The 57,671-nt window shown below is 49.8% G+C and carries 42 protein-coding genes, 9 tRNA genes, 1 rRNA gene and 2 pseudogenes (1 of these 54 running past the window's edge); 33 read left to right on the top strand and 21 right to left on the bottom strand.

Translation table 11 applies throughout. The features are described from left to right. The 3 genes from AC6R0L_RS05610 to argR all read right to left on the bottom strand — a co-directional run. Nucleotides 1–1,717: the 5' portion of a TRAP transporter permease gene (locus tag AC6R0L_RS05610; protein WP_500628529.1), read on the bottom strand. Its footprint begins 863 nt before the window's first position; the window shows 1,717 of its 2,580 coding nt (coding positions 1–1,717); it begins with the start codon at nt 1,715–1,717; its stop codon lies beyond the left edge, outside the window. 335 nt (nt 1,718–2,052) lie between these two features. After that, entirely contained in the window at nt 2,053–3,021 is a 969-nt protein-coding gene (locus AC6R0L_RS05605) for a TAXI family TRAP transporter solute-binding subunit (RefSeq protein WP_500628528.1), read from the bottom strand. Between the two features lie 335 nt (nt 3,022–3,356). Further along, nucleotides 3,357–3,827 carry a transcriptional regulator ArgR gene (gene argR, locus AC6R0L_RS05600; protein WP_334555057.1) on the bottom strand — a complete coding sequence of 157 codons (471 nt, stop codon included), beginning with the start codon at nt 3,825–3,827 and terminating at the stop codon, nt 3,357–3,359. 331 nt (nt 3,828–4,158) lie between these two features. Here argR and mdh point away from each other — a divergent pair, with 331 nt between their 5' ends. Together mdh and AC6R0L_RS05590 are read left to right on the top strand one after the other, a co-directional pair. Beyond that, on the top strand, nt 4,159–5,091 hold the full coding sequence (gene mdh / locus AC6R0L_RS05595; protein ID WP_334555058.1) for a malate dehydrogenase: 933 nt from the start codon (nt 4,159–4,161) through the stop codon (nt 5,089–5,091). A 116-nt stretch (nt 5,092–5,207) separates the two neighbouring features. Then, the gene (locus tag AC6R0L_RS05590; RefSeq protein ID WP_500628527.1) at nt 5,208–5,384 is read left to right on the top strand and encodes a hypothetical protein; all 177 of its coding nucleotides are present in this window, start codon (nt 5,208–5,210) and stop codon (nt 5,382–5,384) included. A gap of 172 nt (nt 5,385–5,556) precedes the next feature. Here AC6R0L_RS05590 and AC6R0L_RS05585 read toward each other — a convergent pair whose 3' ends face one another. The 5 genes from AC6R0L_RS05585 to AC6R0L_RS05565 all read right to left on the bottom strand — a co-directional run bounded on the left by AC6R0L_RS05585 (nt 5,557) and on the right by AC6R0L_RS05565 (nt 10,393). Then, entirely contained in the window at nt 5,557–5,946 is a 390-nt protein-coding gene (locus tag AC6R0L_RS05585) for a RidA family protein (protein ID WP_500627084.1), read from the bottom strand. Between the two features lie 221 nt (nt 5,947–6,167). Then, a complete protein-coding gene (gene pyrI / locus AC6R0L_RS05580) occupies nt 6,168–6,629 on the bottom strand; it encodes an aspartate carbamoyltransferase regulatory subunit (protein ID WP_334555061.1) in 462 nt (153 codons plus the stop codon). 18 nt (nt 6,630–6,647) lie between these two features. Further along, nucleotides 6,648–7,577: an aspartate carbamoyltransferase gene (gene pyrB, locus AC6R0L_RS05575; RefSeq protein ID WP_500628526.1), complete on the bottom strand. Its 930-nt coding sequence runs from the start codon at nt 7,575–7,577 to the stop codon at nt 6,648–6,650. Nucleotides 7,578–7,846: 269 nt separating this feature from the next. Next, on the bottom strand, nt 7,847–8,851 hold the full coding sequence (locus AC6R0L_RS05570) for an ornithine carbamoyltransferase (protein ID WP_334555063.1): 1,005 nt from the start codon (nt 8,849–8,851) through the stop codon (nt 7,847–7,849). A gap of 165 nt (nt 8,852–9,016) precedes the next feature. Then, entirely contained in the window at nt 9,017–10,393 is a 1,377-nt protein-coding gene (locus AC6R0L_RS05565; RefSeq protein WP_487901762.1) for a PhoH family protein, read from the bottom strand. Between the two features lie 663 nt (nt 10,394–11,056). On the opposite strand from AC6R0L_RS05565, the gene rapA reads away from it, so the two are divergent. Further along, a complete protein-coding gene (rapA, locus tag AC6R0L_RS05560; RefSeq protein ID WP_500628525.1) occupies nt 11,057–13,966 on the top strand; it encodes an RNA polymerase-associated protein RapA in 2,910 nt (969 codons plus the stop codon). A gap of 87 nt (nt 13,967–14,053) precedes the next feature. Here the strand turns inward: rapA and AC6R0L_RS05555 are convergent, their stop codons facing one another. Next, the gene (locus tag AC6R0L_RS05555) at nt 14,054–15,325 is read right to left on the bottom strand and encodes an NRAMP family divalent metal transporter (RefSeq protein ID WP_500628524.1); all 1,272 of its coding nucleotides are present in this window, start codon (nt 15,323–15,325) and stop codon (nt 14,054–14,056) included. A gap of 215 nt (nt 15,326–15,540) precedes the next feature. On the opposite strand from AC6R0L_RS05555, the gene rluA reads away from it, so the two are divergent. Next, nucleotides 15,541–16,278: a bifunctional tRNA pseudouridine(32) synthase/23S rRNA pseudouridine(746) synthase RluA gene (rluA, locus tag AC6R0L_RS05550; protein WP_500628523.1), complete on the top strand. Its 738-nt coding sequence runs from the start codon at nt 15,541–15,543 to the stop codon at nt 16,276–16,278. A gap of 35 nt (nt 16,279–16,313) precedes the next feature. Further along, nucleotides 16,314–17,273 carry a D-2-hydroxyacid dehydrogenase gene (locus tag AC6R0L_RS05545; RefSeq protein WP_500628522.1) on the top strand — a complete coding sequence of 320 codons (960 nt, stop codon included), beginning with the start codon at nt 16,314–16,316 and terminating at the stop codon, nt 17,271–17,273. Between the two features lies 1 nt (nt 17,274). On the opposite strand, the gene AC6R0L_RS05540 is transcribed toward AC6R0L_RS05545, so the two are convergent. The 4 genes from AC6R0L_RS05540 to pepA all read right to left on the bottom strand — a co-directional run bounded on the left by AC6R0L_RS05540 (nt 17,275) and on the right by pepA (nt 23,215). Further along, nucleotides 17,275–17,988 carry a substrate-binding periplasmic protein gene (locus tag AC6R0L_RS05540; RefSeq protein WP_500628530.1) on the bottom strand — a complete coding sequence of 238 codons (714 nt, stop codon included), beginning with the start codon at nt 17,986–17,988 and terminating at the stop codon, nt 17,275–17,277. Nucleotides 17,989–18,151: 163 nt separating this feature from the next. Further along, nucleotides 18,152–21,025 carry a valine--tRNA ligase gene (locus tag AC6R0L_RS05535; protein WP_500628521.1) on the bottom strand — a complete coding sequence of 958 codons (2,874 nt, stop codon included), beginning with the start codon at nt 21,023–21,025 and terminating at the stop codon, nt 18,152–18,154. Nucleotides 21,026–21,196: 171 nt separating this feature from the next. Next, nucleotides 21,197–21,646, bottom strand: coding sequence for a DNA polymerase III subunit chi (locus AC6R0L_RS05530; protein WP_487901756.1), 450 nt, complete (start codon nt 21,644–21,646; stop codon nt 21,197–21,199). A 60-nt stretch (nt 21,647–21,706) separates the two neighbouring features. Beyond that, nucleotides 21,707–23,215, bottom strand: coding sequence for a leucyl aminopeptidase (gene pepA / locus AC6R0L_RS05525; protein WP_334555072.1), 1,509 nt, complete (start codon nt 23,213–23,215; stop codon nt 21,707–21,709). A gap of 191 nt (nt 23,216–23,406) precedes the next feature. Between pepA and lptF the strand changes: the two genes are divergently transcribed. Together lptF and lptG are read left to right on the top strand one after the other, a co-directional pair. Beyond that, nucleotides 23,407–24,513: an LPS export ABC transporter permease LptF gene (lptF, locus tag AC6R0L_RS05520; RefSeq protein WP_500627074.1), complete on the top strand. Its 1,107-nt coding sequence runs from the start codon at nt 23,407–23,409 to the stop codon at nt 24,511–24,513. 3 nt (nt 24,514–24,516) lie between these two features. Next, nucleotides 24,517–25,587 carry an LPS export ABC transporter permease LptG gene (gene lptG, locus AC6R0L_RS05515; protein ID WP_334555074.1) on the top strand — a complete coding sequence of 357 codons (1,071 nt, stop codon included), beginning with the start codon at nt 24,517–24,519 and terminating at the stop codon, nt 25,585–25,587. Nucleotides 25,588–25,681: 94 nt separating this feature from the next. On the opposite strand, the gene mutS is transcribed toward lptG, so the two are convergent. Further along, nucleotides 25,682–28,246, bottom strand: coding sequence for a DNA mismatch repair protein MutS (gene mutS / locus AC6R0L_RS05510; protein ID WP_500628520.1), 2,565 nt, complete (start codon nt 28,244–28,246; stop codon nt 25,682–25,684). Between the two features lie 72 nt (nt 28,247–28,318). Here mutS and pncC point away from each other — a divergent pair, with 72 nt between their 5' ends. The 22 genes from pncC (at nt 28,319) to luxS (ending at nt 46,637) form a co-directional block, all read left to right on the top strand. Then, entirely contained in the window at nt 28,319–28,819 is a 501-nt protein-coding gene (gene pncC / locus AC6R0L_RS05505; protein WP_500628519.1) for a nicotinamide-nucleotide amidase, read from the top strand. 179 nt (nt 28,820–28,998) lie between these two features. Continuing rightward, entirely contained in the window at nt 28,999–30,045 is a 1,047-nt protein-coding gene (gene recA / locus AC6R0L_RS05500; RefSeq protein WP_334568429.1) for a recombinase RecA, read from the top strand. A gap of 170 nt (nt 30,046–30,215) precedes the next feature. Continuing rightward, the gene (recX, locus tag AC6R0L_RS05495) at nt 30,216–30,680 is read left to right on the top strand and encodes a recombination regulator RecX (protein WP_487901751.1); all 465 of its coding nucleotides are present in this window, start codon (nt 30,216–30,218) and stop codon (nt 30,678–30,680) included. Nucleotides 30,681–30,813: 133 nt separating this feature from the next. Further along, complete coding sequence (gene alaS / locus AC6R0L_RS05490) at nt 30,814–33,396, top strand: alanine--tRNA ligase (RefSeq protein ID WP_500628518.1); 2,583 nt, start codon at nt 30,814–30,816, stop codon at nt 33,394–33,396. 193 nt (nt 33,397–33,589) lie between these two features. Then, complete coding sequence (locus tag AC6R0L_RS05485; protein WP_500628517.1) at nt 33,590–34,777, top strand: aspartate kinase; 1,188 nt, start codon at nt 33,590–33,592, stop codon at nt 34,775–34,777. Nucleotides 34,778–34,869: 92 nt separating this feature from the next. Beyond that, a complete protein-coding gene (gene csrA / locus AC6R0L_RS05480; protein WP_009847619.1) occupies nt 34,870–35,067 on the top strand; it encodes a carbon storage regulator CsrA in 198 nt (65 codons plus the stop codon). Between the two features lie 181 nt (nt 35,068–35,248). Next, nucleotides 35,249–35,341 (top strand) — tRNA-Ser (locus tag AC6R0L_RS05475). Between the two features lie 65 nt (nt 35,342–35,406). Beyond that, nucleotides 35,407–35,483: transfer RNA gene (locus AC6R0L_RS05470), tRNA-Arg, on the top strand. 24 nt (nt 35,484–35,507) lie between these two features. Then, nucleotides 35,508–35,600: transfer RNA gene (locus AC6R0L_RS05465), tRNA-Ser, on the top strand. A gap of 84 nt (nt 35,601–35,684) precedes the next feature. Continuing rightward, nucleotides 35,685–35,761, top strand: a tRNA-Arg gene (locus AC6R0L_RS05460). Between the two features lie 51 nt (nt 35,762–35,812). Further along, nucleotides 35,813–35,889 (top strand) — tRNA-Arg (locus tag AC6R0L_RS05455). A gap of 70 nt (nt 35,890–35,959) precedes the next feature. Then, a tRNA-Arg gene (locus AC6R0L_RS05450) sits at nt 35,960–36,036 on the top strand. Between the two features lie 51 nt (nt 36,037–36,087). Then, nucleotides 36,088–36,164 (top strand) — tRNA-Arg (locus tag AC6R0L_RS05445). A 71-nt stretch (nt 36,165–36,235) separates the two neighbouring features. Continuing rightward, nucleotides 36,236–36,312 (top strand) — tRNA-Arg (locus AC6R0L_RS05440). A gap of 452 nt (nt 36,313–36,764) precedes the next feature. Beyond that, nucleotides 36,765–37,022, top strand: coding sequence for an oxaloacetate decarboxylase subunit gamma (locus tag AC6R0L_RS05435; RefSeq protein WP_334555094.1), 258 nt, complete (start codon nt 36,765–36,767; stop codon nt 37,020–37,022). 31 nt (nt 37,023–37,053) lie between these two features. Continuing rightward, complete coding sequence (gene oadA / locus AC6R0L_RS05430; RefSeq protein WP_500628516.1) at nt 37,054–38,829, top strand: sodium-extruding oxaloacetate decarboxylase subunit alpha; 1,776 nt, start codon at nt 37,054–37,056, stop codon at nt 38,827–38,829. 9 nt (nt 38,830–38,838) lie between these two features. Beyond that, nucleotides 38,839–39,969, top strand: coding sequence for a sodium ion-translocating decarboxylase subunit beta (locus AC6R0L_RS05425; protein WP_334555096.1), 1,131 nt, complete (start codon nt 38,839–38,841; stop codon nt 39,967–39,969). 117 nt (nt 39,970–40,086) lie between these two features. Then, nucleotides 40,087–41,037, top strand: a complete 951-nt coding sequence (locus tag AC6R0L_RS05420; protein ID WP_500628515.1) for an NADP-dependent oxidoreductase — start codon at nt 40,087–40,089, stop codon at nt 41,035–41,037. After that, a complete protein-coding gene (locus AC6R0L_RS05415; RefSeq protein ID WP_500628514.1) occupies nt 41,031–41,492 on the top strand; it encodes a YqaA family protein in 462 nt (153 codons plus the stop codon). Before AC6R0L_RS05420 ends, AC6R0L_RS05415 begins: the two co-directional genes overlap by 7 nt. An 8-nt stretch (nt 41,493–41,500) precedes the next feature. Continuing rightward, nucleotides 41,501–44,359 carry a M16 family metallopeptidase gene (locus AC6R0L_RS05410; RefSeq protein WP_500628513.1) on the top strand — a complete coding sequence of 953 codons (2,859 nt, stop codon included), beginning with the start codon at nt 41,501–41,503 and terminating at the stop codon, nt 44,357–44,359. A 51-nt stretch (nt 44,360–44,410) separates the two neighbouring features. Beyond that, a complete protein-coding gene (gene gshA, locus AC6R0L_RS05405; RefSeq protein WP_500628512.1) occupies nt 44,411–45,988 on the top strand; it encodes a glutamate--cysteine ligase in 1,578 nt (525 codons plus the stop codon). A gap of 130 nt (nt 45,989–46,118) precedes the next feature. Continuing rightward, nucleotides 46,119–46,637 carry an S-ribosylhomocysteine lyase gene (luxS, locus tag AC6R0L_RS05400; RefSeq protein ID WP_334555101.1) on the top strand — a complete coding sequence of 173 codons (519 nt, stop codon included), beginning with the start codon at nt 46,119–46,121 and terminating at the stop codon, nt 46,635–46,637. Nucleotides 46,638–46,724: 87 nt separating this feature from the next. Here the strand turns inward: luxS and AC6R0L_RS05395 are convergent, their stop codons facing one another. Continuing rightward, a complete protein-coding gene (locus AC6R0L_RS05395; RefSeq protein ID WP_500628511.1) occupies nt 46,725–47,201 on the bottom strand; it encodes an RDD family protein in 477 nt (158 codons plus the stop codon). A gap of 191 nt (nt 47,202–47,392) precedes the next feature. Between AC6R0L_RS05395 and AC6R0L_RS05390 the strand changes: the two genes are divergently transcribed. Further along, nucleotides 47,393–47,477, top strand: a tRNA-Leu gene (locus AC6R0L_RS05390). A 127-nt stretch (nt 47,478–47,604) separates the two neighbouring features. On the opposite strand, the pseudogene AC6R0L_RS05385 reads toward AC6R0L_RS05390, so the two are convergent. From AC6R0L_RS05385 to ahpC, 6 genes and pseudogenes are all read right to left on the bottom strand, one after another. Beyond that, a pseudogene (locus AC6R0L_RS05385) lies at nt 47,605–48,027 on the bottom strand (methyl-accepting chemotaxis protein); the annotation flags it as partial. A gap of 102 nt (nt 48,028–48,129) precedes the next feature. Then, nucleotides 48,130–48,906: pseudogene (locus AC6R0L_RS05380) on the bottom strand (PAS domain-containing protein); the annotation flags it as partial. Nucleotides 48,907–48,983: 77 nt separating this feature from the next. Next, nucleotides 48,984–49,403 carry a hypothetical protein gene (locus tag AC6R0L_RS05375; protein ID WP_500628510.1) on the bottom strand — a complete coding sequence of 140 codons (420 nt, stop codon included), beginning with the start codon at nt 49,401–49,403 and terminating at the stop codon, nt 48,984–48,986. Further along, nucleotides 49,403–50,869, bottom strand: coding sequence for a methyl-accepting chemotaxis protein (locus AC6R0L_RS05370; RefSeq protein WP_500628509.1), 1,467 nt, complete (start codon nt 50,867–50,869; stop codon nt 49,403–49,405). Before AC6R0L_RS05370 ends, AC6R0L_RS05375 begins: the two co-directional genes overlap by 1 nt. 298 nt (nt 50,870–51,167) lie before the next feature. Further along, a complete protein-coding gene (gene ahpF, locus AC6R0L_RS05365; RefSeq protein WP_500628508.1) occupies nt 51,168–52,736 on the bottom strand; it encodes an alkyl hydroperoxide reductase subunit F in 1,569 nt (522 codons plus the stop codon). A 154-nt stretch (nt 52,737–52,890) separates the two neighbouring features. Next, entirely contained in the window at nt 52,891–53,448 is a 558-nt protein-coding gene (gene ahpC / locus AC6R0L_RS05360; protein ID WP_334555125.1) for an alkyl hydroperoxide reductase subunit C, read from the bottom strand. 266 nt (nt 53,449–53,714) lie between these two features. Here ahpC and AC6R0L_RS05355 point away from each other — a divergent pair, with 266 nt between their 5' ends. The 3 genes from AC6R0L_RS05355 to AC6R0L_RS05345 all read left to right on the top strand — a co-directional run bounded on the left by AC6R0L_RS05355 (nt 53,715) and on the right by AC6R0L_RS05345 (nt 57,636). Next, on the top strand, nt 53,715–54,119 hold the full coding sequence (locus AC6R0L_RS05355; protein WP_334555126.1) for a VOC family protein: 405 nt from the start codon (nt 53,715–53,717) through the stop codon (nt 54,117–54,119). A gap of 146 nt (nt 54,120–54,265) precedes the next feature. Further along, nucleotides 54,266–55,525 carry a cyclic di-GMP phosphodiesterase gene (locus tag AC6R0L_RS05350; protein WP_500627061.1) on the top strand — a complete coding sequence of 420 codons (1,260 nt, stop codon included), beginning with the start codon at nt 54,266–54,268 and terminating at the stop codon, nt 55,523–55,525. A 557-nt stretch (nt 55,526–56,082) separates the two neighbouring features. Then, nucleotides 56,083–57,636: ribosomal RNA gene (locus tag AC6R0L_RS05345) — 16S ribosomal RNA — on the top strand. Nucleotides 57,637–57,671: the final 35 nt, after the last annotated feature.

Below are 57,671 nucleotides of genomic sequence, written 5' to 3'. Positions count from 1 at the left end.
TCGTCGGAAGACCCATGCCCAAGATCAAACTGATCAAGGCTGTAAACAGTAGCATCAAGATGATGTTACCGCCGGAGATGAACTCGACAAAGTCTGTCATGACGAGGCCAATACCGGTTAAGGTGACTACCCCGACGACCGTACCCGCTGCCGCCGTGGCGACGCCGATACCAATCATGTTACGCGCACCAGAGACGAGACTCTCAGCCAAATCGACGAAGCCTTCTTTTGCTGGCTCAAGCAGATTGCTTTGTTTCGCCATCAACGCCATTAATGGACGTTGGGTGATCAAAATAAAGATCATAAACACGGTTGCCCAGAACGCGGACAGACCCGGAGAGAAGCGCTCCACCGTCAAACACCACACTAGGACCACAATGGGTAGCAGGTAATGCAGGCCAGATTTCACCGTTGGGCCGGGATCGGGCACTTCGGTCAGTTCAGCATCAATCTCGATGGCGCCTTCGTGCGCGTACTTGGCGGAGATCTTAACCAAAGCCACGTAGGCGACCAGTAGGGCGACAGTGACAATCGGCGTCGCCGCAGCACCAAAGACATCCTTGGTCCAACCCACGCCGTAGTAAACCAAGGCACTGATGATACACAGCCCCAAAATGGTACCAGTAAACGACAGCAGGCTTTGAACTAAGGTCGGATTGTGACGACGAGGTAGACCTGTCATGCCCGCTTTACACGCTTCTAAGTGAACGATGTAAATCAGCGCAATGTAGGAGATCAGCGCCGGTAGCAGCGCTGCTTTGATCACTTCGACATAAGAGATCCCGACATATTCCACCATCAAGAATGCCGCCGCACCCATGATAGGTGGCGTCAACTGACCATTGGTCGAGGCAGCCACTTCCACGGCCCCGGCTTTGGTGCCAGGGAAGCCAACACGTTTCATCAGTGGGATGGTAAAGGTCCCCGTGGTCACTACGTTGGCAATCGAAGAGCCCGATACCAGACCTGAGAGGCCAGAAGCGACAACGGCGGCTTTTGCTGGGCCACCACGCATGTGACCAAGTAGCGAGAAGGCCACTTTAATAAAGTAAGCGCCAGCCCCAGCGCGCTCAAGCATGGCGCCAAAGAGGACGAAAAGGAAAACAAACGAGGTCGAGACGCCCAGTGCCACACCAAATACGCCTTCGGTGGTGAGCCAAAGGTGAGACATGGCTTTATTGAGGCTCGCCCCTTTGTGAGCGATGACATCTGGCATGTAAGGGCCGCCGAAGGTATAGAGTAAAAATACCGCGGCTACCGCCATCAATGGTGGCCCAAGTGCTCGGCGTGTCGCTTCAAGGAGCAAAATCATCCCAGTGACCGCGACCACAATATCTAATGTGGTCGGCGCGCCAGAGCGACCCGCGAGCTCGGTGTAGAACAAGTAGATGTAGGCAGCAGAAAAGCTGCCTGCCAGCGCCAATAACCAGTCCACCACGGGAATGGTATCGCGCGGAGAGTTTTTCATGGCCGGATAGGCAGTAAAGGCAAGAAAAACCGCAAACATGAGGTGAATGGAACGAGCTTCGGTGTCGTTCAGTACGCCAAAATTGAAAATAAACGGCAAAGGTGAGGCATACCAAAGTTGGAAGAGTGACCAACAAAGCGGCACAAACCATAAGATACGTCCGGCGATACCGCTAGGAGCACGCGCGCCAGTATCGGCTTGGGCAACCATTTCTTGCACATCAGGAGACGGAGTGGTTGTCTTCGACATGGTCTTTATCCTTGTTATAAATGATTCATTCGGTCACGACGTCAGTCGCAGTCAGAATCTTTATTGGCCTCTTTCAGTGTAGCGAAAAGAAGCCATATTGCTTTATTCCTGCCCACGCGCCGCCCAGCGTATTGGCATTGTGTGGGGAAGAGTGACCTTGATTGCATCGTCGACGTGCCATGCGCGGCGAGTTCTGCATTCTCAGTACCGTTGGGTTATTACTATAAAACGAAGAAGGGTTTCAAAAATGTGAAACCCTAAAAGAGACATTGGGAGCGGCCCTTATGCGGGCGCTACAAACCCGAGCGCCATGTCCCGGGTTTGTACAAAGTGGCTTACTTCAGTAGGCCAACTTCTTTGTAGTATTTCTCTGCACCTGGGTGAAGAGGGATAGAAAGACCAGCTTTTACCATGTCTTCTTTCTTCAGGTTTGCAAACGCAGGGTGTAGGCGCTTGAAGGTATCGAAATCTTCAAATACCGCTTTCGCTACGTTGTACGCGACGTCGTCAGACACGTTGGCTGTGGTCACCATAGTCGCTGCCACACCAAAACTGTTTACGTCGTTTTCAGTGCCGCGGTACATGCCGGCAGGTACTGTGCTGTATGCGTAGTAAGGGTTGTTTGCGACGATGGCATCGATTTTCTCGCCCGTTGCAGAAACTAGCTTCGCATCACATGATGTGGTCGCTTCTTTGATCGATCCATTTGGATGACCCACAACGTAAACGAACGCGTCAATTTTGTTGTCACACAGCGCTTGAGAACGCTCAGAGCCTTTTAGCTCAGACGCTAATTTGAAGTCCTCGTTGGTCCAACCCATGGCTTCCATGACCACACCCATGGTTGCACGGTCGCCAGAACCCGGGTTACCGATGTTGACGCGCTTACCTTTTAGGTCAGACACGTTGTCGATGCCCGCATCACTGCGTGCGATGATGTTAAATGGTTCGGTGTGTAGAGAGAACATAGCGCGTAAATCTTTGTACGGGCCTTGTTCAGCAAACTTACTTGTACCGTTGTAACCGTGATATTGCCAGTCAGACTGAACGATACCAAAATCCAGCTCACCAGCACGGATGGTGTTGACGTTGTAGATCGAACCACCGGTTGATTCTACAGAACAACGAATATTGTGTTCTTTACGGCCTTTGTTCACCAGTTTACAAATGGCGCCGCCCGTCGGGTAGTAAACACCCGTAACCGAACCTGTACCAATTGTGATGAACTCTTGTGCGTTAACGGCGCCAGCACCCATTACAGCAGCTGCAATCGCACCGACTTTAATAAGTTTGTTCAATGCCATGAATTTCCCTTCCTTATTCATTATTAGCCCCTTAGCAAGTGTAGTTGCTTTGGGCGTTTCCTCTTACTGGAAACGGCATCTTTTTCAATCCGTATGTTGAAAAAGTGGCTGAATAATACCAAAAAATTGGCACATAATTACACGTATGTTAACTAATGTAGCGATTTGGGCTGATTGTGAGGAGAATGTATAGGGATTGTTCTGTGATGATTTTTTCAGTAAATCAATTACTTACGGTTGCTTTGTCGTGATTGTTGGATTTTAATCAGGATGTGATGCAGATCACGCTGAATGAGCGTCAGCGCGATCATCAAAAGCGTCAATAATATGAAACGTTAGCCAGTGTACTCGAACAATTCGCACACTGATTTGAACAGTTGCTTGGTCGTGATGCTCAGTGTTGGGGTAATAAAGATGGTGTCATCACCGGCGACAACGCCCAAAATACCTTCTGCTTTGCCTAAAGAGTCCAATAAACGGGCAATCAGCTGCGCCGCGCCTGGGCCTGTGTGAATCACGACTAAGGCCTCGTTGTGATCGATATCGAGCACTAACTCACGCAGTGAGCTTGAAACGGTAGGGACACCCAGTTCGGCAGGCAAGCAGTAGACCATCTCCATTTTGGCGTTGCGAGTACGCACTGCGCCAAACTTAGTCAGCATCCGTGAGACTTTTGATTGGTTGATGTTGTCAAACCCTTCATTTTTCAGTGCATCAACGATGTCACCTTGCGAGCCAAATCGCTCTTCTTTCAATAGGGCTTTGAACGCTCTCACTAAGCTATCTTGTTTTTCTGAATGGCGCATGTTTCTTCCACCAGTAGTGTCTATACAGGAAGTGAATATTCTCGCATAGCTATGCAGTTATAGCTATGGAAAAGCTGAAATTCTGTCTAGCGTATCACTGTAAACTGGCGAAAAACGCCAAGGACAAAAGAGGGCTTAACCCTTTGTCATACAAGGTAGAACAGGGGATAATGCGCGTGAAATTTGTAGCACGTTAATGGTGGATTGCGCAAGGTCGCAAAGCTGACGTTAATTGATTGTAATCAGGATGTGATTGGTTTAGCTTGGACACACCTGAGTACAGAATACCCTACAAGATACATATAAGAGATCCATCTCAAGGAGAACTACAATGAAAGTAGCTGTTATTGGTGCCGCTGGTGGCATCGGTCAAGCCCTAGCCCTTTTACTGAAAAACCGCCTTCCTGCAGGCTGCGATCTGGCTTTGTATGACATTGCGCCAGTGACGCCGGGTGTAGCTGCGGATCTAAGCCACATCCCAACGCCTGTGTCTATCAAAGGTTACGCCGGTGAAGATCCAACACCTGCACTTGAAGGTGCCGATGTTGTTCTTATTTCTGCAGGTGTGGCTCGTAAGCCAGGTATGGATCGCGCCGATTTGTTTAACGTCAACGCAGGTATCGTTAAGTCGTTGGCAGAAAAGATCGCGGTGGTCTGCCCGAAAGCCTTAGTGGGCATCATCACTAACCCAGTGAATACGACAGTGCCTATCGCAGCTGAAGTGCTTAAAAAAGCGGGCGTGTACGACAAGCGTCGTCTGTTTGGTGTAACGACACTGGACGTGATTCGCTCTGAAACCTTCGTGGCTGAATTGAAAGACAAAGATCCAGGTCAAGTGCGTGTACCGGTGATCGGTGGACACTCTGGCGTGACGATTCTTCCACTACTGTCTCAAGTGGAAGGTGTGGAATTTAGCGCCGAAGAAGTGGCCGCTCTCACCAAACGCATTCAAAACGCAGGTACAGAAGTGGTTGAAGCGAAAGCGGGTGGCGGTAGCGCAACGCTCTCTATGGGCCAAGCTGCGTGTCGTTTCGGCCTTGCGTTGGTGAAAGCACTGCAAGGTGAAGAAGTCATCGAGTACGCGTACGTTGAAGGTGATGGTGAGCACGCCCCATTCTTTGCTCAACCAGTGAAACTGGGTAAAGAGGGTGTTGAAGAAGTGCTTAGCTACGGTGCGCTCAGTGCGTTTGAGAAAGACGCGCTTGACGGCATGCTAGAGACACTAAACGGTGATATCCAAACCGGTGTTGAGTTCGTGAAATAACGACCAACCACTCTGATTTGAGCGGCCTCCTTGTGAGGCCGTTTTTATTTGTCGCGTCTGACGGTGATCCTGACGATGGCACTTCTCGTAAACAGGCAAAAAAGAGGAGTCACCCAATGGACGTGTGTCAAGTTACAAAAGGTATGATGGTCGAATGCGCTGAGGGGCGAGGCGAAGTTTTGGTGGTCGACAGACAGACTAACATCGCCTTAATCCAAGATCCAAAGTCAGGCTTTCAGTTCGCGGCGCTGGTGAGTGATCTCGCCAATGTGCGAGAGTCGTACGGCGAATGAATGACGCGCTTGGGGAAGGGCCCATCTTCTCCCTTACTTAATCTTGCTAATCAACCTCTCTTGCCGAGCAATATCTACGGACAATAAAAGCGAAAAAGCGAGCCGGGTTAGGCTCGCTTTTTGTTTAGAGTTCCTCAGGTTAGAGTCCCCTAAGGCAACCTGAACATTGCCGTTATTTGCGCACCGCAATCGCTTCGATTTCAATGCCGACATCTTTGGGTAGACGTGCCACTTCTACACAAGAGCGTGCAGGGTAGTTGGCGACGTTGTGCTCATCAAAAAACTGACCGTACACTTCGTTCACCGTACCAAAATCGTTCAAATCTTTGACAAACACCGTCATCTTCACGATATCTGAAACCGTCAAGCCTGATGCTTCTACCACGGCTTTGACGTTTTCTAGTGATTGGCGTGCTTGAGCGGCAATATCTTCTGCGACCTCACCGGTTGCAGGATTGACTGGGATTTGTCCAGAGGTCAGAACCATGTTGCCAAGGTCAACGCCTTGTACGTATGGGCCAATCGCTGCTGGTGCTGATTCTGTATGAAGTACTTTGGTCATGTCTCTCTTCCTGAATGAGTGTTTAGCTGATGAGATAGTAACGCTTACAGGGCCGAGTGCTCGACGAGTGAGGCGTTCGCTTAATAGAGCAGTGTGCCGTGAATCCCTTGATGGGTAAAGAAAAATGAAGAGTAAAGAAAAAATGAAAGGTAAAGAAAAAATGAAAGGTAAAGAAGCATCCCCGCAGCGGCGGGGATGAAATGGGTCTGTGGAGAGTGAGCTTAGCGCTCAGTGACCACTTCGCGTGAGAACACTTTTTCACAGTACTTACACTTAAGGCGAAACTCGTCTTTTTTCTCAATTACCGCGAAACTGCTTTCTACCGGTTCATTGTGGGTAATGCAGTTGCTGTTCGGGCAGGCAAACACATTGTTGACTTGACGTGGAAGCTCAAGAGCGAGCTTTTTCACTACGCGGTAATCTTCAATCTGATTGACGGTTGCATGAGGGGCGTACAGCGCCAGTTTATTGGCTTGCTCTTCGCTGATAAAGACGTTTTCAATCTTGAGCAGATCTTTATGGCCCAGTGCGGAGGAAGGGAGGTTCAACCCAACCGTCACGCGTTGGTTTGACTCATCCATTGAAAATAGCTTCAGGACCTTGATGCCCATTTTCGCGGGAATGTGGTCAATCACGGTGCCGTTTTTGATGGCTTCAACTTGCAACTGTTTTTCTTTTGCCATGATGGGAGTCTCCTGCGATTAAAGGTCTGGATTAAGGACAAGGGCGAGTAGCGCTTCACGAGCGTAAACGCCGTTTTCAGCTTGCTCGAAGTAGTACGCGTGGGGTGTTTTATCGACATCCACGGTGATTTCGTCGACGCGTGGCAGTGGGTGAAGCACTTTCAAGTTGTCACGTGCACCTTCAAGCATGGCTGCCGTTAAGATGTAGGCCGATTTGATGTGGGCGTATTCAGACTCATCAAAGCGCTCTTTTTGCACGCGTGTCATGTACAGCACATCCAGCTCAGGGATGACACTTTCCATATCGGTATGAAGGCTAAATCGAATACCGGCTTCTTCGAGCTCTTCGCAGATGTAATCAGGCATCGCTAACGCTTCAGGTGCAATAAAGAAGAAGCGAACGTTATCAAATTTCGCCAGCGCTTGAGTCAGCGAGTGTACAGTGCGGCCATATTTAAGATCACCGACGAAGGCAACGTTGAGGTTGTCTAAGCGGCCTTGGGTTTCGGCAATCGAGAAGAGATCGAGCAAAGTTTGCGTCGGGTGCTGGTTGGCACCATCGCCTGCATTGATCACAGGTACACCTCTAGAAAACTCCGACGCCAGACGCGCCGCGCCCTCTTGAGGATGGCGCATCACAAAGGCATCCACATAAGAAGAGATGACCTGCACGGAGTCAGCCAGGGTTTCGCCTTTTTTCGCCAGAGAGGTGTTGCCACCATTATCAAAGCCGATCACGTCGCCACCAATACGTTGAATCGCGGTCTCAAATGAGAGTCGAGTGCGTGTCGAGGGTTCAAAGAAGCAGCTCGCGACCACTTTATTTTTGATTAAATCTGGGTTTGGCTCAGCTTTGAGTTGACCTGCGGTTTTGACAATCAATTCCAGCTCTTCACGTGAAAGCTCAGGAATGGAGATAATGTGCTTGTTGTAAAGCGAGTTTGTCATAATCATCTTCCCAGTTGTATGCGTTAGGCATGAATAATAAGTGTTAGGCATAAAAAAGCCCCCCATAACGGGAGGCTTTACAAATCAATGAAGATAGAGAAACGTCGCATCAATAAGCCATTTTGCTTATGTGCAGTAACACGCTTTGTAACACACCAACGACGTGACATATTTCACTATCTCCAGACAAATTGCCGAGCATTATACGCCGAACTTTGCGCAGAGCAAGCGATTGCATCGCGGTTTTTTGTGTCGATCTGTGTTCGATACTAGCTACCCAATGTGGCAACCATCACAGCCTTAATGGTGTGCATTCGGTTTTCTGCCTCATCGAAGACGATCGAGTGCTCAGATTCAAACACCTCCTCGGTCACTTCGAGGCCGTTCATGCCATATTTCTCGGCCACTTGTTTGCCAATGGTGGTCTCATCGTTGTGAAAAGCGGGCAGGCAGTGCATGAATTTGACGTGCGGGTTGCCGGTCTTTTCAAGCGTTGCCGCATTGACTTGATACGGGGTCATTTTGGCCACGCGTTCATCCCACGCTTCAGGCGCTTCACCCATCGACACCCAAACGTCGGTGTAAAGGAAATCACAACCTTCCACGCCTTGCGCCACATCTTCGGTCAATGTGATGCGTGCCCCTGTTTGCGCAGCGATGGTTTGGCAAGTGTCCACCAACTCAGCCTCGGGCCAAAAATCTTTCGGTGCGACTAGGCGAATGTCCATACCCATTTTGGCTGCTCCAACCATCAAAGAGTTGCCCATGTTGTTGCGTGCATCACCGAGGTAAGCAAAGCGCATTTGGTGCAACTGTTTTCCTCGCCCATGTTCGAGCATGGTAAGAAAGTCGGCCAAAATTTGCGTCGGGTGAAACTCATCGGTCAAACCATTCCAAACTGGTACCCCAGCGTATTGACCCAGCTCTTCGACGATCGCTTGACCAAAACCGCGATATTCAATGCCATCGTACATGCGACCCAGTACGCGCGCGGTGTCTTTCATTGACTCTTTATGGCCAATCTGTGAACCCGATGGGCCGATGTAAGAGACTTGCGCGCCTTGATCAAACGCGGCGACTTCAAACGCGCAGCGAGTTCGTGTCGATGACTTTTCAAAGATAAGGGCAATGTTTTTACCCACGAGCTTCTTTTGCTCCGTCCCGGCATATTTCGCTTTTTTTAAATCCGCAGAAAGGTCGAGCAAAAATTGGATCTCTTTGGGGGTAAAATCAAGCAGCTTGAGAAAGTTACGATTACGAAGATTAAAAGCCATACACCAGTCCTTGAATCGGTATTCATTATTTGCCAATAGTTAAACATATCTGACGGTTGTTTGTGAATAATTATTTTAAAAATAAAGCGAGATATAGATAATATCCCGCTTTTTGTGACTATTAATGCTTAATGTGGTTGTGAGTGACAGGGCGGCTTAGCGAGGTTACAAGTTCTCTTCCGCAAATTCTGCCAAGCGACTGCGCACCACACCGTTGAGGTGAATATTGGCGCTGCCTTCAAAGTTTTTAAATCGCTCGACCATGTAGGTGAGCCCCGAGGTCACCGGCGTGAGGTAGTGGGAGTCAATCTGCGCTAAGTTACCGGAGCAGACAATTTTCGTCCCTTCGCCACAACGGGTGATGATGGTTTTGATTTGAGACGCCGTTAGGTTTTGGCACTCATCCAACAGCACGAACGCATTCTGAATGGAGCGTCCGCGCATAAAGTTGATCGATTTGAACTGGATGTTGGCTTTGTCGCAAATGTACTTGAGCGATCCCTCCGTACAGTGATCATGTTTGTGCAGCGCTTCCAAGGTATCGGTAACCGCCGCAAGCCAAGGCATCATCTTCTCTTCCTCGCTGCCGGGCAAGAAGCCGATTGACTCGCCAATATCGGGCGTATTTCGGGTGACGATGATTTTATCAAACATACCTTTTTCGATAGTCTGCTCAAGTGCACTGGCCAGCGCCAACAAGGTTTTCCCGCTGCCCGCAGAGCCCGTCAAGATGACCAAATCGATATTGGGATCGAGCAGCGCATCAAGGGCCATGCCTTGGTAAATGTTTTTTGGAGTGATGTCCCACGCCTTACGGTGCATCAACCGCTCCCGGCTGAGATCTTTAATGGTGATCTTGTCGCTAGTGATGTCCTCGACTCGACCGGCAAAGTCGCTCGAATCGTCCAAGACATATTGATTAATGTAAGTGGGTTCAAACGGCTCGCGCGGCAATGTGTGGTAAGTGCGGCCGTGAATGGTTTGGCTGTCGACTTCATCGACCTTGCTCCAAAACTCCCCTTCGATCTGTTGGTAACCTTTGGTGAGGTATTGGACATCATCGATCAGTTGGTCGGTGCGATAGTCCTCAACAAAACGTACTCCCGCCCCTTTGGCGCGTAAACGCATGTTGATGTCTTTGGTAATGAGGATCACTTCTCGCGGCGCACGCTTGTTTTGTAAGTAGAGCACGGCGTTGAGAATGCGGTTATCACCGGCTTTGTCTGCGAAGGCTTTGACGGTTTCTTGCAGTTCGAAATCCGCCAAAATGGCGATGTGACCAGTGCTTTCTTTATCGCGGTTGATGGGGATGCCTTCTGATATTTCATCGGGCGTGGCGTCTTTAAACAGTGCTTCGAGCGCGCGAATGGCGACGCGGGCGTCGCGAGCCACATCGCGTTTGCTGTCTTTGATTTTATCGAGCTCCTCGAGGACCGTCATCGGTATGACGACATCGTGCTCTTGGAATGAGTAGATTGCGTGAGGTTCATGAAGAAGGATGTTGGTGTCTAAAACGAATAGTTTCCGTTCCGTATCACCCATAAGCGTCTCCTTGCCGCAGCGCGGCTTGCTTACCTGTCATACGCAGCACGGCGTGTGCGCCATGTCAGGTGTATCCTCATCGTGTGAGGTAACTTGCAGTCATTTTGCAGTGACACCTTCAGTGAGCAGGAAGCTGACATGGCTTAGTCGTTGCCCTGTCGATTCAACATGCCGCCTAACAAGGCGTCGCTACAAACCCGAGTGGATCATCAACGTAGTGAGTCAGCGTTTTTCGTGCTGACCGTTTGGTTCACTGTACCGCTCTCTCGATGGATTGCATTTCTTGTGCCGTGTTAGGGGTAAAGCCAAGAAAGTGCCAAGGTACTAACCCATTGTCAGAGATGCGCCTGCCCTTAAAGTATAAGTCAGTTTCCATCTCCTCTACTTTAGAAATGCCACTTCTTTTTTACACTTTGATGTCAGCCAGAAAGTGGCAAAAAATTTGTTGAGAATTGAGGTGTTTGTGCGTGACCAATATCACAGCTTCGAGTACCATTAGCGACCTTTTTTATGTGTGGCTGGAAAAGGCTTGAGTCCTGTTCTAGCGGCGCATTGGGGGCAGATCTTGATTGTTGGTTGGGATGATGAGAATCATTGTCTACACTATCATCAATAAGCCGCACCCCGACTCACAACAGACCGATTGAAAGAGGTAGTCGATAGATGACATTTGCTTTGGGCCAGCGTTGGATCAGCGATACAGAGAGTGATTTAGGTTTAGGTACTGTAGTCGCACTGGATGCTAGAACGGTCACATTGATGTTTGCCGCATCCGAAGAGAATCGCGTGTACGCGCGCAATGATGCGCCGGTGACTCGTGTGACGTTTAACCCAGGGGATGTTGTGGATAGCCAACAAGGGTGGTCATTGCGTATTGAGCAAGTGGTTGAAGAGCAGTCGCTGCTGACCTACATCGGTACGCGTGAAGACAACGATGAGAAAGACGTCGAGCTGCGTGAAATCATGCTCAGCAACCAGATTCGTTTTAATAAACCTCAAGATAAGCTGTTTGCTGGTCAAATCGATCGTATGGACAACTTTGTGCTCCGTTATCGTGCACTGATGAACCAATATGAGCAGCACAAGAGCCCAATGCGCGGCTTATGTGGTATGCGTGCGGGCTTGATCCCTCATCAGCTTTACATCGCCCATGAAGTGGGGCGTCGTCACGCGCCGCGCGTGTTGTTGGCCGATGAAGTGGGCCTAGGTAAAACCATTGAAGCGGGCATGATCATCCATCAGCAAGTGCTGGCGGGTCGCGCGGAACGCATTTTGATCGTGGTGCCAGAAACGCTTCAGCATCAATGGTTGGTGGAGATGATGCGTCGATTCAATCTGCATTTCTCTATCTTTGATGAAGAGCGTTGCATTGAAGCGTTCGCGGAAGCCGATAATCCATTCGATACCCAGCAATATGTGCTGTGTTCACTCGATTTTCTACGCAAGAGCCGTAAGCGCTTCGAGCAAGCGCTTGACGCCGATTGGGATCTCTTAGTGGTCGATGAAGCGCACCATTTAGAGTGGAGCCCAGAGCAACCGAGCCGTGAATATCAGGTGATTGAAGGCTTGGCTGCGCGTACACCTGGTGTACTCCTGCTCACCGCGACACCTGAACAGCTAGGTCGTGAAAGCCATTTTGCACGCTTGAGATTGCTCGACTCGGATCGCTTCTTTGACTATGAAGAGTTTGTCAAAGAAGAGCAGCAATACGCCCCGGTGGCCGATTCGGTCAGCGCTCTGTTCTCTGGCGAATCCTTGGCGGATGAGGCGAAAAACCAGATCACCGAGCTCTTATCTGAGCAAGATGTTGAGCCACTGTTTCGTATTATCGAGAGCAACAGTGACGACCAGGCGATTGCCGCCGCACGTCAAGAGTTGATTGATAATTTGATGGATCGTCATGGTACGGGGCGCGTGCTGTTTCGTAACACGCGTGCGGCGATCAAAGGCTTCCCAGTGCGTAATGTGCATTTGGTGCCGATGCCGATTCCGAGCCAATACACCACGGCGATGCGTGTCTCTGGCATGATTGGCGGTAAGATGAGCCCAGAAGCGCGTGCGCTGAAAAATCTCTACCCTGAAGAGCTGTTCCAAGAGTTTGAAGGTGACGAATCGAGCTGGTGGCAGTTTGATAGTCGCGTTGATTGGTTACTTGAGAAGATCACGCAAAAACGCAGTGAAAAGGTGTTGGTGATCGCCTCTCGCGCCAGTACGGCGTTGCAATTGGAACAAGCGCTGCGCGAGCGTGAAGGCATCCGTGCCACGGTATTCCATGAAGGTATGTCGATTTTAGAGCGCGACAAAGCGGCGGCGTACTTTGCTCAAGAAGAGGGAGGCGCACAGGTTCTCATCTGTAGCGAAATTGGCTCTGAAGGGCGCAACTTCCAGTTCGCGAACCAACTGGTGATGTTTGATTTGCCGTTCAACCCAGACTTACTGGAGCAACGCATCGGTCGCTTAGACCGAATTGGCCAGCAGCGTGATATTGATATTCATATCCCTTACCTTGAAGGCACCTCGCAAGCGATTTTGGCGCGTTGGTTTAATGAAGGTTTGAATGCGTTTGCCCAAACCTGCCCAACGGGTCGCATGGTCTACGACAAGGTGTCGGATGCGCTGATTACTATGTTGGCTAGTGGGGATACCAGTGAGTTGGATGACGTGATTGCTCAATCTGCGGCAATGAACAAAGCGCTCAAAGCGGAGCTGGAGCAAGGGCGTGACCGTCTGCTTGAAATGCACTCGCACGGCGGTGAGAAAGCGCAAGCGATTGTCGATACGATTGCCGCGACCGATGGCGATACGAATCTTGTCACGTTCGCCTTGAGCCTGTTTGATACCATTGGTATTAACCAAGACGACAAAGGCGAAAATGCGCTCGTGGTCACCCCTTCTGAGCACATGATGGTGCCCAGTTACCCAGGGCTGCCATACGAAGGCGCAACCATCACCTTTGACCGTGATACGGCGCTGTCTCGTGAGGACATGCACTTTATCAGCTGGGAACACCCGATGATTCAAGGCGGTATTGATCTGCTGATGAGTGAGGGCGTGGGGACCAGTGCGGTGTCACTGCTGAAAAACAAAGCTTTGCCTGTAGGGACGCTGCTGCTTGAACTGATCTACAAAGTGGATGCGCAAGCGCCCAAACGTACTGGCATCAGCCGTTTCTTACCGACCACGCCGATTCGCATCATGCTTGATGGCAAAGGCAATGACTTATCGGCGCAAGTGGAGTTTGATAGTTTCAACCGTCAGCTTAGCCCGGTCGGCCGTCATATTGCGGCCAAGCTGGTCTCTTCGGTACAGGCACAGGTACATCAACTGATTGCCGCAGGTGACAAGCTGGTGGTCGAAAAAGTGGAAGCTGTACGCGAGCAAGCGCAGAAAGAGATGCAATCGAGCCTAAATGGCGAGCTTGAGCGTTTGCAGGCGCTCAAAGCGGTGAACCCGAACATTCGTGATGAAGAGATTGAAGCGATTGATGAGCAGATTACCGCGCTGACCGGTTACATCCGCCAAGCGCAATACCAGCTCGACTCACTGCGTATGATTGTCGTCGCGCACAACTAAGTGATCGCAACGCGAGTAACGTATTAGTACAAGGCCCTCAACGTTGAGGGCCTTTTTGATCGTTAATAAAGATGACGAAACCGATGACTAAAGAAGCCATTTCCACCAAATAAAGACCGCCAAAAAGCCGAACAGATAAATCAGACCGGCGATGGAGAGCCCCTTTAGAGAGGACGTCATTGCGAGCGGCTTAGGCAGATCGGTTTTGGTCACCAAAATGTAGTTGAGTAAACCGAAAAATGGAGTCGTAACAAAGGCAAGGATCATCGCAAAATTGAGCATTGGCAGTAGCGCTTTGGCCCAAAACAAGATGATGGCAAGGGCTGCTGCAGAGATGATCACCATCCAAGTCAGCGTCACGCCGTTTTTCATTTCTGGTTGCTTTTGCACTAAACGTTGAGATTCAGACAACACACGCGCATAACCGTCAATCACGGTGATCGTACTACCAAAAATACAGAAGAACGCAATCACAGCAATCAAGTAGCGAGACCACTCACCAATGGTCGAAGCATAGAGCCCTACCAGTTGATGCGAGAAGCCGACGCCAGAGCTTGAAAGCTCCACGCCTGTCCCATGCAGCACCAAAGCGCCCAAGGAAAGAAAGACAATCGCCAGCAGCGCAGTCCCTATGTAGCCCACGTTGAAATCAAACAGCGCAGAGCGCGGCGTGACGGTTTGCTGCTTGCACTGACTTTTTAGCCACATTGAGGTGATACTGGAAATTTCAATCGGTGCTGGCATCCAGCCCATGGTCACAACGAGAAATCCGATTGCGGCTAATGTCCAAGGCGATGGGGATTCAAAGCCCACGACGGGCTCGGCAGGTTTACCCAATGCGATGCACACCGCAAGCAGTGTGGCAATGGTTAGAACCGCCATGATGGTTTTCGATAACGCATCCAACGCCTTGTAGTGGCCGGCAAATAAAATCGCTAAACAGGTGGTCAGCACAAGGATGCTGAGCACGGGCATCGAGAGATCAAAGGGTACGAAATAGGCGAGCAAGCTAGCGCTAAACATCAGCAGTGCAGCGGTGTTGACCACTGCGGAGACCGCACTTAAACCGACAAACAGCCACAAGTATGGTTTGCCAAGTTTTGAGTAGCCTTCGACTAAACTGGTGCCGGTGCCCATAGTGTATTGCACACCGGCGCGAAAAAACGGGTATTTGAATACGTTGACGAGCAAAATGAGCGCCGCCAGCTGCCAGCCATAAATGGCGCCCGCTTTGGTGGAGGCGACTAAGTGAGAGCCACCGACAGCAGCGGCGGCCATCATAATGCCTGGGCCTAATGAGCGAATAAGGTGGGCTAACGAGAAACGCGCCTTCGGGGGCGCTGAAGTGATACTTTCCATACTACGGCCTATGGGTGAAATGTTGTGTTTTATTGTATTTATTACCTGTCAAGGTTATTAAGGAATAACACATTTGCTTTGTCTGTCATAGATTTTTTACACTTTGAGTGAAACTTTCTTTTCAAGCGTGAATAATCGACAAAAATGCCAGACTGGTGCCCTTGCGAGTGGCTTCGGGTATACTTCGCCCGAATTCATAGTAGTTGAGAGTGTTTATGGCCATGCTGGAGTACAACCCACCAAGGGAGCCTTGGGTGGAGGTTGTTTTTGAAGATGAACATATCCTTGCGGTCAATAAGCCGTCAGGGCTGCTGTCTGTACCTGGCCGCGATCCTGCTCATCGCGACAGCATGTGGTCACGACTGCAAGAGACGCACCCAGATATTCAGGTGGTGCATCGCTTAGATATGTCCACTTCCGGCCTAATGGTATTAGCAAAAAACAAACTCGCAGAAAGTGCGTTAAAGAAGCAGTTTCAGTTTCGTCTCACACACAAAGTCTACTATGCACGAGTATGGGGAGAGGTGAGTGAGCAAGAGGGCGTCATTGATCTGCCGCTGATTTGTGACTGGCCAAATCGCCCGCGGCAAAAAGTGTGTTTAGAGACAGGTAAACCGTCAAAAACCTTATACCAAGTGGCGAAACGAGAAGAGAAAACCACCATCGTGCGCTTGTTGCCGGTGACGGGGCGCTCTCATCAACTGCGCGTTCATATGCAAGCGCTCGGCCACCCGATTGTCGGTGATGAGTTCTACTCCAGTGGTGAGGCGCTGCTCTGTTCGGATCGCTTAGCCCTTCACGCGGCAGAGTTGAGCTTTTATCATCCACGCAGTCATTGGCTGAAAAGTATTTTTGTTCCTTGTGACTTCTATCCCGAGGCACAAGAGATGCTGTTTGATTATTTCGATCCTGTGCGAAAATTACCCGACTATAAAACACTGCCCAAACCATAATCGGTGACACAGAGTGGGCAGTTGAAGGAGACCTTATGCTGCCCAACCTTGTTTTTCTCGACAGAGCCACCATTCCAAGTCAAATCACCTTGCCAGCTCCTCGCCATCCGCACGTTTGGCAAGCATATGATTTCACCGCACCAGAACAAGTGGTCGAGCGCCTGCAAGGCGCCACTGTCGCGATCACCAATAAGGTGGTACTCGATGAAGCGGTGCTTGCGCAGCTTCCATCACTCAAACTCATCGCCGTCTCGGCGACAGGATACAATAACCTTGATATTGAAGCGTGTCGCCGCTTGGGCATTGCTGTGACCAACGTTCAAGGTTACGCCACCCAATCGGTACCTGAGCACGTGCTGGGTATGATCTTTAGCTTGAGTCGTCACCTCAGTGCCTACCATCACGACATTGCCCAAGGGGAGTGGCAGCGCAACAAGCAGTTCTGCTTTTTTACCCACCCGATAAGGGATGTAGCGGGGACAACCCTTGCGATTGTGGGCGGCGGGGCATTAGGACGGGCCACCGCGCAACTGGCCAGTGCGGTCGGTATGCACGTGATCTTTGCTGAGCGTAAGGGGGAACATCAGTGCCGTGAGGGCTATGTCCCGTTTGAGGCGGCGCTTTCTCAAGCGGATGTGGTGAGTTTGCACTGTCCACTGAGTGATGAGACCTTTCACCTCATCGGTGAGCCAGAGCTGGGCTTGATGAAATCGAGCGCGATATTGATCAATACTGGGCGAGGGGGATTGGTTGATGAACAGGCATTGGTGTCGGCGTTGACGTCTGGTCAGATAGGGGCGGCGGGGGTCGATGTGTTCACGAGTGAGCCAGCCGATGAGAGTAACCCTTTGTTGGCGAATATTTCGCTCCCAAACCTGCTGCTTACACCACACGTTGCTTGGGGTAGCGACTCCGCGATTCAGAAACTCGCCGACATTCTTATTGATAACATCGACGCATTTCTTGACGGTCGAGAGCAAAATCGCGTGGTGTGATTTACTCGCTGCTGCTGGCCTTTAATTGACTCAAGCCTTGATTGAATACACGCAGCAGCTTTTCTCCATCGGGGTGCGCTTTGGAGAACATCAAATAATTACTATTAGTCAAAAATGGCTTAGGGTGAAAACTGATCAGAGCCTGGGTTTCATAGGGGAGTTTGTTGAGCGTAAATAGACCGATGTGTTTCTCTTCTGGCACGAGCTCAACCCGGCGATATTTGAGAAATTGAAACGCTTTGGTAGGGTCGGCGACCCGATACATGGTGACATGCCCATCCTCGATCAGTGCATCCAGTTCTTCACCATAGCTGTAGCCCAGCCCACCGCCAAGGTGTTTACCCTCTAAATCTTCTAAACGCTGCCAAGAAAAGTCATCACTTTTGCGATGAAAAAAAACAAATTCCTCCTGTGCCACTGGTTCGCTGAAATAAAAATGTTCGGTTCTCTCTTGGGCAAACATCCAGATCGCGGTGGCGACAAATTCGCCTTCACTCGCTTCTTTGTAGGCCCGTTTCCAAGGAAAGAAGTGAAATTCGACTTGATAGCCTTGTGTCGCAAACGCCTGCTCAATGGTCTTTCCGACAAATCCGAATTCTTCTAACTCTTGGCCAATAAAAGGTGGCCACTCACCTGCGGCAATTTTGACAATCTTATTGTCTTCATCATTATTCACTTCACCATTATTGGTTTCTGCCGTGGCGTCGACACTCACGGCGAACCACAATGCGAACAGGGCACTAGAAAGGGATACTGCGAGCGCGCGCACAAGTCACTCCTTTGTCGCTTTTACTTTAACTTTAGTTCTCAGCCGATAAAGAGCAAGACATAAAAAAGGCTGGTCATCATGACCAGCCTCCCAGACTTGATTTATGCACTTACAGTGCGGCAATCGTCGTTTTTTGCTCTTCAAGCTTCACGAGCGTTTCTTTGTAGCCTTCTAGCTTCTCACGCTCTTTAGCCACCACCGCTTCTGGTGCTTTAGCCACGAACCCTTCGTTACCTAGCTTGCCTTCAATGCGTTTGATTTCGCCTTGTGTCTTTTTGATTTCACCATCGAGGCGAGCAAGCTCGGCGTCTTTGTCAATTAGACCCGCCATTGGGATCATTAGCTCCGACTTAGCGACGAGTGCCGTTGCACAAGCTGGTGTTTCTTCACCCGCTTCCAGTACACGTACAGACTCAAGCTTCGCCAGAGAAACAAGAACTTGCTTGTTCGCTTCTAGACGAGCTGCGTCTTCCGCGTTTGCGGCTTTTAGCATCACTTCAAGCGGCTTACCTGGGTTGATGTCGTACTCCGCACGTAGGTTACGGATACTAGTGATGAATGACTTCACCCACTCGATGTCATCAAGAGCTGCTTGGTTGAAGTTCGCTTCGTCGAACTGAGGAAGCGCTTGAAGCATGATCGTCTCACCTTCAACACCATCAACCAGTGGTTTAACGCTCTGCCAGATAGTTTCTGTGATATATGGGATCACTGGGTGCGCAAGACGAAGTGTCTTCTCTAGAACGGTGATCAGCGTGCGGCGAGTACCACGTTGCTGAGCTTCGTTACCTTTCCAAAGCACTGGCTTAGTGAGCTCTAGGTACCAGTCACAGAATTGGTTCCAGATGAATTCGTAAATCGTGTTTGCTGCCATATCCAGACGGAAGTTATCAATGTGACTATTGAACTCTTTCGCCGCTAGCTCAAACTGAGACTCGATCCATTTGTCTGCGAGTGAGTACTCGATCTCACCTGCCTGTTCGTTAGATGAATGGAAGCCACAATCCTGATCTTCTGTATTCATCAGCACGTAACGGCTCGCGTTCCATAGCTTGTTACAGAAGTTACGGTAACCTTCCAGACGCTTCATATCCCAGTTGATGTCACGACCCGTTGAAGCCATAGCAGCAAGCGTGAAGCGCAGTGCATCCGTACCGTAGGGTTCGATACCGTTTTCAAACGTCTTACGCGTGTTCTTCTCGATCTTCGCGGCAAGTTGAGGCTGCATCATGTTACCGGTGCGCTTCTCAACTAGAGACTCAAGGTCGATGCCGTCAATCATGTCGATTGGATCAAGCACGTTACCCTTAGACTTCGACATCTTGTCGCCGTTTTCATCACGGATGAGACCCGTTACGTAAACCGTCTTGAATGGCACTTGTGGCTTGCCGTTTTCATCTTTACAGAAGTGCATAGTCATCATGATCATGCGAGCAACCCAGAAGAAGATGATGTCGAAACCGGTGACCAGCACATCTGAAGGGTGGAATGTTTTCAGATCATCTGTGTTTTCAGGCCAGCCTTGTGTGCCAAACGTCCACAAGGCAGAAGAGAACCAGGTATCCAGTACGTCGTCATCTTGGCGCAGTACCACAACCGGTGCTAGGCCGTTCTTCTCACGCACTTCGTCTTCAGTGCGACCAACGTAGACATTGCCGTCGTTGTCGTACCATGCAGGGATACGGTGCCCCCACCATAGCTGACGAGAGATACACCAGTCTTGAATGTCACGCATCCAAGAGAAGTACATGTTTTCGTATTGCTTAGGTACGAATTGGATTTCGCCGTCTTCTACTGCTTTAGTTGCGGTTTCTGCAAGAGGAGCAGTACGCACATACCATTGGTCGGTCAGCATCGGTTCGATGACCACGCCGCCACGGTCGCCGTATGGCACGGTGAGGTCGTGGTCTTTGATTTCGTCGAGCAGGCCAATCTCTTCAAATTCCGCTACGATGGCTTTACGCGCGGCAAAACGCTCCAACCCTTGGTATTTAGCCGGGATCTCTGTTGAGTATGCATCGCTCGCTTCGCCATTCGTGTTAAACACTTCGGCTGCGTCACGGATGTTGGCATCAAAGGTGAGGATGTTGATCATCGGTAGCTGGTGGCGCTTACCCACTTCGTAGTCGTTGAAGTCGTGCGCAGGGGTGATTTTCACACAGCCTGTGCCTTTCTCCATGTCCGCGTGCTCATCACCGACGATAGGGATGCGGCGGTCAACGATAGGAAGAAGGATCTCTTTACCGATCAAGTCTTTGTAGCGAGGATCTTCTGGGTTCACCGCAACGCCCGTATCACCCAGTATCGTCTCTGGACGAGTGGTAGCGACAACGATGTAGTCTTTGCCGTCTGCCGTTTTCACCCCATCCGCTAGTGGGTAGCGGAAGTGCCACATGTGGCCTTTTTTATCTTTGTTTTCAACTTCAAGATCAGAAATTGCGGTATGCAGTTTAGGATCCCAGTTAACCAGACGCTTACCACGGTAGATGAGGTCATCCTCGTAGAGGCGCACGAACACTTCTTGAACGGCGTTTGATAGGCCGTCATCCATAGTGAAACGTTCACGGTCCCAGTCGACAGAAGCACCTAGGCGACGCAGCTGTTTAGTGATGGTGCCACCTGATTCGCCTTTCCATTCCCAGATTTTGTCGATGAACGCATCACGGCCGTAATCGTGCTTGGTTTTGCCTTCTTCTGCCGCGATCTTACGCTCAACCACCATCTGTGTGGCAATACCCGCGTGGTCAGTACCGACTTGCCAAAGGGTGTTCTTGCCCTTCATACGTTCGGCACGGATCAAGGTATCCATGATGGTGTCTTGGAATGCGTGGCCCATGTGAAGGCTACCGGTGACGTTCGGTGGCGGGATCATGATGCTGTATGATTCTTTCGTCGTGTCGCCGTGCGGCTTAAAGTAGCCTTTTTCTTCCCAAGCCTGGTATAGAGCTTGTTCAATTGAAGTTGGGTTGTATGTCTTTTCCATAGCGCTCATTTTGCCTCGTGATGATGGAACCTAAGCGGCGTGCATTCACCTAATGATTAGGGCCAGCCTACGTTCTACCCCTTGGAGGTTTGATTCTGGTTAATGGTAAATCTAGGTCAATCTTTATAAGTGAACTCTCTGAAAAGAGAGCTTAACTATAAGGATTGACGATCAGTGGTGTTCGAGTGCGATCGTTTGCATTTGAAAGCCCGATTGACGGTAAATTTTATACCGTTCTCGCGCTTGCTGCTTGGCTTTTTCGTCGCAAGGGACGAAGTCTACCACCTCTGTAAACGGATGCGCAAAGGTTGTCTCATTTTCAGCCAAATTTATCACCAACTGGCGATGCCAAGAAGGGCGGACCTGCTGATGGCCGATCTCAATCTGTGTGCCATACTTGGGGCCTTCTCCGATCAAGTTGTGGCCGATGTACTGCTCAGGTTCCACTTGCCAAAACCGCTCTGCAAGGGCTTCCGCGTGGGCTTTGTGCTGGCAGTTGACGTACACTTTTGCCCCTTGTTTGGCAAAGTGCTGCGCCAAAAAGACCGCATACGCATCCAACCCTTCAGGGGTGGCTTGGGGAGAATCCGATTGAATCAGATAAAAGGTCGCGTTAGCCATGATATTTGCTGATGCCTTTATACAAAAAAGGGCCTTGCGGCCCTTCGATGTGGTTGAGGATTACTCCTCAGTATCTTGACCGCTGCGATTGAGCAGGAACTGGACAAGCATAGAGACTGGTCGGCCTGTTGAGCCTTTCGCTGCGCCAGATTTCCAAGCAGTGCCCGCGATATCGATGTGAGCCCAGTTGTACTTCTTCGCAAATTTCGACAAGAAACAGCCGGCAGTAATGGTGCCACCAGGACGACCACCAATGTTCGCCATATCGGCAAATGGGCTTTTCAGCTGTTCATGGTACTCATCGGCCATCGGTAAGCGCCATGCGCGATCGCTCGCTTGCTCAGAAGCGTTGATAAGCTCGTGAGACAGCGGGTTATGGTTTGAAATCACGCCACTGATGTGGTGACCCAGTGCAATCACACACGCACCAGTGAGGGTAGCGACATCCACGACACATTCTGGTTCAAAGCGCTCAACGTAGGTCAGTGCATCACACAGAACCAAGCGGCCTTCGGCATCGGTATTCAATACTTCGACCGTTTGACCTGACATAGTGGTTAGGATATCACCCGGACGGTAAGCGTTGCTGCCTGGCATGTTTTCACAGCCGGCCAGCACACCAATCACGTTGATAGGCAGGTTCAGTTTCGCGAGCGCTTTCATGGTGCCAAACACGGAGGCAGCGCCACACATGTCGTATTTCATCTCATCCATGCCTTCGCCAGGCTTGAGTGAAATGCCGCCTGAATCGAACGTCAGACCTTTGCCAACTAATACGATAGGCTTGGCTTGTGCGTCTGGGTTACCCTTGTACTCCATGATTGACATCATCGATTCGTTTTTCGAACCGCGGCCTACCGCTAGGTAAGAGTTCATCCCCAGTTTTTCCATCTCTTCTTCGCCGATCACTTTCGTCGTAATCGTCTCGTAGTCGTCCGCTAAGCGGCGCGCTTGAGAGGCGAGGTAAGCTGGGTTCGCAATGTTGGGTGGCATGTTGCCAAGGTCTTTACACGCTTTGACACCCGACGAGATGGCCAAGCCGTGCGCGATCGCTTTTTCACCCAAGTTCAACTCACGACGCGTCGGTACGTTGAACACCAACTTGCGCAGTGGGCGACGAGTTTCAGGCTTGACGCTCTTAAACTGATCAAAGGTGTAGAGGCCATCTTTGGTCGCTTCGACCGCTTGGCGCACTTTCCAGTAGGTATCTCGACCTTTCACATGCAGCTCAGTCAAGAAGCACACCGCTTCCATAGAGCCCGTTTCGTTCAAGGTGTTGATGGTTTTCTGGATAATCTCTTTGTACTGACGTTCACCCAACTCGCGCTCTTTGCCGCAACCGACAAGCAGAACACGCTCAGACAACACACCAGGTACTTGATGCAGAAGTAGCATCTGCCCAGGTTTTCCTTCTAGATCACCACGGCGAAGTAGTGAACTGATATAGCCATCGCTGATTTTATCTAGCTGCTCAGCAACTGGAGAAAGGCGACGTGGCTCAAACACCCCGACAACGATACATGCGCTACGTTGTTTCTCTGGGCTGCCACTCTTTACACTGAACTCCATGCGTACTCCTACATCCTGAAGACAAATCGAACTAAATGTTAGATAATGGCGTCTTACTTGTTGATTCCTACACCGGAACTATCTTTAAATAAGCGCGTTAACAATTAGCCAAAAAATTTAAAAACAAAAGGTTCATCGGGAAATTATAGTGATTCAATTAAAAAAACAAGTTTTGTATAGGTAATTTCAGCGTGATTATTGTTAGATATTTGATCCGCGAGACACTCAAGAGCCAATTAGCGATATTTTTTATCCTGTTTTTGGTGTTTCTCAGCCAAAAACTGATCAAAGTGCTTGCCGATGCATCCGATGGTGATATCCCCGCAAGTTTGGTCATGCACTATGTCGGCTTGAGCATGCCGTCAATGGGCCTTTTGATGCTGCCACTCAGTCTATTCTTAGGCATTCTTCTCACCTTTGGCCGACTCTACGCAGAAAGTGAAATTACCGTGATGAACGCAACGGGGATTGGCAACAAATTCCTCATTCGCGCCGCTTTGTACTTAGCGGTGATCACCGGGTTAATTGCCGCCGCCAACGCGTTTGTTTTTGCGCCTTACAGCCAAGAAAAGCTGATTCAATTGCAAGAAGAAGTCGAAGCGGAAAACAGCGTTGATCTCCTCAAGAAAGGCCACTTCCAAGGTACGCCGGATGGATCATCTGTTGTGTTTATTGATGATATAGACGGTAAAAAACTCAAACACGTTTTTGTCGCACAAATGCGCCCGAGAGACTCCATTTTACCGAGCGTCTCTTTCTCTCAATCTGGTGAAGTGAAAGAGCTGAGCGATGGGCGTCAGGTTATTCGCATGTATGACGGTACACGCTATGAAGGGGTGCCAACGCGTGTGGATTATATGATCACTGAGTTTGATCAGTACGAGGGACTGATTGGTCAGCGCGATGTGAAAGCGAAAGGGCGTGACTGGGAAGCAATTCCGACGATGGAGCTGTTGTCCAACCCTGACCGACGCGCACAAGCGGAGTTACAGTGGCGTCTCTCGTTAGTGGTCTGTATCCCTTTGCTCACCATGCTGGTGGTGCCGTTGTCGGCGGTTAACCCACGTCAAGGGCGCTTCGCGAAAATGGGGCCGGCAATATTGATTTACTTGGCCTACTTCTTAGCCATCAGTGCGACGAAATCGGCTCTTGAAGATGGCTCTATTCCTACAATGATCGGCATGTGGCCAATTAACGCGGCGTTGTTGCTGACCGCAGTGGGCATCAACTCGATGGACAGTATTGCGGTTCGTCGCTTTAAAGATAGACTCAGACAAAGAAAAAAGAAGGCAGCGTAAGTCGTGTTTAAGATTCTTGATCTCTACATAGGTAGAACCATTATTGCCACGACGTCTCTGGTGTTGGCTACGTTTGTTGGCTTGTCGGCCATCATCAAATATGTCGAGCAGTTGCGTAAGGTCGGCAGTGGCACCTATGACTTGTTGCAAGCGCTGTTTTTTGTCGTCCTCAGTATTCCGCGTGACGTCGAGATGTTTTTCCCAATGGCGGCATTGCTTGGCGCTTTGATAGGGCTTGGTATGCTGGCTTCAAGCTCCGAGCTTGTGGTGATGCAGGCGTCGGGTTATTCGAAGTTAGATATCGGTTTGTCGGTACTCAAAACCGCAGTGCCGTTAATGGTGCTGGTGACATTGCTCGGACAATGGGGTGCGCCGCAAGCGCAAAAAATGGCGCGTGACTTACGAGCGTTTGCCACCTCTGGCGGCGCGATTATGTCTGTGCGCACTGGTGTTTGGGCGCGTGATGCCAATGATTTTATTTTTATGGGTAAAGTCGAAGACGACACGATTTATGGCATGAACATGTGGCGATTTGACAGCGATAAAAAGCTGCAAACCGTCGTGTACGCCAACAAAGTGGATTACCTGTCCGACAACACTTGGCTCATGAAAGAGGTCCAAGTGACGGAAATGATGGACGACGTCGAGATCAATAAAACGGCGCTGCCTGAATACCGTTGGACGACGTCGCTCGCCCCCGACAAGCTCGCCGTGGTAACGGTGAAACCTGAAGAGTTATCACTGGGTGGCTTGTACGATTACGTGACCTACTTAAAAGCCTCAGAGCAGGACTCTTCGCGCTATGAATTGGCGCTGTGGCGTAAAGTCACGCAGCCTTTCTCCATTGCCGTTATGATGTTGATGGCGCTGTCGTTTATCTTTGGTCCGCTGCGTAGTGTCACCATGGGCGCGCGCATTTTATCGGGTGTGGTGGCCGGCTTCACCTTTTATATCTCGAGTGAATTCTTTGGCCCGCTCAGCTTGGTGTACAGCATTCCGCCTGTTTTTGGTGCGGTGATGCCGAGCGTGGTGTTCTTGACCATTGCGCTGTTGCTGTTACGCCGCAAGTTGTAGCCCACGGGGCGTGATCTTTCACTAGCATGTTAACAACAAGGCCTCCCAAATTCGGGAGGCCTTGTTGTCTTTAGGTTTGATAGTGTACTGAGCTTTAGAGGTGTTTCTTTAAACGGTACAGCGCTTCTAACGCTTGTCGAGGCGTTAAATCATCAGGATCAATATTGGCCAGCATCTGTTCCACTTCACTTGGCTCGGGGATCAAGCTGAGCTGGTTAGCCACATCAACGCCAGCTCGCGCAGGTGCTGGCGCATCGGTTAACGAGATTGATTCCAACTGCTGCAATTTAGCCCGTGCTTGCTTGATGACACTTTTTGGTACGCCAGCTAACCCGGCAACGGCGAGACCGTAGGATTTACTTGCCGCTCCTTCTTGCACCGCGTGCATAAAGGCAATGCTATCGCCGTGCTCAACCGCATCAAGGTGGACGTTGGCTAAGGTTGCGATCTGGTTGGGCAGCTCTGTTAATTCAAAATAGTGGGTGGCGAACAGAGTCATCGCTCCAAGCTCTTTGGCAAGCCATTCAGCGCTTGCCCAAGCAAGCGACAAGCCATCGTAGGTACTGGTGCCACGGCCAATTTCATCCATTAACACTAAGCTGCGCTCCGTGGCGTTGTGCAAGATGTTGGCGGTTTCCGTCATTTCGACCATAAAGGTCGAGCGCCCAGAGGCCAGATCGTCGGAGGCGCCAATACGGGTAAATATACGATCAATCGAGCCTATGGTTGCCGATTCAGCGGGCACATAGGAGCCGATATGCGCCATCAAAGCGATAAGGGCGGTCTGGCGCATGTAGGTCGATTTACCGCCCATGTTAGGCCCGGTAATGATCAACATCTTACGTTGTGGCGTCAGTTCTGTGGGGTTGGCGATAAACGGTTCATCCATTACCTGCTCCACCACTGGGTGGCGACCGCCTTGGATATGAACGCCAATCTCACCATTGAGTATCGGGCGGCAGTAGTCGAGGCTATCGGCGCGCTCTGCTAGGTTTTGTAACACATCGATTTGTGACAATGCTGAGGCCAGGTTTTGCATCTGTTCTAAATGAGGCAGCAGCAGATCAAACAGGCCTTCCCATAACTGCTTTTCGAGCGCCAGTGCTTTTGACTTGGAGTTTAAGACCTTGTCTTCATGCTCTTTCAGCTCTGGAATGATATAGCGCTCGGCATTTTTTAACGTTTGGCGGCGAACATAGTGAGGCGGCACAAGGTGGCTTTGGCCACGGCTGACCTGAATAAAGAAGCCATGCACATTGTTGTAGCCGACTTTCAATGTATCAATGCCGTGACGTTCGCGCTCTTCTTGCTCAAGTTGGTCCAGGTATTCGGTGGCGCCATCGGCCAATTTACGCCATTCATCAAGCTCTGCGTCGTAGCCTTGTGCAATCACCCCTCCGTCACGAATGACGACGGGCGGATTCTCTTTAACGGCGCGCTCAAGCAGTTCGCAGACTTCTTCCATCGGCGCAGCATACTGGGCGAGCTTTTTAAGGTACGGGTGCTCAGCACTTTTCATCACATCAGCGAGCTCTGGCAACTGTTGCATGGCAAAGCGCAGTCTTGCCATATCGCGAGGTCGAGCACTGCGCAGTGCTAAACGTGCAAGAATGCGTTCAATGTCGCCCACTTGTTTGAGTACAGGCTGCAACTCAGTAAAGAGCGCGAGCTGCTTAAGTTCTGTGATGGCATCGAGACGCTGATTGAGCGTGTCGATATCGCGCATCGGTTGGTGCAACCAACGTTTGAGCATTCGACTGCCCATTGGCGTTGCGGTGTGATCGAGTACGGAAGCCAACGTGTTGTCGGTGCCGCCCGCGAGGTTTTGCGTGATTTCCAAATTGCGTCTTGTCGCCGCGTCTAAGATCACCGAATGATCTTGGCGATCAAACGTCAGCGAGCGAATATGAGGCAGGGCGGTGCGTTGCGTATCTTTGACGTACTGGATCAAACAGCCAGCGGCACAGAGGCCCAGTTTGGCATGTTCAACACCAAAGCCGACCAAATCTCGCGTGCCAAATTGTTGGTTGAGCTGCTGCTTGGCCGTATCGAGCTCGAACTCCCAGATTGGTCGGCGGCGATTACCACTGCGCGAAGACATCAGATGCACGGGCTCAAAATCTTCAGGGAACAAAAGCTCTCTTGGCGAAGTGCGTTGTAGTTCTGCCGCCATCGCTTCCTCGCTTTGCGGCTCCATCAACTGAAAGCGACCGGAAGTCACATCGAGCGTCGCGTAGCCGAATCGACCATCGTGATGATAGATCGCGGCAATCAAGTTATCGATCCGTTCAGAGAGTAGGGCTTCATCGGTCACTGTTCCGGGTGTCACGATGCGCACTACCTTACGCTCCACAGGACCTTTGCTGGTGGCTGGATCGCCGATCTGCTCACAAATCGCGACGGATTCACCGAGTTGAACCAACTTGGCGAGATAGCCTTCGACCGCGTGGAAAGGCACGCCCGCCATCGGGATGGGCTCACCGGCTGACGCGCCACGCTTAGTGAGGGAAATGTCTAACAATTGCGAGGCGCGTTTTGCGTCATCGTAAAACAGTTCATAAAAATCCCCCATGCGGTAAAAGAGCAGAATGTCAGGGTTCTCTGCCTTTAACTTGAGATACTGCTGCATCATTGGGGTATGTTTTTGTTCTGCTTTCACGGTTACATCTTTCGTTTGTGGTTATTGCGGCTTAGGATACGTGAATCACCAAATGGGTAAAAGGTGCAAAGGATGCAAAGCAAACAAAATTTATCTCACCAAGTTGGGGAAGCCTTGGCTCAACATGGCTTGGTGCTAACGACCGCAGAGTCCTGTACCGGTGGCGGTGTCGCGACAGCGATCACAGACATCGCTGGCAGCTCAGCGTGGTTTGATCGAGCGTTTGTCACCTACAGCAACGAAGCGAAAATTGAGATGCTCGGCGTGAGTGCCGATACTTTGGATCAATATGGCGCGGTGAGCGAACCGACGGTGCGCGAAATGGCGCAGGGAGCATTGGCTCATTCACGGGCCGACATCGCGATAGCGATTAGCGGCATCGCGGGCCCAGGAGGCGGAACGCAAGAGAAGCCGGTAGGCACGGTCTGTTTTGCCTGGTGTGACCGTCACTCATGGCAAAAAATCGAGACGTGCCATTTTAATGGGAACCGTGACGCAGTTCGCTCCGCTGCGGTCGAAACCGCTTTAGAAGTGCTGTATAAAGAGTTGCAACAGAGAGTGAAAACGTCGTAGCTAAACAGTTAATTATTATTTATCAGTAGCATACGATTGAATTTCAAAAAAACGCTGATCAGTTATAGACACTGTATGAATCAACAGTATAATGGCGTTTATAGAGTGTTCGGGCCACCCCCGATTTGAAGAAAGTATTCATTTTTACCTGATTTCAGGTGAAAGTTTTGGAGAAAGTAATGGACGATAACAAACAGAAAGCGCTAGCCGCTGCGCTAGGCCAGATTGAAAAGCAATTCGGTAAAGGTTCAATCATGCGCCTTGGTGACAACCGCGCAATGGATGTGGAAACGATTTCTACTGGTTCTCTTTCTCTTGATATTGCACTGGGTGCCGGTGGCCTACCAATGGGTCGTATCGTTGAGATTTATGGCCCTGAATCATCAGGTAAAACAACCTTAACGCTTGAACTGATTGCCGCTGCGCAACGTGAAGGTAAAACGTGTGCCTTTATCGATGCTGAGCACGCGCTTGACCCTGTCTACGCGAAAAAACTGGGTGTGGATATCGATGCGTTATTAGTGTCTCAGCCAGACACAGGCGAGCAAGCGCTTGAAATTTGTGACGCGCTCGCACGTTCTGGTGCGATTGACGTGATGGTGATTGACTCCGTTGCTGCCTTGACACCAAAGGCTGAAATCGAAGGCGAAATGGGCGACAGCCACATGGGTCTTCAAGCGCGTATGCTTTCACAAGCAATGCGTAAGTTGACGGGTAACCTTAAGCAATCTAACTGTATGTGTATCTTCATCAACCAGATTCGTATGAAGATCGGTGTGATGTTTGGTAACCCAGAAACCACCACGGGTGGTAACGCACTAAAATTCTACGCTTCTGTCCGTCTTGATATCCGTCGTACGGGTTCTATTAAAGAAGGCGATGAAGTGGTCGGTAACGAGACGCGCATCAAAGTGGTTAAGAACAAGATTGCCGCGCCATTTAAGCAAGCTGAAACGCAAATTATGTACGGTCAAGGTTTCAACCGTGAAGGCGAGCTTATTGACCTTGGCGTGAAACACAAGATGGTAGAAAAAGCCGGTGCATGGTACAGCTACAACGGTGACAAGATCGGTCAGGGTAAAGCGAACGCGTGTAAGTTCCTGCGTGAGAATCCTGAAGCGGCGAAAACACTGGATAAAAAGCTGCGTGACCTTCTGCTTTCTCCGGCTGAAATCCCAGCTGAAGAGCCAGAATTTGGCCAAGCGCCAGAGCAAGAAGAGCTATAAGCTTTTAGCCTCATTCATCAAAGCCCTGCTTATGCGGGGCTTTGTCGTTTCTTGTACTCTCAATGTTCGCTACATTCTCGATATGAAAAGTAGGCGGTACCTTCTCGAGAGTTACTGAATTCGAGAGTCACTGAATCATCCTCTCACTTGTCATGGATCACTGTGCGATTATGTATCAACGTCAACCTCCGACACTGTCCAGTAAAGAAGCTGCGATGCAATTGCTTAGCCGCCGAGATCACGGCGTGTATGAGCTGCAACAGAAGTTAAGCCTCAAAGGCTATGAGGACGCCGACATTCAAGAGGCGGTGAATTTTTGCCTAGAGCACCGCTATCTCGATGACCTGCGTTATGCCAAGAGCCAGGTTCGCCAACAGGTTTACAAAGGCCATGGTGAGCGTCGAATTCGCCAAGAGCTGCAACAAAAAAGAGTGGCTGAGTCGACAGTCAATCAAGCCCTTGAGGAAGAACCTCAAGACTGGTTTGAGCTTGCCAAGCTTGCGGCAGAGAAAAAATTCAAAGGCATCAAAGCACAAGATCAAAAAGCGTACGCTAAACAAGTGCGTTTCCTACAGTATCGTGGATACAGCTTTGAACAAATCAGTTACGCCTTAAACGGCCATTGTGACTCTTAATTCAACACGCTTTCATCAATCTAAGCGTGAACTACCGTCAACGGCGGCATTTTTTCAAGAAAACTAGTCGTAGCTGACTGCATGATCTACAATACGGCAAAATTCTAACTCGACTATTTTCAGGAAGAGCTGCATGTACATGAGCACTGATGAGGTTCGTAACGCGTTCCTCAAGTTCTTTGAAAGCAAAGGACACCAAATCGTAGAAAGTTCATCGTTAGTACCGCATAACGACCCAACCCTGCTATTTACTAACGCAGGCATGAACCAATTCAAAGATTGCTTCTTGGGCGCAGAAAAACGTGCCTACACGCGAGCAACTACGGCTCAGCGTTGTGTACGTGCGGGTGGTAAACACAATGACCTAGAGAACGTCGGCTTCACGGCTCGTCACCACACCTTCTTCGAAATGCTCGGTAACTTCAGTTTTGGTGATTACTTCAAAGAAGATGCCATTGCGTTCGCTTGGGAGTTTCTGACCGAAACATTGCAATTGCCAAAAGATCGTCTTTTAGTCACTGTCTACGAGACCGATGACGAAGCATTTGAAATCTGGAACAAAAAAGTAGGTGTTCCCGCCGATCGTATCGTACGCATTGGTGACAAAGAGGGCGGTAAGCAATACGAGTCAGACAACTTCTGGACCATGGGTGATACGGGTCCATGCGGTCCTTGTACCGAAATCTTCTACGATCACGGTGAGCACATTTGGGGTGGCCGTCCGGGTACGCCTGAAGAGGATGGTGACCGTTTCATCGAGATCTGGAACAACGTATTCATGCAGTTCAACCGTCATGCTGACGGTACGATGGAGCCACTACCTAAGCCAGCTGTTGATACGGGCATGGGTATTGAGCGTATTTCTGCCATCATGCAGGGCGTTCATTCAAACTACGAAATCGATGTATTCCAAAAGCTCATCAAAGCGGCGGCAGAAGTGGTCGGTTGCGAAGACCTTTCAAACCAATCGCTACGCGTGATTGCTGACCACATTCGCTCTTGTTCATTCCTAATCGCAGATGGCGTGATGCCTTCAAACGAAGGCCGTGGTTACGTTTTGCGTCGTATTATTCGTCGTGCTGTGCGTCATGGTAATAAGCTAGGTGCCAAAGGCGTCTTCTTCTACAAGCTTGTCGGCGTTTTGGCAGAAGTGATGGGCAGCGCCGCTGACGAACTTAAGAAGCAACAAGCGGTTGTTGAGAAAGTACTTCGCATTGAGGAAGAAAACTTTGGCCGCACACTCGAGCGTGGCATGGTTATCCTCAATGAAGCACTGGATGCACTTGAAGGTAAAGAGCTTGATGGCGAGACCGTATTTAAGCTTTACGACACATACGGCTTCCCGGCTGACTTAACTAACGACGTGGCTCGTGAGCGTGATTTCACCATCGACGAAGCAGGTTTCGAGAAAGCGATGGAAGAGCAGCGTCAGCGTGCACGTGAAGCTGGCCAATTCGGTACGGATTACAACGCAACCATTAAAACGGAAGCGGAAACCGAATTTTGCGGTTACACCGGCACTCAAGGTAAGAGTCATGTGGCTGAAATCTTCGTTGAAGGTGAAGTGGCAGAATCTCTATCGGCAGGTGACAAAGCGATCATCATCCTGGGTGAAACGCCTTTCTATGCAGAATCGGGTGGTCAATGTGGCGATGCGGGTGTTCTGAAAACAGAATCAGGCCTATTCAAAGTCGAAGATACTCAGAAGTTGGGTAATGCGATTGCGCACCACGGCGTTTTGGCTGAAGGTGTACTGGCAAAAGGCGAACAAGTGGAAGCGCTGGTTGACGCTGAGCGTCGTGCGGCTATCTCTCTCAACCACTCAGCCACGCACTTACTTCACGCAGCGCTGCGCCAAGTCCTTGGTGAGCACGTTACGCAAAAAGGCTCACTGGTTAAGCCTGAAAACCTTCGTTTTGACTTCTCTCACTTAGAAGCGGTAACCGCGACTGAACTGAAAGAAGTGGAGCGCTTGGTCAATGCCCAGGTTCGTCGCAACCATACGATTGAAACCAATATCATGGACATCGAGTCGGCGAAGAAGAAAGGGGCAATGGCTCTGTTCGGCGAAAAATACGACGATGAAGTGCGTGTACTATCGATGGGTGACTTCTCGACCGAACTGTGTGGTGGTATTCACGCGGCCAATACGGGTGATATTGGTCTCTTTAAGATCACGTCAGAAGGTGGTATTGCAGCGGGTATCCGTCGTATTGAAGCGGTAACGGGTGAAGCAGCGTTAGATGCGATTGAAGCTCAAGCGGCGAAGTACGAAGAGAAGCTTGCGGAATCTGCGCAGAAAGCCAAATCTTTGGAAAAAGAGATCCAGAAGCTCAAAGACAAGATGGCTGCAGCCGAGAGTGCCAACATCATGGGTAAAGTACAGGATATTGCCGGTACTAAAGTCCTGATTGCAGCACTAGAAGGTGCGGACAACAAAAATCTTCGCGTTATGGTAGACGATGTCAAAAATCAGATGGGCAGTGGCATCATCATGCTGGCGAACATCAACGATGACAAAGTAGGCCTTATCGCAGGCGTGACCAAAGATCTCATCGGCAAAGTGAAAGCGGGTGAGTTGGTCAACATGGTCGCGCAACAAGTCGGTGGTAAAGGCGGCGGTCGCCCTGATATGGCTCAAGCTGGTGGTACGGATGTGTCGGCACTACCTAAAGCGCTTGAATCCGTTCAAGGGTGGCTGGAAGAGCGCCTCTAAAATCGCGAGAGTAATTATCACGCTCAATCATTAGTTTGATTGGGCGTAATTTATTTTTGTAAGCCAAGTGGTTTAATTGGGCCTGATGAATCAAGCCTATAAGCCGCTTGGTTTTTGTTTTAACTACTGCAAACAATATTCAACGCATTGAATGCAGTCCTAATGAGACATAGTCTTGGGAAGGTGAAGACTGGTGAAAAAGCCCCTTATCGTGCAAAAGTTTGGCGGAACCTCAGTGGGTTCTATTGAGAGAATTCATACGGTAGCCAAACACATCATTAATGCGAAAAATGATGGTAATCAAGTGGTTGTCGTGGTGTCTGCGATGTCTGGTGAAACCAATCGATTGATGGATTTGGCGAAGCAGATAGACAGCGTACCGACGGCGAGAGAACTTGATGTTTTGCTCTCTGCTGGTGAACAAGTATCGATGGCTTTATTGGCGATGACGCTCAATAAACTTGGCTATCCGGCCCGTTCACTTACCGGAGCACAATCAGGTATTGTGACGGATAATGTTCACAATGATGCGACGATTAAACAGATTGATACCCAACTTATCGATGAACTGCTGGCGGAAGACCATATTGTGGTCGTGGCTGGTTTTCAGGGGATCAATGAAAAAGGGGACATCACCACACTGGGACGTGGCGGTTCGGACACCAGCGCAGTGACTCTGGCGGGCGCTTTGCAAGCCGATGAGTGCCAAATCTTTACCGATGTGGATGGCATATATACCTGTGACCCTCGTGTTGTGGCCAACGCGAAAAAGCTAGAAGTGATCGACTTCCCATCCATGGAAGAGATGGCACGTAAAGGGGCGAAGGTGTTGCACTTGCCCTCTGTACAGTACGCATGGCAACACAATGTACCTCTGCGTGTGTTATCGACCTTTGACACTAAGCCTGGCAGCTTAGTCAAAGGGGAAGAGTGCCAAGATGCGGTTTGTGGTATTGCGCTGCAGCGAGATATGCGTCTGATCAGTATTGAAAAAGAGTCACTTGAGAGCCTGAAGAAACAGTGTTTAATGTTAGGTATTCATCTCTGGAATGTGATCGAGCATGCAGAATGGGTCGACGTGGTGTTAAAAGAGGACGCATACTCTAAACTGGAACTGGTTTTCAAAGACAAAATCCGCAATAGTGGGTCTGTTAGCTTACTCACTGCAGTAGGTTTGCATGTCGAAGGATTGGTAGAACAGTCGTGTGCGTTATTGTCAGAAGTTGCCATTGACGTGATTCATGTATCGATTAACCCGCAATCGTTAACTTTGGTGGTGGAACCTGAGTCTGTTGATAAAGCGGCTAATGTACTGCATGAGCATTACATCACTTCTGCAAAGGCGATCGACTGCTTAGAAAAACATGCCTTTTGGGGTTGATTAGTCACAACAATAGAGTTTACGTAAATAACCCTTTTGTTGGATAATAACCCAGTAGCAAGATAAATCAGAGATTACTCAAGGAGCACAGAATGCTAATTTTAACTCGCCGAGTGGGCGAAACTCTAATGATCGGTGACGAAGTAACAGTAACTGTACTGGGTGTAAAAGGTAACCAGGTACGTATCGGCGTCAATGCTCCGAAAGAAGTATCCGTTCACCGCGAAGAAATCTACATGCGAATTCAAGCGGAAAAAGGCAACGGTAACGTTGCACCAGGTAACTACTAACCTGTGAAAAGGCTGACGATTGTCAGCCTTTTTTGTATCGACAATTGTGACAAAGTGAATGAAAAGAGCGAATTAACATCGCTTTGATTAAATACCCAACGGTTGGCGGACAAAATGGCGTTTTTGCCAAGAAAGTGTTTGACATATTTTTGGTAAATCGTAATATGTGCCTCCGCAAGACGGTGAGGTGGCCGAGAGGCTGAAGGCGCTCCCCTGCTAAGGGAGTATACGGTTTGTAGCCGTATCGAGGGTTCGAATCCCTCCCTCACCGCCATTCTTGCACTGCTCGTTAGAGCATTCGTTTAAAGCGTTCTTTGGAAGAACAGCGGAAAACATTGCGCGCTCGTAGCTCAGCTGGATAGAGTACCTGGCTACGAACCAGGCGGTCGAAGGTTCGAATCCTTCCGAGCGCGCCATATTTCCTTACCAGGGAATAAAACGGTGAGGTGGCCGAGAGGCTGAAGGCGCTCCCCTGCTAAGGGAGTATACGGTTTGTAGCCGTATCGAGGGTTCGAATCCCTCCCTCACCGCCATTAATTGGCCTTTGGTCAATTTTTTTGTTTTAGACGAAAATTTGTGTGATATACTTCACAACCTTCTCGTAATGAGAACATTGCGCGCTCGTAGCTCAGCTGGATAGAGTACCTGGCTACGAACCAGGCGGTCGAAGGTTCGAATCCTTCCGAGCGCGCCACTATTACGTTTGATTGATGATGGCGAATAGACCAAAATCAGTGAAACCGACGCGTCCTTAGCTCAGCTGGATAGAGTACCTGGCTACGAACCAGGCGGTCGGAGGTTCGAATCCTCCAGGACGCGCCACTCTTTAGGGCATAGCCCGACCACTATTGGTGTTCCAATAGTCACAAACTTCTCGTAATGAGAAGATTGCGCGCTCGTAGCTCAGCTGGATAGAGTACCTGGCTACGAACCAGGCGGTCGAAGGTTCGAATCCTTCCGAGCGCGCCACTATTACGTTTGATTGATGATGGCGAATAGACCAAAATCAGTGAAACCGACGCGTCCTTAGCTCAGCTGGATAGAGTACCTGGCTACGAACCAGGCGGTCGGAGGTTCGAATCCTCCAGGACGCGCCACTCTTTAGGGCAATAGCCCGACCACTATTGGTGTCCCAATAGTCACAAATTTCTCGTAATGAGAAGATTGCGCGCTCGTAGCTCAGCTGGATAGAGTACCTGGCTACGAACCAGGCGGTCGAAGGTTCGAATCCTTCCGAGCGCGCCATATTGTAAGCCCCGCTAGTGATAGCGGGGCTTTTTAACATCTTCGTAATATTATTCCAACCTTCCATTTACAACTTAATGTTTTTTATGAAGTTTTTCGTGAAACATTAAGTCTATCCCAGTAATTGCTCCAAATTTGCAATAACGTCATAAAATCAGCAGTTATTTGTGCTCGGATACGGTGAAATTGCAGATTTATGTGATTTGTAAGACGTGTTCGTCCTTAGAAATGTGCATTATCCTCAAGAGTGCAGGAATCAAAATTGACAAAGTTTAGCCAATCGAGATAATCCTAAACCTCTTGTCGGGATTAAACGGTTTATCCTGAACAATGATGGACCAGCTTTGCGCTGGTTTTATTAGGCCATCAGGACTTTTTATTCAACCCTTAGGATAATGACGTCCACATTGAGGCCTATCTCCTTGTCAGGATGACAAAGAAAGGATGCAAAAATGGAAAATGTTGGAAGCCTGCTAGTAGACGCGGCCGCCCTGATGTTAACAGGGATGACGGTTGTGTTTCTGTTCCTCACTATTCTTGTCTATCTCGTTCGGCTGATGTCGAAACTGGTCCCCGAAGAGGTGCCAGAGCCGATCGCCACCCCACTTAAAAATAATAAAGTTCAACCCAGCTCTTCTACGGTGAGCCCGACTGTTGTAGCGGCGATCTCCGCTGCGGTGCATCAATATCGCACCAAGACGGCAAATTAGTATTGGACTGGATTAAAAGGAGTTAATGAGCATGTCTAAACCACTAGCGTTAACCGACGTGGTACTTCGTGACGCCCATCAATCGCTGTTTGCGACCCGTATGCGCCTTGAAGATATGTTACCTATCGCAGCTGAGCTCGATAAAGTCGGATATTGGTCTTTAGAAACATGGGGCGGTGCCACCTTTGATGCCTGTATCCGTTTCTTAGGAGAGGATCCTTGGGAGCGTCTTCGCGCATTGAAACAAGCGATGCCAAACACGCCGATGCAGATGTTACTGCGTGGACAAAATTTATTGGGCTATCGCCACTACGCGGATGATGTAGTGGAGAAATTCGTCGAGCGTGCCCATACCAATGGTATGGATGTGTTCCGTATTTTCGACGCCATGAACGATGTGAGAAACTTCGAGAAAGCGGTCAAAGCAACCGTCGATGTGGGTGCGCACGCTCAAGGTACGCTCTCTTACACCACCAGTCCTGTGCACAACGCCGATACTTGGGTGGATCTGGCCAAGCGCTTAGAAGACTTGGGCTGTCATTCTCTCTGTATTAAAGATATGTCTGGATTGCTTAAGCCTTACGAAGCCGAAGAGCTGATCACGCGCATTAAAGCCTCAACGGACATTCCATTGGCTCTCCATTGTCACGCGACGACTGGTCTATCTACGGCCACGGCAGTGAAAGCGGTAGAGGCGGGCGTGGATATTCTCGATACGGCGATCTCCTCGATGAGCTGTACCTATGGCCATACGCCAACAGAAACTGTGGTGGCAATGCTAGAAGGGACTGAGCGCGACACAAACCTCAAGTTGGATCAGCTTGAACCTATTGCGGCGTATTTCCGCGAGGTTCGTAAGAAGTACGCGAAATTTGAAGGTCAGTTGAAAGGCGTCGATTCTCGTATCTTGATTGCTCAAGTACCTGGCGGCATGTTGACCAACATGGAGAGCCAGCTTAAAGAGCAGGGCGCCGCGGATCGTCTTGATGAAGTGCTGGAAGAGATCCCACGTGTTCGTCAAGATCTTGGCTACATTCCTCTCGTCACTCCAACCTCACAGATCGTTGGTACCCAAGCGGTGATCAACGTACTTACTGGCGAGCGTTACAAGAGCATTACCAAAGAAACGGCAGGCATACTCAAAGGCGAGTATGGCGCAGCGCCCGCAGAGCTTAATGCAGAACTTCAAGCGAAAGTGCTGGATGGCGCGGAAGCGATCACTTGCCGCCCTGCGGATCTTTTGGTTGATGAGATGGACACCCTCACTGACGATCTACTGACAAAAGCGAAGGCGGAAGGCATCGCGTTGGCGCAAGATACTGTTGATGACGTGTTGACGTACGCACTCTTCCCACAAGTGGGGCTGAAGTTCCTTAAAAACCGTCGTAATCCAGATGCGTTTGAGCCTGCGCCGGGTAAAGAAGAGCCTGTTGTTGCAGCCCCTAGCGTTGCCGCACAAGGTGGAATTGAAACCTACAGCGTTAAGGTCGATGGCCAAGTGTACGATGTTGAGGTAGGCCCTCAAGGTCAGCTCAGCTCCGTCACACCAGCGGAATCGGCGTCGTCGGCTCCTGCTCCTGCGGCAGAAAGCAATGCCGAAACAGTGCCAGCACCACTGGCGGGTAACATTTTCAAAGTGAACGTACAAAGCGGCGCTGAAGTGGCAGAAGGTGATGTCCTACTCATCTTAGAAGCCATGAAGATGGAAACTGAAGTCCGCGCGGCGCGTGCTGGCATCGTCCAAGATCTGCATGTCAAAGAAGGTGATGCCGTGACGGTAGGCGCCCCGTTATTAAGCTTGGCGTAAGGGAGTAACATGGAAGGTTTAATGACTCTGTGGTCAGAGACAGGGATCGCTCACTTCGAATTTGGCCAGATTTGCATGATCTTGGTCGGTTGTGTGTTGCTGTTTTTGGCTATCCGCAAAGGTTTTGAGCCATTGCTGCTGCTGCCGATCGGCTTTGGTGCGATCTTAGCGAATATTCCGAATGCGGGTTTTACCGAAGAGGGCGGTTTGCTCTATTACGTCTACTACGTGGGGATCGAATCGGGTATTTTCCCGCTGTTGATCTTTATGGGAGTGGGCGCGATGACGGACTTCGGCGCTTTGATCGCGAATCCTAAGACCTTGTGGCTAGGTGCTGCGGCGCAGTTTGGTATCTTCGCCACCTTGTTTGGTGCGATCTTGCTTAACTATGTGCCGGGTATGGAATTTAGTATGCCTGATGCGGCCTCGATCGCCATTATTGGTGGTGCAGATGGCCCAACGGCGATTTTCCTTGCCAGCCAATTGTCGCCCGATCTGCTCGGCGCGATTGCCGTGGCAGCCTACAGCTACATGGCGTTGGTGCCGATCATCCAGCCACCGATTATGAAAGCGCTGACTACGCCTGAGGAGCGCAAGATCCAAATGGCGCAACTGCGTCATGTGGGTAAAGCAGAGAAGATCCTGTTCCCATTGGCGGTCTTGTTGATGACGATCCTCTTCCTGCCAGCGGCGACGCCGTTGGTGGGTATGTTCTGTCTAGGTAACTTGATGCGTGAAGCTGGCGTGGTGGAGCGTTTATCGAAAACGGCGCAAAATGAGTTGATCAACATAGTGACCATTTTCCTTGGTCTGGGTGTCGGCTCCAAGCTTCAAGCACAAGAGTTTCTCAACATCGAAACATTGGGGATCTTGGCGCTGGGTGCGGTTGCCTTCAGTATCGGTACCGCAGGCGGTGTCTTGATGGCGAAGCTACTCAATAAGCTGTCAAAAGAGGACATCAACCCATTGATTGGTGCTGCTGGTGTATCGGCGGTACCTATGGCTGCGCGCGTGGTGAATAAAGTCGGCTTGCAAGCCAACCCACAAAACTTCTTGCTGATGCATGCGATGGGCCCGAACGTGGCCGGCGTGCTCGGTTCGGCCGTGGCCGCCGGTATATTGCTGGCACTGGTTCAATAGGTCGAGCGAGTGACGCAAGGCGAAATTGCGACAGTTCGGTTAACTTCTCACTAAGAATTGGTATATATTCAAAGGGATGCTTTCGCATCCCTTTTTTTATCGATAGGGAAAGTACACATGGAAAACAAACAAATCGTAATCACGAAATTTGGCGAACCGGATGTCTTAGCGATTCAATCTTCAGCGGTGCCTCAGCCTCAAGCCGGCGAAGTGTTGGTTAAAGTGGCATTCGCTGGGGTTAACCCTATCGACGTAAAAACCCGTGCAGGGCTCGGTTGGGCTGCCGCGCAAAACAAAGACAACCTCCCTTGGGTACCCGGCTACGATATCGCTGGAGAGATAGTAGCAACGGGCGATGACGCGCAGCGCTTTGCTGTCGGCGATAAAGTGGCGGGATTTATTGGCTTTCCTTTGCAAGGTGGAGGCTACAGCCAGTATGTCGCCGTACCAGAGACGCTACTAACCTTAGTGCCTGATGCCATCACGTTGGAGGCGGCTGCCGCTCTGCCTTTGGCTGGGCAAACCGCTGTTCAGGCGCTGGATAAAGCCGGCGTCAAAGAAGGGCAACGCGTGCTTATTCTTGCGGGGGCTGGCGGGGTGGGGCACATCGCTGTACAAGTGGCGCTCGCGGCGAAAGCGGAAGTGTTTACCACCTGTTCGGAAGCCAATTTGGATTACCTGGCGACATTGGGCGCACATGCGGTCAACTATCAGTTTGCCCCGGTCTCTGAGCGCGTTGAAGACGTAGATGTCTTGATTGACCTAGTGGGCGGTGACGCCGCATTAGATGCGCTAAAATGCCTAAAAGATGGCGCGACCGTCGTTACGGTCCCGACCATCAGTGCTGAGATGATTTGCGAAAAAGCCAAGATGCTGGGTTTTGAGGCGACCGGGATGCTGGTCGACCCAAATCCTGAACAGTTAGATGCCCTCGTCTATATGGTCAGCGTTGGCTTACTTAAAACGGAAATCCAGCACGTCTACCCAATGGATAATGTCGCTGATGCACATCGACAAATCGAGACAGGCAGAACGCGCGGGAAAGTCTTACTTGATATGCAATGTTAGACGCGTTTAATCACGCATTTCAGTCGGTCGCATTGTGGTTTTCTGATTCGGCTCTGTGGGTACTCTTCATCACAGGGTTTCTCAGTGCGACTCTGCTGCCGGGCGGCTCCGAGGCGGGGCTCGTTGCCACCCTCAGTCTCAATCAATTCTCCACTACGATGGTGATCGTCGTTGCCAGCCTAGGTAACACCTTGGGCGGGCTCACCAATTATTGGCTCGGGCTCTGGTTACCAAATCGAACTCAAGATGAAAAACACGGTCATAAAGCCGTAGCTTGGCTGCAAAAGTACGGCTATTGGTCATTGCTGCTCAGTTGGCTGCCGATTATTGGCGATCCTCTCTGTTTAGCCGCTGGATGGCTGAGAATGCGGTTTTGGCCATGTTGCTGGCTTATTTTGCTGGGTAAGGCATTACGTTACAGCGCGTTAGCTGCGCTTTATTTTGGACTTTTCTAGGAGATGTCATGAGAAAACTCTGGCTTGGTGCCCTTTCTCTCCTTGCTTTGTATGGCTGCGCGAGCAGCACGATTCCTTCAGTATCGCTGTTTTCTTCTCTCCCTCCGGGCGTTTCTCTGATCGAAGAGGTAAAGCCTCAGCCTGGCGTTGCGATGATCCCTTATGCCAAATATCGCCTAGACAACGGGTTGACGGTCATCCTCTCTCCGGATGATTCAGATCCTCTTGTCCATGTGGACGTCACTTACCATGTAGGCTCGGCACGGGAAGAAGTCGGTAAATCCGGCTTTGCCCACTTTTTTGAACACATGATGTTCCAAGGCAGCGAACATGTTGGCGATCAGCAACACTTTAAAATTATCACTGAAGCGGGCGGTACGTTAAACGGTACGACCAACCGTGACCGAACCAACTACTTTGAAACTGTCCCTTCAAATCAGCTAGAAAAAATGTTGTGGCTTGAGTCCGATCGTATGGGATTTTTGCTTGATGCGGTCTCACAACGTAAGTTTGAAGTCCAACGTGATACGGTGAAAAACGAGCGAGCGCAGAATTTCGATAATCGCCCGTATGGCTTGATGTGGGAAAAGATGGCGGAAGCCATGTACCCAGAAGGCCATCCCTATTCGTGGCAAACGATCGGTTATGTCGAGGATTTGGATCGTGTGGATGTCAACGATCTCAAAGCCTTCTTTTTACGCTGGTATGGGCCGAATAATGCCGTGCTGACGATCGGTGGCGATATCGACGTGGATCAAACGCTTGAATGGGTTCACCAGTATTTTGCTTCAATTCCGTCAGGACCAGAGGTAGAGAAAGCGCCGAAACAGCCGGCTCAGCTCAATGAAGATCGCTATGTCACGCTAGAGGATCGCATTTCTCAACCTATGGTGTTGGTGGGGTGGCCAACCACTTACAATGGCGAGCAAAATCAGGCCTCGCTTAATGCATTGGCGAATATTTTGGGCAGTGGCGCCAATAGCTTGCTCTATCAAAACTTGGTCAAAACAGAGATGGCTGTGGATGCGGGCGCCTTCCAAGATTGCGCTGAACTTGCCTGTAGCTTCTACGTTTATGCCATGGGACCATCCGGTGACAAAGGGCAGTTGACGCCGCTCTACCAAGCGCTGATGGACACCCTTGAGGAGTTCGAGCAAACAGGGGCCACTCAAGCGCGCCTTGACCAGATTACCGGTATGGCAGAAGCTGACGCCGTCTTTGCCTTGCAAAGTGTGCGCGGTAAAGTCTCGCAGTTGGCATCCAATCAAACCTTCTTTGGTCAGCCAGATAGAATGCAGACTCAGCTAGAGCAGATCCGTAACGTGACGCCAGAGTCCGTGCAAGCTGCGTATCAGCGTTTTATCAAAGACCAACACAAAGTGACGTTAAGTGTTGTGCCGCGTGGGAAAACAGAGCTAGCAGCCGCGCCGGCGACGTTTGTCACCCCTGAGCGTCAGTTGCCTGAATACCAAAAAGTGGACGAGAGCCAACTGGCGTATCGACGTGCAGAGGATGATTTTGACCGCTCGGTGATGCCAGAGGTCGCCAAGGGTGTCGAAGCAACGATGCCTGAGCTGTACCGCGTCTATTTTGACAATGGCGCTGAGCTGATTGGTACCGTGAGCTCAGAAACGCCGACGGTTCAGCTTGAGATAAGTTTCCCGGCAGGGGAGCGATATGTCCCGCAAGGTAAAGAGGGGCTGGCTAACTTAACGGCGTCGTTACTCGAAGAGGGCACCACTGAGTCGAGTGTGGAAGAGCTGCAAGCCAAACTGGATGCGTTGGGCAGTACGCTTTCGGTGAGTGCAGGCAGTTACACCACCTCACTGTCGATCTCCACCTTGGAGAAAAACCTCACGCCAACGTTGGCGATTGTCGAAGAAGTGCTGTTCAAGCCCGCTTTTGATGCTGACGACTTTGAGCGGATTAAAAAGCAGACATTAGAAGGGCTAGTGTATCAACATCAGAAACCGACTTGGCTGGCGTCCCAAGCCACGCGACAAGTTCTGTTTTCTGGTAGTGTCTATGAACGTTCGAGCGATGGCACCCAAGCCTCGGTCGAGGCGATTAGCCTAGACGATGTGAAGGCGTTTTATCAGCAGCACTACACGCCGCAAGGTGCGCAAGTGGTGGTTGTGGGGGACATTAGCCGCAGGCAGATCGTCAAACAGCTCGCGTTTTTGAAAGAGTGGCAAGGCGAGGCGGCGCCATTGCTGCGACCTCAGTCGGTAGAACCCCTTGCCCAGCAAAAGCTCTACCTAGTGGATAAGCCGGGAGCGCCACAAGCGATTATTCGTATGGTGCGACAAGGTTTACCATTTGACGCAACCGGAGAGGTTTATCTTACGCAACTGGCCAACTTTAACTTGGCAGGCAATTTCAATAGCCGTCTGAATCAAAACCTAAGGGAAGACAAAGGCTATACCTATGGTGCCAGTGGCTATTTGGCCTCAAACCGTGAAGTAGGGGCCTTGGTCTTTTCCGCTCAAGTTAGAGCAGATGCCACACAGCCTGCACTGGTGGAGATGCGTAACGAGCTTGAGCAGTTTGCCCAGCAGGGAATGAGCGATGAGGAGATGAAATTTTTGCGTCTTGCCGTCGGTCAACAAGATGCACTCAACTACGAAACGCCGGCGCAAAAAGCGCAACTGCTAGGTAGTATATTGGCGTTCGGATTGGATGAAGACTATTTACAGCAACGAAATCAGATTGTGGCAACGGTCAGCAAGGAGACGTTAAACGCACTCGCGGCGAAGTGGTTTGATCCCAGCCAGTATCAAATCATCGTGGTGGGCGATGCGAAATCGTTAAAACCCCAGCTAGAAAGTTTACAGATTCCGATAGAAGAGCTTGAAATCATCCGTTAGAGTACACATAACTGAGAACGTAGAAACGATTAAACATAAGTGAACTTCATTTTGACAGATTTTGCTGCGCGATTAGAGCGAGTCGCTCGTAACCCAGAAGTATTCCAACACTTTAGCCGTGGCGTCGAGCGAGAGACTTTGCGCTATCAAGACGGGCGTTTGGCGACCACTCCGCATCCTCAAGGGTTAGGATCGGCGTTGACCAACCAATGGATCACGACGGATTTCTCTGAATCGCTGCTCGAGTTCATCACTCCGGTGTCGCACGACATCGATCAGTTGATGGCGCAGCTTGAAGACATCCACCATTTCACCCAAACCAAACTGGGGGAAGAGAAACTGTGGCCACTGTCGATGCCTTGTTACGTCGAGCATGAGGAGTTGATCAACCTTGCTCAATATGGCGACTCGAACTCAGGCAAGATGAAAACGCTGTATCGCCAAGGGTTGAAGCGTCGCTACGGCAGTTTGATGCAAATTATCTCCGGTGTGCATTTTAACTTCTCTTTCCCAGACAGTTTCTGGGAGGCCCTCTATGGAGAGCAAGATGAGCAGGCGCGCCAAGAGAGCAAATCTGAGGCGTACTTCGGCTTAATTCGCAATTACTACCGCTTTGGGTGGCTGATTCCTTATTTCTTTGGCGCGTCACCGGCGCTCTGCTCTTCGTTTATTCGTGGCCGAGAGACAAAACTGCCGTTTGAAAACATTGGTGAAACCCTCTATTTGCCGAACGCCACCTCGCTGCGTTTGAGTGATTTGGGCTACACCAATAGCGCGCAAAGTGTCCTCAAGATCGGATTCAATAGCATTGATGAGTATTTAGCAGGTCTTAATGAAGCGATTCGCACGCCTTCAGACAAGTTTGCCAAGATAGGCGTGAAAGTGGATGGTGAGTACCGTCAACTCAATAGCAACGTTTTACAGATTGAAAATGAGCTTTACGCGCCTATCCGTCCGAAACGAGTGACCAAAAGCGGTGAGAAACCGTCTGAAGCGTTGCGCCGAGGCGGGGTTGAGTACATTGAGGTGCGCTCACTGGATGTGAACCCGTACAGCTCGGTGGGTATTACCGAAGATCAGGTTCGCTTCCTCGACCTCTTCTTAGCATGGGCTGCATTAAGTGACTCTGAGCCGATGGATTTTTGTGAGCAAGCGTGCTGGCGAGAGAACTGGAACAAAGTGATTGTCGAAGGTCGCAAGCCGGGTCTTGAGTTACAGATTGGCTGCAAAGGTGAAGTCTTAACGTTGCAAACCTGGGCTAAGCGTGTATTTTCTGAATTGACGGCGATCGCCAAAGTCATGGATGAGGCAGCCGGTGGTCAGGCGTACCAAGATGTGGCTAAGACACTGCTTGAGTGGATTGATAACCCAGAGCTGACCATTTCAGGGCAACTGCTGGCAGACACCAAGCGCCTAGGCGGTTTAGGAAGTGTGGGCCGAGAGTTTGGTCGGCAGTACAAAGCGCGTCATCAAGCTCACCAATACCGTACCTACAGTGAGTCTCTGATGGAACAAGAAGTCGCGCGCTCAGTGGAGGCACAAGTCGATATTGAAGCCAAAGATAGCCTGTCATTTGATGCGTTTTTAGAAGACTACTTCGCGTACTTAAAAACGCCGCAGCAGGCGTAATCCGTGCCACAATAGGCTCGCTCAATCATCGTCGATTTGCTAGGCTTTGACTATCTGTCTAGCTGTTATCGCCGGGCGAAGAAAAAGAATAGAACAGCTCCCAAGAGCTTGGAACCAATGGAGACGGACCATGCCGTTACTAGATAGCTTTACCGTAGATCACACTCGTATGAACGCCCCAGCCGTTCGCGTGGCAAAAACGATGACCACGCCTAAAGGGGATACCATCACAGTGTTTGATTTGCGTTTTACCGCCCCAAACAAAGACATCTTGTCAGAAAAAGGCATCCACACCCTTGAGCATCTATACGCTGGTTTCATGCGTAACCACCTTAACGGTGAGAGCGTGGAAATCATCGATATTTCACCGATGGGGTGTCGTACAGGCTTCTACATGAGCCTAATTGGCACACCGACCGAGTCTCAGGTTGCTGACGCATGGCTCGCGGCAATGCAAGATGTGCTGAAAGTGGAAAGCCAGAACAAGATTCCAGAGCTCAACGAATACCAATGCGGTACGGCAGCGATGCACTCACTGGATGAAGCCAAAGCGATTGCAACAGCGATTATTGACGCGGGCATTTCGGTCAATAAGAACGATGAGTTGGCGCTACCAGATTCGATGCTGAAAGAGCTCAGTGTTGACTAAGTACCGAACAGACCAGCTGATTTAGGCTGGGACAGAAACCAAAAAAGGAAAGCACATCGCTTTCCTTTTTTATTACCTATCAGATTGTTATTGCGCTTTAGGCAATACCACGACGCGCGTTTTGGCCCATATATCGTGAAAGCCGCGCTTTTTGGGGTCGATAGGCACACTAAGATTAGCAAGGCCGAAACCGGATGTGCCAATGCGAATCAGCGCTTGCGTCACCGTGATTCGCCCGCCTTGCTCATTTTGCAGTTGCACTTTCCAGGCACGCATGCCCAATGTTTGGCCCGCTTTTGTCCAAAAGTAGACAAAGAAGTAGACCCATACCGCCGCGAGATAGAAGGTGTAGAGAGGACTCCATACCGGATGCTGCGTAAGGAAATCACTGACGTCTTGGTATTGGCCAACATGAAATACGCCGAGCGCCATTAGCGCATGTAAAATGGCGATAACGATACCGGCCGCCATCATTTCGATGGCAATGATGATCAATCCATCATAAAAAAGTGCCCCTAAGCGGCGAAAAAGTCCCGCTGGTGGCAAGGTGTTATTGCTAGACATAAAACGACTTACCCTTAAAAAACTGGCGCCAGAATATAGTGTCAAACTGGTGATGAAAAGAGAGCTTGCGCACAGCTTACGACTTTGTGGCGAATTTATCAGCAAACAATAAGCAAATCAGCTTTTTGCACTTGCGCGATGGCAAAGCTTACGTATAATGCCAGACATCAACAGGGAGTCATCCCCAAGATGCCGGTGTGGTGAAATTGGTATACACGACGGATTCAAAATCCGTTGCCTTCGGGCGTGGCGGTTCAAGTCCGCCCACCGGTACCATATTTAAACAACAAAGCCTCGACAAAAGTCGGGGCTTTGTTGTTTCTAGCATTCGCCATTTTCAAAAAAGCCCCGTGTTGAAACGAGGCTTTGTTTGAACGACGCTTAGCAGTATCACGATAGAGGGTTAAGACAGGTTTTCCACCGTTCGAGATACTTTTTCTGCGTCATCGATGATTCTGTCGATCACTTGTGAGATCTGCTCAGTTTGAGATTCGCCGTGGGACGTTTTTTCGGTGACGGCTTGGATTTTGCCATCGAGTTTTTGTGTGATCTTACTGTTCTCACCGATAACGTCGGCAATCTCTGAGGTAGATTCAGAGGTCCTGGCCGCGAGGTTACGCACTTCATCGGCCACAACGGCAAAGCCGCGGCCTTGTTCTCCGGCCCTAGCCGCCTCAATTGCAGCGTTCAATGCGAGCAGGTTGGTTTGCTCGGCAATGGCGCTGATGGTCGAGACGATGGTTTCAACGCTTTTCGACTGACCATTCAAGGCGGTCACCAACTCATTCATTTCGGCGACTGAGCGGTTGATCTCTTGAGAGTTGGTCAGAAGCTGCGCAATGCTCTCTTTCCCTTCACACGCGGAGTTGACGGTTTGCTGGGCTATCTCGAATGAGGTGGTGGCGGCTTCTTTGACTCGCTCGGCTTTTTCGACACGATCGGTAATATCGCTCGCAAGTTTGATGATTTTAACCACTTTGCCTTCATGGTTGAAAATCGGGTTATAAGTCGCTTCTAACCACATACGTTGCCCATGCTTATCAATCCGTTGGAACAGACCGGTTTTGATGGCACCAGTCGACAACTCTGCCCAAAAATTGGGGTTGGACTGATAAAACTCGGGCAAGCAAAACATACGATGGTGCTGACCTTTGATTTCGGCCAATGAGTAGCCCATGTGCGCGAGGAAGTTTTTATTGGCGGTAATGATGGTGCCGTCGGGTTCAAAGTCGATGACGGCTAACGATTTATCCAGGGCGTCTAACAGCGCTCGATTGCGCTCACGCTCTCGCTGAGCATCACTCACGTCAGAGGCCACTTTGGCGACATACTCGACTTTCCCATGTTGATCGCGGACCGGAAAATAGGTGGCCTCGACCCAAAATGCGAGATCTTGCTTGTTTTTGCGAATAAATCGGCCCGTTTTAGGCATGCCGTGATTGAGATCTTTCCAAAGTTGTTTGTATTCAGCTGTCTCAACGTCCTCCGGGAAACAAAGGAAGCGGTGATGTTTGCCTTGCACTTCTTCCAAGCTATAACCGGTAACAGAGAGAAACTGAGCGTTGGCAAAACGGATGTGCCCATCGGGTGTGAATTCGATATAAGGAACCGATTCTTTCACCGACTCCTTGAATTGATTAGCGCCGCTAAGTTGATTTTCTAACTGAGTAATCTTGTCATTTTTGGCGCGAGCGAAATTAAACATCCTTGTCTCCTAACCACTGTTTTTATTATGCACTGTATTGAATTTAGTGTAGGTAACCTGGTGCGTTTGTACAATGGTTATAACAGCGATGAGAGGCGTAAGCCAACCGAGCGCGAGGGGTCAATGATGATGATTTGCATGGCATTATTGGTGCAGTAGGGGATCAGCACGGAGTAGGAGTGGCTCGTATCGAGTGTCGGTTGGCCAATTAAGGTGCCAAATTGTTGATCATCAGAGGTAACGAGTACGTCAGCGCGTGGAGCCTCATCCTCATAAGTGAGCTCAAACTCGGTTCTCTCTAGCGGTGAAAACTGGCCGCTTTTTATCGTCACGTGATACCCATCGACTTGGCATCTTCCATCATTCACTGGACAGTCGACCAATGTGAGCCCTTGAGGCGCCGAGGCGAACTCCATTTTTGGTTCAAACTTGAACCAGGTCGGCGCGAAATAACCCGCTGCAAACAGCAGCGGGATCAAAAAATAGCGGTAGGCCATTAAGAGAGCTGGAATCGCTGGCTTAGGCTCGCCAATTTGCTGGTGGCTTGGGTGAGCTCTGAAATCGAGGCGCTTTGCGCCTGCGATTGCTCGGCAATCACAGCACTGGCGTTATCTACTTCCGACATATTGCTTTGTAGACGGTCTAATGAGCGGTGTTGCTCATCGACTGAATCGGCGACTTGCGACATCTGGAGACTCACTTGGCTGATATTGTGCGAGATTTGTCCGGTCGATTGGATGATATTGTCCACGGCACTAGAGACTTGCGTCGATAGTTCCGTCATGTCACTGATGTTGCCCGTGGAGAGTTTGACTGCTTTCTCTAATTGACCTAGAGACACACCAATCTCCTCAACGCTTGCGCTGGTGCGATTCGCTAGTTGGCGGACTTCGTCTGCCACTACAGCGAAGCCTCTTCCAGCTTCACCGGCTCTTGCCGCTTCGATGGAAGCGTTGAGAGCGAGCAAGTTTGTCTGCTCAGAGATGCTCGTGATCGCTTCGAGAATCTGGTGAATGCTGTTGGCGTCTTGTACGACTTGACTGACGTTGCTGCGTGTTTGGTCAACAATATCAGTCATGCGGGCTAAGCGATGTTGACATTCGGCCGATTGAGAAAGCGATGCATCACTAAGCTCGGCGGCATGCTGGGCACTTTGATGGCAAGCTTGGGTTGTTTGTGAGACATGGGAGAACGAATCACCGAGATTGCTCACCGCGCTCGCGACTTGCTTAATATTGTTACTATTGCGAGAGATCTCACGATCAATTCGTGTGGTGTTGGCCGCAAAATCCTCGGATACATGAGAAAGCTCTGCAACGGATTCGCGTTGGATTCTGGCGGTGTCTTGTAACTGTAGAATGATTTGGTTAAAGCGAGTGAAAAACTCATCCCGCTCTTGTAGTTCCACATTTAAGTTGAACGTCGAACCTTGCACCACATGATCGACGGTGCGGCTGACGTATTTCAAGCGTTGCAGGTTTTTATCCAGTACAAGACAGGCGTACATGGATACGCTAGCTTGGAAAATAGCATACAGGCAGTGCTCAATAACTAAGGTGTAGCTGCTGTTCGGTGGGAAAATGTATACCGGTACGCCAGACGACTGCATCCAAAAGAAGACAACGTGATGCAGAGCGGCGGCAACCAGTGCGTGTAATACCATCAGCCAGTTATTGTAGAGCGTCATCAACGCCAACATGATGAAGACTTCAAAATGAAGCATGATGTCGCCATAGGCTTGATGAATATGCAAAGCAACAAACCCGTACAGCACGTACGGCAGGGCATAGCGAGTGGTGGGGCGATTGAGAATGACGACTAAGGCAGACAAGACCAGAGTGGCAATCAGGTCGGGCGTCGCATACCCATAGCGAGCAAAATAGATAAACGAAAGTGCCATCATAGGCAGGCCGATAATGTACGTTTTTTGAGAGAACGACAACTCACGCTCTAGCTTAATCATACCAATCTACTCTTAGCAAAATAAACGATGTGCATGTTAGGAGTATATGTACACCACTCATGCTCAGTGGTTGTACCAACAATCCGTATTACTGTTAAAAGCCGTTTTGCTGATAAATTCTGTTTTGCTGATAAAAAATTGTAGACAAAAAAAACCAGCAGGTTGGCAGCTGCTGGCTAAGTCTTTTGGGCTTCCTTTGTTGTTATACTTCTCGTCACAAAGTTCGATCACTGCGTCCCGATAAATTTCCTCTGAGGTGAAAATTTCACGCGGTGCCAATGATGTTCGAGAAGTGGATTTATCCTTGTTTGCGAATCAAGTAGTCAAATGCGCCAAGGCTTGCTTTTGCGCCTTCTCCCATCGCAATAATGATCTGTTTGTACGGTACAGTTGTGGCATCCCCCGCCGCAAATACACCTTCTAGGCTTGTTTCACCACGGCTACCGACTTCGATTTCGCCACGATTTGACAGGGCAACCTCTGAATCTTTCAGCCATTCTGTGTTCGGTACGAGGCCGATTTGCACGAAGATACCAGACAGCTCAATCTCTTTGATCTCATCTGTGTTGCGATCTTTGTACTTCAAGCTCGTGACACGTTTCCCATCACCAATCACTTCTGTGGTTTGTGCCATGGTAATAATGTCGATGTTAGGCATCGAGTTCGCCTTGTTGATCAAGACTTGGTCGGCGCGAAGGACATCCGCAAACTCCAACACTGTCACATGCTCAACAATACCGGCAAGGTCGATAGCGGCTTCAATACCTGAGTTACCACCACCGATAACGGCAGTCTTCTTACCTTTGAACAGTGGGCCGTCACAGTGTGGGCAGTAGGCAACGCCTTTGTTGCGGTACTCTTGCTCACCCGGAACGTTCATTTCACGCCAACGTGCACCTGGGCTTAGAATGACACTCTTACTCTTCAGAGTTGCGCCACTCTCAAGTTGGATATGAATCAGACCATCTTCTGTGTGCGCCGCGCCCATCAGCTTTTCTGCTTGCTGTTCTGTTACGACGTCCACATCGTACTCTTTTAAGTGCTCAGCAAGATCAGTCGCCAGTTTTGGACCTTCAGTACGTTTCACTGAAATGAAGTTTTCGATCGCCATGGTGTCCATGACTTGACCGCCAAAGCGTTTAGCGACAACGCCAGTGCGAATCCCTTTGCGCGCCGCATAAAGAGCCGCAGCACTACCACCAGGGCCACCACCGACAACCAAGACATCGTATGGGTCTTTTTCGCTCAAAGCTTTCGCGGCTTTCTCGCTCGCGCCGTCATCCACTTTGTTAAGAATCTCAGTTAGAGACATGCGGCCTTGACCGAATAGCTCGCCGTTAACGAATACACTCGGTACGGCCATGATGTCACGTTGTTTTACTTCATCTTGGAAGAGCGCGCCATCGATCATGGTCGCGTTCACTTTCGGGTTGATCGCCGCCATCATATTGAACGCTTGAACCACGTCTGGACAGTTTTGACACGAGAGTGAAATAAAGATTTCAACATCAAGATCTTTGTCTAATGCGGCGATTTGCTCAATCACCTCAGGCTCAAGCTTGATTGGGTGACCGCCAGAGTGCAGCAGCGCCAAAACGAGAGAAGTAAATTCATGTCCCATTGGCAAGCCGGCAAAGCGCAATGACGTACCTTTGGTCGGGTTGGTCACTGCCATCACAGGTTTGCGTGCGCTGGCATTATCATCTCGTTCAACACTGATCAGATCGCTCATCTCAGCGATTTGATTGGCCAAGGCGAGGATGTCATTGGCGGCTTTGCTTTCATCTAGGCTAACCACTAGACGAACCTCTTCTTTTACATTGGCGAGATATTGTTTGAGTTGTTGTTGAATCGCTTGGTCTAGCATGGTGGTACTTACCTTAAATAAACAAAAGAGTGGTTACTCTGGATAAAAACAGGTTGGGAAGAGAGCAAACCGGGTAGAAGGTCGTCAGGTATCAGACCCAGAATGCTCTCTTAATTAGGTTCCTAATAGGGGAGGAACAACAATCTCAGTGAGATTAGATTTTGCCAACTAGGTCTAGAGATGGTGCCAGTGTTTCTTCACCTTCTTTCCATTTCGCTGGGCAAACTTCGCCTGGGTGAGCAGCGACGTACTGAGCGGCTTTTACTTTGCGAAGTAGGTCTTCTGCGTCACGGCCGATACCTTCAGCAGTGATTTCCATCGCTTGAATCGTACCTTCTGGGTCGATCAGGAATGTTGCGCGGTCTGCAAGACCTTGACCTTCACGCATAACACCGAAGTTGTTGGTGATGTTGCCAGTTTGGTCGCCAAGCATGTAGTAGTTGATTTTGCCAATAGTGTCTGAGCTATCGTGCCATGCTTTATGAGTAAAGTGTGTATCAGTAGAGACTGAGTACACTTCTACGCCGCGCTTTTGAAGCTCTTCGTAGTGGTCTGCTAGGTCACCAAGTTCAGTTGGACATACGAAGGTGAAGTCTGCTGGGTAGAAGAAGAATACCGCCCATTTACCTAGAACGTCTTGCTCTGTGACTTCAACAAATTCACCTTGTTTGAATGCGGTCGCTTTGAATGGTTTGATCTTAGTGTTAATCATATCTTTACTTTCCTCAGAATGTTTTGGGTGAGCAGTTCTTGCTTTCGGAAAGTATATTCTCATCCCCAGTAGACTAAATAAAATTGCTTGTAGCTATCTTATTGATAGGGAAATCCTATTAGAAATTAACAAGGCCTCGTCTAACGCAGTGTGGTTCGAGTCGGCGCTTTGTGCGCAAGATAAGAGCGGTGGAATTTTTCTTCGCTTTATCCGCGAGTTAGTGAATTGTCAGCTATCTTTTAAAGAAAACAACAGGAAGTCAGACAATGTATCAAATCACACCGTATCTCTTTTTCGCTGGAAGATGTGCCGAGGCGCTCCATTTTTATCGTGATAGTTTTGAAGCAGACGTCACATCAGTGCAATATTTCAAAGATTCACCACAGGTCATTGAGGGGGCGGAGCCGCATTGGATTATGCACGCAGAAATTGACATCATGGGCAATAAATTGATGCTCTCTGATGGCGTGGTGGCGAAAGAGCTGAGCGGAAACACCATCGCCTTATCCATTGTGCTTGACGATCTCGACTTACAAGCGAGGCTGTTCGATAAGCTCGCGACGCAAGGTCGCGTGATGATGCCTTTGGCCGACACATTTTGGGGAGCACGCTTTGGTAAAGTGGAAGATCAGTTTGGCATCCGTTGGATGCTGCACTGCAATCTAGTCTAATCTGCTGAGGTGTCATGTCGCATCAGAAATCCGTTGCTCACGTCTATTGATGAGTTGGTCAGGTAGGGTGGCTTTTTGTGATGAAATCGCCACCTAATTCATCTAAGATTGTTGGGTTATCAAAATGATTCAGTTGTATAAACGTCGTGGCTAGCATCAAAATTACCGTCGATCGTCTCCAACCCGGATTGCACATTCGACTGCCGCTCAAATGGAATGAGCACCCTTTCTTATTGAATAGCTTCAAGATAAAAGACGAAGAGCAAGTGCGACTCATTCGCCACTTGGGAATTAAGCACGTCTATATCAATCCTGCGCAAAGTGATGTTGAACCACTGCCACCGCAGAAAGCGCAACCCGAAGAAGAGGCCGACAATGACCACTCCGGCGTTGATAGTGAGGCAGAAAAACTCTGGCAGCAGAAACAAGAGCAAATAGAAAAGCTCAATGCCTATCGACGCCGAGTGATTCAGTGTGAAAAAGAGTTCGAACGATCGTTGTCAAAGATGCGAGCGGTGATGAATAAAATTCGCAGCCGACCAGAACAAGCCATTGATGAAGCATCGGAGTTAGTCAGCGATGTGGTCGACAAATTGCTTAGCGATGACAACGTGACGTTACATCTGATGAACGGTAAGAGTGAATTTGAGGACATCTATTTTCACTCCCTCAATGTTGCGGTTATCGCGATGATGATTGCCAAGGCTAAAAAGCTCAATGCAGACAAGATAAAAGAAGTCGCGTTTGCTGCGCTATTCCATGATATGGGAAAAGTTAAAATCCCAACGGCAATAGTCCGCAAAAAGACGGCCTTGACGGAGCCAGAGAAAAACTACCTCAAACTGCACACCAAGTATGGTTTTGACTTGGCCGATAAAATAGAGAGCTTTCCGGAAAGTGCTAAAACGGTCATTACTCAACATCATGAACTGAATGATGGTTCTGGATACCCTCAAGGGTTAAAAGAAGAAGAGATAGATATGATGACGCAAATAGTGTCGGTGGCGAATGCGTATGACAATCTCTGTCACTGCAATATCGAAGCAGAACAAAAGATCCCTTATGTTGCGCTGTCTCACCTTTATAAAAACTGCAAGCATCTCTATAGCAACGAAAACCTCGGCATTTTAATCAAGTTTATGGGCGTCTACCCACCTGGTACCGTTGTCCAACTGTCCAACAACATGGTTGGCTTGGTCATTTCAGTCAACGCGCGCAATATTCTCTACCCGAATGTGCTGATGTACGACCCTTCTGTGCCAAGGACTCAAGCGCCGATTCTCGATTTAGCGGAAAAAGAACTGAAAATAGTGAATGCGATTTTGCCTGCTAAGCTTCCAGATAAAGTAAAAGAGTACTTAAACCCACGCTCACGTATTTCATACTTCTTTGATTCAGACAGTTAGAAGTTGAGTTATCCACAGGCATTTGTGTATATGCTTAGGGTAGTGTGCGCGTAAACTAGGTATAAAATAGCGCCTGATCGAAAAGTAGTCGGTCAGGCGTTTTTTGATAAAAAAAAGGCTTTTTTCGCTTGCGCTATTTCTGTTGCTCCCTATAATGCGCATCCACTGACACGGCAGACGCCACAAGGCTTCAGCAGTGTTAAGAGAGGTAAAGACTTCTTGAGAAAATAAATTTGAAAAGTGTTTGACTCTTCAAATTAACTCGCTAGAATGCACCTCCGCTTTGAGAGAAAGTTTCTTGAAAAGCAAAGCTCTTTAACAATATAAACCTATCAATCTGTGTGGGCACTCGTTGATGATAATCCAATTGGAAGCTTAGGCTTCAAATTAGGTTTCAATGAACTGAGTGACCATTCGAATTGGGAAGCAGCCTTGAGCTGTTTTGTTTTACTTTTTCAAAAGTGAAAACCAATAAGAGCACAGTCAATTCAAGTTTTCTAGGAACTAGCTTCTAGTCACTAGGAACTTATCAGTATTCATTGAGCCGACAAAATCTTAAATTGAAGAGTTTGATCATGGCTCAGATTGAACGCTGGCGGCAGGCCTAACACATGCAAGTCGAGCGGAAACGACTTAACTGAACCTTCGGGGAACGTTAAGGGCGTCGAGCGGCGGACGGGTGAGTAATGCCTGGGAAATTGCCCTGATGTGGGGGATAACCATTGGAAACGATGGCTAATACCGCATAATAGCTTCGGCTCAAAGAGGGGGACCTTCGGGCCTCTCGCGTCAGGATATGCCCAGGTGGGATTAGCTAGTTGGTGAGGTAAGGGCTCACCAAGGCGACGATCCCTAGCTGGTCTGAGAGGATGATCAGCCACACTGGAACTGAGACACGGTCCAGACTCCTACGGGAGGCAGCAGTGGGGAATATTGCACAATGGGCGCAAGCCTGATGCAGCCATGCCGCGTGTATGAAGAAGGCCTTCGGGTTGTAAAGTACTTTCAGCAGTGAGGAAGGTGGGTGTGTTAATAGCGCACTCATTTGACGTTAGCTGCAGAAGAAGCACCGGCTAACTCCGTGCCAGCAGCCGCGGTAATACGGAGGGTGCGAGCGTTAATCGGAATTACTGGGCGTAAAGCGCATGCAGGTGGTTTGTTAAGTCAGATGTGAAAGCCCGGGGCTCAACCTCGGAATTGCATTTGAAACTGGCAGACTAGAGTACTGTAGAGGGGGGTAGAATTTCAGGTGTAGCGGTGAAATGCGTAGAGATCTGAAGGAATACCAGTGGCGAAGGCGGCCCCCTGGACAGATACTGACACTCAGATGCGAAAGCGTGGGGAGCAAACAGGATTAGATACCCTGGTAGTCCACGCCGTAAACGATGTCTACTTGGAGGTTGTGGCCTTGAGCCGTGGCTTTCGGAGCTAACGCGTTAAGTAGACCGCCTGGGGAGTACGGTCGCAAGATTAAAACTCAAATGAATTGACGGGGGCCCGCACAAGCGGTGGAGCATGTGGTTTAATTCGATGCAACGCGAAGAACCTTACCTACTCTTGACATCTACAGAACTTAGCAGAGATGCTTTGGTGCCTTCGGGAACTGTAAGACAGGTGCTGCATGGCTGTCGTCAGCTCGTGTTGTGAAATGTTGGGTTAAGTCCCGCAACGAGCGCAACCCTTATCCTTGTTTGCCAGCACTTCGGGTGGGAACTCCAGGGAGACTGCCGGTGATAAACCGGAGGAAGGTGGGGACGACGTCAAGTCATCATGGCCCTTACGAGTAGGGCTACACACGTGCTACAATGGCGCATACAGAGGGCGGCGAACTTGCGAGAGTAAGCGAATCCCAAAAAGTGCGTCGTAGTCCGGATTGGAGTCTGCAACTCGACTCCATGAAGTCGGAATCGCTAGTAATCGTGGATCAGAATGCCACGGTGAATACGTTCCCGGGCCTTGTACACACCGCCCGTCACACCATGGGAGTGGGCTGCAAAAGAAGTGGGTAGTTTAACCTTTCGGGGAGGACGCTCACCACTTTGTGGTTCATGACTGGGGTGAAGTCGTAACAAGGTAGCGCTAGGGGAACCTGGCGCTGGATCACCTCCTTATACGATGATTATCGTTTTGAGTGTCCACACAGATT

The sequence above is a fragment of the Vibrio sp. R15-SG3-ISO1A genome, assembly GCF_059833955.1.
The sequence above is the reverse complement of the archived record's forward strand: the minus strand, read 5'-3'. Positions and strand labels throughout refer to the sequence as shown.

What these genes read in the sequence shown, in the direction of transcription:
- luxS (WP_334555101.1), top strand. Translation starts at nt 46,119, where the DNA reads ATGCCGTTACTAGATAGCTTTACCGTAGATCACACTCGTATGAACGCC.
- mdh (WP_334555058.1), top strand. Translation starts at nt 4,159, where the DNA reads ATGAAAGTAGCTGTTATTGGTGCCGCTGGTGGCATCGGTCAAGCCCTA.
- pepA (WP_334555072.1), bottom strand. Translation starts at nt 23,215, where the DNA reads ATGGAGTTCAGTGTAAAGAGTGGCAGCCCAGAGAAACAACGTAGCGCA.
- AC6R0L_RS05415 (WP_500628514.1), top strand. Translation starts at nt 41,031, where the DNA reads ATGTTAGACGCGTTTAATCACGCATTTCAGTCGGTCGCATTGTGGTTT.
- pyrI (WP_334555061.1), bottom strand. Translation starts at nt 6,629, where the DNA reads ATGGCAAAAGAAAAACAGTTGCAAGTTGAAGCCATCAAAAACGGCACC.
- rapA (WP_500628525.1), top strand. Translation starts at nt 11,057, where the DNA reads ATGACATTTGCTTTGGGCCAGCGTTGGATCAGCGATACAGAGAGTGAT.
- recA (WP_334568429.1), top strand. Translation starts at nt 28,999, where the DNA reads ATGGACGATAACAAACAGAAAGCGCTAGCCGCTGCGCTAGGCCAGATT.
- ahpF (WP_500628508.1), bottom strand. Translation starts at nt 52,736, where the DNA reads ATGCTAGACCAAGCGATTCAACAACAACTCAAACAATATCTCGCCAAT.
- oadA (WP_500628516.1), top strand. Translation starts at nt 37,054, where the DNA reads ATGTCTAAACCACTAGCGTTAACCGACGTGGTACTTCGTGACGCCCAT.
- AC6R0L_RS05545 (WP_500628522.1), top strand. Translation starts at nt 16,314, where the DNA reads ATGCTGCCCAACCTTGTTTTTCTCGACAGAGCCACCATTCCAAGTCAA.
- argR (WP_334555057.1), bottom strand. Translation starts at nt 3,827, where the DNA reads ATGCGCCATTCAGAAAAACAAGATAGCTTAGTGAGAGCGTTCAAAGCC.
- pyrB (WP_500628526.1), bottom strand. Translation starts at nt 7,577, where the DNA reads ATGACAAACTCGCTTTACAACAAGCACATTATCTCCATTCCTGAGCTT.
- AC6R0L_RS05530 (WP_487901756.1), bottom strand. Translation starts at nt 21,646, where the DNA reads ATGGCTAACGCGACCTTTTATCTGATTCAATCGGATTCTCCCCAAGCC.
- AC6R0L_RS05395 (WP_500628511.1), bottom strand. Translation starts at nt 47,201, where the DNA reads ATGTCTAGCAATAACACCTTGCCACCAGCGGGACTTTTTCGCCGCTTA.
- AC6R0L_RS05410 (WP_500628513.1), top strand. Translation starts at nt 41,501, where the DNA reads ATGAGAAAACTCTGGCTTGGTGCCCTTTCTCTCCTTGCTTTGTATGGC.
- rluA (WP_500628523.1), top strand. Translation starts at nt 15,541, where the DNA reads ATGGCCATGCTGGAGTACAACCCACCAAGGGAGCCTTGGGTGGAGGTT.
- ahpC (WP_334555125.1), bottom strand. Translation starts at nt 53,448, where the DNA reads ATGATTAACACTAAGATCAAACCATTCAAAGCGACCGCATTCAAACAA.
- AC6R0L_RS05570 (WP_334555063.1), bottom strand. Translation starts at nt 8,851, where the DNA reads ATGGCTTTTAATCTTCGTAATCGTAACTTTCTCAAGCTGCTTGATTTT.
- pncC (WP_500628519.1), top strand. Translation starts at nt 28,319, where the DNA reads ATGCAAAGCAAACAAAATTTATCTCACCAAGTTGGGGAAGCCTTGGCT.
- AC6R0L_RS05605 (WP_500628528.1), bottom strand. Translation starts at nt 3,021, where the DNA reads ATGGCATTGAACAAACTTATTAAAGTCGGTGCGATTGCAGCTGCTGTA.
- AC6R0L_RS05565 (WP_487901762.1), bottom strand. Translation starts at nt 10,393, where the DNA reads ATGGGTGATACGGAACGGAAACTATTCGTTTTAGACACCAACATCCTT.
- csrA (WP_009847619.1), top strand. Translation starts at nt 34,870, where the DNA reads ATGCTAATTTTAACTCGCCGAGTGGGCGAAACTCTAATGATCGGTGAC.
- alaS (WP_500628518.1), top strand. Translation starts at nt 30,814, where the DNA reads ATGTACATGAGCACTGATGAGGTTCGTAACGCGTTCCTCAAGTTCTTT.
- AC6R0L_RS05370 (WP_500628509.1), bottom strand. Translation starts at nt 50,869, where the DNA reads ATGATTAAGCTAGAGCGTGAGTTGTCGTTCTCTCAAAAAACGTACATT.
- AC6R0L_RS05355 (WP_334555126.1), top strand. Translation starts at nt 53,715, where the DNA reads ATGTATCAAATCACACCGTATCTCTTTTTCGCTGGAAGATGTGCCGAG.
- AC6R0L_RS05585 (WP_500627084.1), bottom strand. Translation starts at nt 5,946, where the DNA reads ATGACCAAAGTACTTCATACAGAATCAGCACCAGCAGCGATTGGCCCA.
- AC6R0L_RS05420 (WP_500628515.1), top strand. Translation starts at nt 40,087, where the DNA reads ATGGAAAACAAACAAATCGTAATCACGAAATTTGGCGAACCGGATGTC.
- AC6R0L_RS05590 (WP_500628527.1), top strand. Translation starts at nt 5,208, where the DNA reads ATGGACGTGTGTCAAGTTACAAAAGGTATGATGGTCGAATGCGCTGAG.
- AC6R0L_RS05535 (WP_500628521.1), bottom strand. Translation starts at nt 21,025, where the DNA reads ATGGAAAAGACATACAACCCAACTTCAATTGAACAAGCTCTATACCAG.
- AC6R0L_RS05555 (WP_500628524.1), bottom strand. Translation starts at nt 15,325, where the DNA reads ATGGAAAGTATCACTTCAGCGCCCCCGAAGGCGCGTTTCTCGTTAGCC.
- AC6R0L_RS05425 (WP_334555096.1), top strand. Translation starts at nt 38,839, where the DNA reads ATGGAAGGTTTAATGACTCTGTGGTCAGAGACAGGGATCGCTCACTTC.
- recX (WP_487901751.1), top strand. Translation starts at nt 30,216, where the DNA reads ATGTATCAACGTCAACCTCCGACACTGTCCAGTAAAGAAGCTGCGATG.
- AC6R0L_RS05375 (WP_500628510.1), bottom strand. Translation starts at nt 49,403, where the DNA reads ATGGCCTACCGCTATTTTTTGATCCCGCTGCTGTTTGCAGCGGGTTAT.
- AC6R0L_RS05435 (WP_334555094.1), top strand. Translation starts at nt 36,765, where the DNA reads ATGGAAAATGTTGGAAGCCTGCTAGTAGACGCGGCCGCCCTGATGTTA.